The following is a 56,047-nucleotide window of genomic DNA, read 5'->3' as shown; positions in this document are numbered from 1 at the left end:
GCCACAGAGTGAAAAGCCCGGCCTGTGCCGGGCTTTTCTATGGGCGATTGTGGTTTGACAGCTCCCCCCGCCGGAGAGTAGTTTCAAGCGCCTGTATCACATTCAATCAGTGATCTTATTCAACTATTTTTCGCTTGAATCTGCGATGGACGAACCCCTTATGCTGGAACAAGAGATAAGTCGACGTCGCCTGTTGCTGGGAGCCGGTTGCCTGCTGGGCAGCTCGCTGATCTCCTTCCCTGCACTGGCCAGCCGCAGTACCACCGGGCGTGAACTCAGTTTCTTCAATCTCAATACCGGCGAGCGGGTGCGTGCCAGCTATTGGGAAAATGGCCACTATCTGAGCGACGGGTTGGCCGAGCTCAACCACATCTTCCGCGATTACCGGCGCAATGAAGTGTTCAACATCGACAAGAAGCTGTTTGATCAGCTGTTCCTGTTGCAGCACAAGCTGGGTCGGCGCAGCGAAATCCAGCTGATCTCCGGCTATCGCGCTCCGGCCACCAATCGCCAAAAGCGCCACAAGAGCCGCGGGGTAGCCAAGCACAGCTACCACACCCTGGGGCAGGCGGTGGATGTGCGGATCCCCGGCGTACAGCTGGCCCATCTGCGCAAGGCGGCGCTCCAGCTCAAGGTGGGTGGGGTTGGTTACTATCCCCGTGACAACTTCGTTCACCTCGATACTGGCCCGGTGCGCAGCTGGTAAAGGGGTTGGCAAGCTGCCAAGCTCTTCCCACCAGAGAGGAGATAGCGATGAAAAAGATAGTGATTGGCGGCCTGATCGCCCTGTTGTTGACCGGTTGTAGCAAGCTCAACCGTGAAAATTACGACCAGTTGAAGATGGGGATGAGTTACGCCGAGGCCAGCACCATTCTGGGCAAGGCGGAGCGTTGTGATGATGCCTTGGGCACCACCAGCTGCCTCTGGGGTGGGGAAGGGAAGAACATCAAGATCCGCTTTATCGCCGACAAGGCGACCTTCTTCAGCTCGGAAGGGATTAACTGAGTCGCAGAACGTCCATGAAAAAAGCGCCACTCGGGCGCTTTTTTGTTGCTCGCAATCCAACCCGCTTCGCCAGAAGCTGGCGTACTCAGTGGGTCGCGTACTGGTAGTTGAAGGTGGGCAGACCCCACTTGAAGCGTACCGCCAGCAGCCGCAGCACAAAGCCGATCCCGATGGAACCGAACGCTGCCCAGTTGGTGGGCAAGCCCTGATCCAGCGCCAGACAGTAGAGGGCTGCGGTGATCAGCGAAATGGCCGCATAGAGCTCGCGACGAAACACCAGCGGAATCCGCTGACAGAGCAGATCCCGCAGCACCCCGCCAAAGACCCCGGTCACCACCGCCATGATGCAGGCAATACCGGCGCCGTGGCCCATATCCAGCGCCCGGGCCGCACCGAAGATGGAGAAGACCACCAGTCCCAGGGCATCAAGGGCCATGAACAGCTTGCCGAGATAGCGCATCAGGGGGGCGGAGACTACACCCGCCATCGCGGCTGCGGCAACCAGCAGCACATATTCTGGATGCTCAATCCAGAGCAGCGGATAGTGGCCGAGCAGCACATCGCGAATGGTGCCACCACCGATGGCCGTCGCCGAGGCGATGATCACCACACCAAACAGATCCATCCGTCGCCGACCCGCGGCCAGCGCGCCGGTCATCCCTTCGGCCACCAGGCCAACCAAGAAGAGTGCATGTAACATGAGATATCCCAGGGAACGAGAAAGGCCAGAATCCTACCAACTCGTGTTATATGGGACAAGCTATCGAATGCATGCATTAATTTAATTCATGCTAAATGCGAAAAAGGCACCGTTTCGGGTGCCTTTTTCTAATCAATGTTCAAGGGTTAGCGCCCCAACTGCTCCTGCCGGTAGTGATCGACCCACATGGCGGTGGCGCCACAGATGGCGACCGGCATGACAAAGAGGTTCACCACCGGAATGGCGGAGAAGAGGGTCACCAAAGCGCCAAAGCTCAGGCATTTTCCGCGGCGCTGCTTCAAGGCATCGCGCATGGTGATGAAGTCGATCTTGTGGTTGTCGAACGGATAATCCACATACTGGATCGCCATCATCCAGGCACTGAACAGGAACCAGAGCACCGGCGCCAGGGTCTGGCCCACCACCGGGATCAGGAACAGTATCAGGCAGCCGATGGCCTTGGGCAGGTAATACTTCAGCTTGGTCCATTCGCGGCCGAAGGTGCGTGGCACATCCTTGACGATATCCAGCATGCCGCTGTCATTGGCGGGCTGGCCGGTGAGGATCTGCTCCACCTTCTCCGCCAGCAGGCCGTTGAAGGGGGCGGCTACCCAGTTGGCGACCGAGCTGAAGATAAAGGAGAAGACCACCAGTATGGTGATGAGCGCGATGGGCCACAGCAGATAGTCCAGCCAGTCGAGCCAGGCGGGGATCTGCTGATGGAGCCATGCGAACAGGCCGTCCAGTTGCAGCAACAGGGCATAGAAGGCCCCGGCAAACAGCACGAAGTTGACCAGCAGGGGGATCAGCACAAAGGTGCGGATACCCGGTTGGCGAATGAGGGAAAAACCGCGCAGAAAGTAGTCTGCACCGCTGATTGAATCTTTGACCATATGGGGTGATTGGCTCATGTGAGCTCCATCTATGCATGGGAGAACTGCCAGCATATTACAAACAAGCCTTTGATTTGGTAAAGTCGCCGACTATTCCTTATTTCGTGCCGTGGCGACCAAAAATCGGGCATGAATGGGGATGATGCCTGCATATTACAAACAAAGCCGGGTCTGGATTTGGTAAAGTCACCTGCCCGCATCCTCTTTATTTAGCCACTGATACAGGTCGCCATGCGTCTGAAACTGATCAAACTCGCCGGCTTCAAGTCGTTCGTCGAGCCGACCCGCATCGAACTGTCGGCAGACATGACCGCCGTGGTGGGCCCCAATGGCTGTGGCAAATCCAACGTCATCGACGCGGTGCGCTGGGTGCTGGGGGAGAGTTCCGCCCGCCATCTGCGCGGCGAGAACATGACCGATGTCATCTTCAACGGCTCTATCAACCGCAGTGCGCACGGGCGCGCCTCGGTGGAGCTGGTGTTCGACAATCCCCACAACCGGGTGCCCGGCGAGTTCGGCCGCTTTACCGAGATCTCGGTGCGCCGCGAAGTGCTGCGCGACGGCTCCAACCACTATCAGATCAACGGCCAGAAGTGCCGCCGCAAGGATGTGACCGACCTCTTCCTCGGCACCGGTCTTGGCCCTCGAAGCTACGCCATCATCGAGCAGGGCACCGTCAGCCGACTGGTGGAGTCACGTCCGGCCGATCTCAAGCTCTTTATGGAAGAGGCCGCCGGGGTTTCCCGCTACAAGGAGCGGCGCCGCGAGACCGAGCAGCGCATTCGCCACACTCAGGAGAACCTGGAGCGCCTCGGCGATATTCGCGGCGAGCTGGGTTCGCGCCTTAACCACCTCAAAGCCCAGGCCGAAACGGCCGAGCGCTACAAACAGCTCAAGAGTCGTTCGCGCGCAGCTCGCGCCGAGCTGATTGGCTCCGAGTTGTGGGCGCTGGAGACGCGCTTTGGCGAGGCTAAAGCCGAACTTGCGCAGGCCGAGCAGGCGCTGGCGGCGCTCGATGCCAAGCGCACCGCCGATGAGGGGCGCCACGTCACCCTGTCGGTCGCCAGACAAGAGGCGCAAGCCGAGCAGGCGAGCCGTCAGCAACAGATTTTTCTCGGCGGGCAGGCCATCGCCCGTCTCGAGCAACAGCAACTGCACCAGAGTGAACTGGGGCGCGACTGGCAGGCCCGTGCAGAGGCGCTCGGTGAGAGGATCGCTACCCGCAAGGCGCAGCTTGCCAGCCAGCAGGATCAACTGACCGAAGGGGTATTGCGCGCCGAGCAGGAGAGCGCCCGGCTGGAGCAGTGTGAGCAGTTGCTCACCGAGCAGCAGGAGGCCCGCCAGCACGCCAGCGAGCAGCTGGAGCAGGCCCGCCTGCGCCAGCAGCAGTGGCAACAACAGTTGGCCGGGTTGCAGGGGCAGCTCAACCAGACCCGTACCCGGTTGGGTGGTTTGCAGGAGCTGCAGGCCAAGACCCGGCTGGCGCGCCTCAAGCTGGAAGATGAACGCGCTGGCCCCCTCGGTACAGAGGCCGAGGATCTGCAACCTGCCCTCGATGCCATGAGTGGTGAGCTGGAGCTGACGAGGGCGGCCAATGGCGAGCTGACCGAGCAGCTGGCGCAGGCGGTCGACGCCCATGAACAACTCAAGCAGCAGCATGGCCAGCAGTTGAGCCTGCAGCGGGAGTTGGAGGCGCGGCTGGCGACCCTGGATCAGATCCTCGGCGAACAGATGGAGGGGGCGACCCTGGCCGACCGGTTGCAGGTTGCCCCCGAATGGGCACAGGCGCTCGACAAGGTGCTGGGTCGCTGGCTCACCGCAACGCCGGCGGACGAGTGCAATCTGGCGCAAGAGGGGCTCTGGATTGGCCCGGCGCAACCGGCGGTTGCCGGTACGCTGGCGGCGCAACTGGGCGGCGAGCACATTCCCGCCTTCCTCAATGCCATCTGGCTGGTGGAGAGCCGGGAAGCCGCATTGGCCCGCCAGCCAAGCCTTGCGGCCGGTGAGTCGGTACTGACTCCTGCTGGCGACTGGCTGGGGCCAAACTGGGCAGATTTGGGACAGGGCGCGGCGCTTGGCACCATGGCGCTGCTGGGTGAGCGTGAGCGGTTGCATACCGAGCAGGAGAAGGTCGCCGCGAGGCTGGTACAGTTGAGCGAGCAACTTGTGGCTGCCGATGCCCGGCGTGCCCAGCTTGCCAGTGCGCAGGAGTTGTCGCAGCGAACCTTGCGCGAGCAAGAGCAGAAATGGCAACAACTGCGCGAAGCCTGGAGCCTGCAACAGGGTCAGCGGCAGGAGCGGTTGCAGCGGCTCGGTCAGCTCGGCGAAGAGCTGATCCGGCTCGATCAGGAGCAGGCCGAAGAGGCAGAGCGACTGGCCAGCGCCCGTGAACAACTGGAACTCGATGAGGCACGCCTTGCCGAGTTGCAGGAGCAGGGGGAGCCGCTGACACAAGGGTTGCAGCTCGCTCAGGAGCTGCTGACCCGCAGCGAGCGGGCGGTCGACGAGGCCCGTGTGCGCCGCGAGCAGCAACAAGCGACCTGCCAGCGTTTGCAACTGGAGTTGGGCAATCTGCGCCAACTCATTACCCTGGGCGAAGAGGAGTTGGCGAGGCTCGGCCTGGAGCTGGCCGGGCTGAAAGGGCCGGATAGCGAAGCAATGCCGGATCTGGCGCCCCTGCTGGCTGAGCAGCGCAATCTGGAGGCGCAGCAGCTCGCCTGCCATCAACGGCTTGCGGAACTGGAGCGCCAGCTCGGTGAGCTGGAGCAGGCCAGAAGTGCCGATCACAAGCAGTTGGTGACTCTGCAAGAGAAGCTGGCAACCCTGCGTCTTGAGCGCGAACGCAACCTCACCCGTCGACAGGGGTTGCACGAGCAGTTCGAAGAGCTGGGTGTTCGACTGGTAGATCTCGATCAGGCGGTGCTGATCGCCGCTGATCGCGGCAAGCTGCGGCAGGAGATCCAGACCCTGGAGGCGCAAGTGGAGGCACTCGGCGCCATCAACCTGGCGGCGCTGGAGGAGTACGAAGAGGCGAAAACCCGGGCAACCTACCTCGAAAATCAGTGCCAGGATCTCGAGCAAGCGCTGGAAACCTTGAGCCAAGCCATTAAAAGAATTGATAAAGAGACACAAATACGGTTCCGGGACACTTTCGATAAGGTCAACGAAGATTTAAAATCCCTGTTTCCAAAAGTGTTCGGTGGGGGCAGTGCCTGGCTTGAGCTTACCTCCGATGATCTTTTGGAGGCCGGAGTGAGCATCATGGCGAGACCTCCGGGTAAGAAGAATGCTACCATTGCCCTGCTTTCCGGGGGGGAGAAGGCGTTAACCGCGCTTGCGCTGGTTTTTGCCATCTTCAGACTCAACCCAGCACCTTTTTGTCTGCTGGATGAGGTGGATGCACCGCTCGATGAAGTGAACGTCGGTCGCTTCTGTTCTCTTGTCAAAGAGATGTCGAGCACAGTACAGTTCGTTTACATCAGTCATAATAAGGTCTCCATGGAGATGGCTGAGCAGCTGGTTGGCGTCACGATGCAAGAGCCCGGGGTTTCTCGCATTGTGTCGGTCGATATCGGTGAAGCCGTCGCTTTGGCTGAGCAAAACTAGAAAGAGAAGCAGCTAATGCAGGAATTGCGTTACATCTTGGTTGCCCTGGGCGGTATTGCTATTGCGGCATTGCTCATTCACGGGTTGTGGAGCAACAAAAAGAATCGTCAGGCACCGATCAAAGAGAAACCGATTGGACGGATGGACTCCAAGTCGCGGGATCGTGATAACGACGCCTTCGACAGCGATGGCATCGGCCAGGTACGTGTGGTCAGTGGTGGCCGTCGTGCCGAGCCCAAGCTGCGCAGTGAAGAGAGCCGCCAGCCGGAACTCGGTCGTCGCCCTGCCGTCCCCGCCTTTGATGATGAAGATGACGAGGACGATCTGCCGCCGCCCGTAGTGCGCAAGCCTGCTGCCCGCCCGGTTCCGCCGCCTCCTGTCTATGAAGAGGAGGAAGCGTTCGACGAACCGCTGCCCGAGGAGATCGACGAGGCGCCCGCCGCGCCGGTGCGCAAACCTGCTCAGGTCAATCGTCGTACCCCGGTCTACCGTTCCCGTCCCCTGCGCGAGCCCATGATGCAGTCGCTGGACGACGAGCCGCTGGTCGAGCCCGCTTACGCGACCGCCCCGACTTTTGGTGCCCGTGCAGAGACAGTCCGTACCGCTGACACCGTTCGTGCCGAACCGGTGCGTGCTCCCGAGCCGGAATATCAGCCGCAGCCCCGTCATGTGGCTCCCGAGCCTGTTTATGAAGAGCCAGCCTATGTGGCGCCTGCACCTGTGGTGGAAGAGCCGCGCATGGCGCCCCAGCCGGTCGAGAAGATCTGGCAGGATGTCTATGTCATCAACCTGATGGGCCGTCCGGGTCACGACTTGCAAGGTGCGACCCTGCTCTCATCCCTGATGGCGCTGGGCTTCAAGTTTGGCGAGATGGATATTTTCCACCGTCACGAAGATCCCAACGGCAAGGGTGAAGTGCTCTTCTCCATGATCAATATGGTCAAGCCGGGTACCTTCAACCCGTACCGGATGGAACAGTTCACTACGCCGGGTGTCTCCCTGTTCATGCAACTGCCGCTGCGCAGCAATGCCGCGTTTGCCTTCGAGGACATGCTGCAGGCTGCCGATCAGCTGGCCAGCGATCTCGATGCCATGCTGACAGATATGGATCGCAGCCCGCTGAGCGACGAGACCATTGCCCGTTACCGTCACGAGCTGGCTGCCTACGAGGCCAGTCGCGACTAATACGCCATGCGGGTCGAGTGAAGAAAAAGTGCGGTACCCTGGTACCGCATTTTTGTTTCTACCCCGGCCGTATGTTCAATCACACTTCGAGACTTTTTCATGAGCGACACCCTCTCCCGCCACCGTCAATTGTGTGAACTGCTTACCGAATACGGTCACCAGTACTATGTGCTGGATAACCCCACAGTGCCGGATGCCGAATACGACCGTCTGATGCGCGAGCTGATCGCGCTGGAGGCCGAGCATCCCGAGCTGAAAACCCCGGCCTCCCCGAGCGTGCGGGTCGGCGGTCAGCCGCTGACCGCCTTCAAACAGGTGCGCCACGAGATCCCCATGCTCAGTCTGGACAACGTCTTTAGCAGCGAAGAGTTGCAGGCGTTCGAACAACGGATGAGCGATCGCCTCAAGCGTGACGTGCGTTTCACCTTCTGCTGCGAGCCCAAGCTCGATGGTCTGGCGGTGAGCCTGCTCTATGTAAATGGTCAGCTGGTGCAGGCGGCCACCCGGGGCGATGGCGCTACCGGTGAGGAGATCACCGAGAACGTGCGTACCATCAAGGCCATTCCACTCGCGCTGCGTGGCACTGGCTGGCCAGAGCGGCTGGAGGTGCGTGGCGAAGTCTTTATGCCCAAGGCCGGTTTCGAGGCGATGAACGCCAAGGCGCTGGCCGCAGGCGAGAAGGTATTCGTCAACCCGCGCAATGCCGCTGCTGGCAGCCTGCGTCAGCTCGATTCACGCATCACCGCCAGCCGTCCCCTGAGCTTTTACGCTTACGGTGTCGGTGTTGGCGGCGAGCTGCTCGGTGACTCTCACTTTGGTCGCCTCAATCAGCTCAAAGAGTGGGGGCTGCCGCTTAGTCCCGAGGTGAAACTCAAAGAGGGGGCTGACGGTTGTCAGGCGTTCCACGACGACATTCTGGCCCGCCGTGGCGAGCTCCCTTACGAGATCGACGGCGTGGTCTACAAGGTGGATGCTATCGCTCTGCAAGAGGAGCTCGGCTTTGTGGCCCGCGCCCCGCGCTGGGCGACCGCCCACAAGTTCCCGGCGCAGGAGGAGATGACCCTGCTTGAGAACGTCGAGTTTCAGGTTGGCCGTACCGGTGCCGTGACCCCGGTGGCCAAGCTAAAACCTGTGTTTGTCGGCGGCGTGACCGTTTCCAACGCCACTTTGCACAACGCCGACGAGATCGAGCGTCTTGGCGTCATGGTCGGCGATACCGTGATCGTGCGCCGGGCAGGGGACGTGATCCCGCAGATCGTCGCCGTGGTGGAGGCGCAGCGCCCAAGCGACGCCCGCGCGATCCTCTTCCCGACCGAGTGTCCGGTCTGTGGCTCTGCGGTCGAGCGGTTGGAAGGAGAAGCGGTTGCCCGCTGCTCCGGTGGCCTGTTCTGCGAGGCGCAGCGTAAGGAGGCGATCAAGCACTTCGCCGCCCGTCGCGCCATGGATGTGGACGGCCTTGGCGACAAGATTGTCGAGCAGCTGGTAGACAAGGGACTGGTGAAGACTCCCGCCGATCTGTTTAGCCTCAATGCCATCCAGCTGGCCGGTCTTGAGCGGATGGGGCAAAAATCGGCCCTCAATCTGGTAGCCGCCATCGATGCTGCGCGCAGTACCACTTTGCCGCGTTTCCTGTTTGCCCTGGGGATCCGCGAAGTGGGGGAGGCGACTGCGCTCAACCTTGCCAACCACTTCCTCACCTTGGATGCACTGCGCGCAGCCTCGGTGGAGCAGCTGCTCGAAGTGGCCGATGTGGGCGATGTGGTGGCCAAGCATGTCTACTACTTCCTGCGTCAGCCCCACAACGTGGAGGTGTTGGAGGCTCTGCTGGCTGCCGGCATCCACTGGCCGGCTATCGAGAAGAAAGAGGCCGCGGAGCAACCCTTTGCCGGCAAGACCTTCGTGCTGACCGGCACCCTGACCACCTTGTCGCGCAACGACGCCAAGGCGGCATTGCAGGCGCTGGGGGCCAAGGTGGCGGGTTCGGTATCTGCCAAGACCGATGTGCTGGTGGCGGGGGAAGCGGCCGGTTCCAAGCTGACCAAGGCGCAGGAGCTCGGCATTACCATCTGGACCGAAGAGGAGCTGCAACAGGCGTTGCAGGGCTGATAGCCCTCACCAAGCTTGCTAACCGCAGCTCCTGATAAAAGAGAACCCGGCATGGCCGGGTTCTCTTTTTTGTTTGGGTGGTCACTCACGCCAGAGGATCTTGTGGCGCCATTTGTCGGGCACGGTGAGCTGCCAGCGGGCCAGCTCGCTCTTGCTGAAGACATATTCGCCGCGTAAGGCCGCGCGCGGGGAGATGGTACGGGGCAGGGTGCCCGCCAGTATGGTGTTGATGAGGCTGGCTGCCTGTATCCCCTGATCGTGTCCGTCCAGCACCAGCCCGCCGATGGCCATCCCCTTGCCGACGGTAAACTCCCAGAAACAGAAGAGCGGCACCGGCGTGTTGGCGCTGGTCCACTCCAGCACAGTCTTTTCGCTCACATGCTTGCCATTGTCATCGACCAGCGTGTGGTAGAGGCCGAGGAAGATTGCCTGATAGCCGTTCTTCTTGGCGTTGAGCACCGCCTCCTGCCAGAGGCTGTAATCCCCCATCAGCTGGCTGTTGATCCTGGTCTGGCCGACTCGCAGCTCGGTCTGGGTCTTGAATTCATCCTCGATGGCGGTGAGGGCCACATTGCTGGAATCAAACAGCACCAGTGCCTTGTCGAGCCCTCCCATCATCTGGCTTATTTCGCTGATGTTGCGCTTGAGCAGGGGGCGCTCCAGCACGCCGGTGATCTTGGGGTGGCCGACAAAGCCCTTGAGGCGCGGATTCTCGTTCATGCCAAGAAAGACCACTGGAGTGCCCAGCGAGGCTATCTCGTTGGCCAGATAGTTGATGGCGTTGTCATCCCCCAGTACTACCAGATCCGGTTTGTTCTTCAGATAAAAGGCGATGGCTTGCTGGGCGATCTCGTCAAACTTCTCCCGTGGATGGCGTTTGGTATCCATATAGAAGTGGGTGATCTTGTGCTCCCCCTGCAAGCCATCGAGCAGCCCTTTGTTGTAGCTTTGGTCCCACAGGTATTCGGGATGGTAGCTGCTGATCACCAGAATGTTGGCGGCCCAGAGCGGCAGAGAGAGGGTGGATAGCAGTAGCAATAGCAGGGAGGTGCGCATGGGTTGTCCCTTGTCGAGGGGGAGAGAGTTCTTGTTCAGTATGGGCGGTTTTCGTTGGCGCTGTCATCTCGAAACCGGTGCGGCGGGGGGCGATTTTTTTCGGGTTGATGGATCGGACGCCAGCCCGCACCCCGCTTGAGGTTGGACTTGAATGGGCCTCTTTTGGGTTGGTCGTGAACTGTCCCGCTCGCTGAAAAACCTGTTCTGGATCAAGAAATGAGGCTGCACTTTGGTGCCTAATAGACACCACATATAGGGACGCATTCGTTTTTAATCCCTATATGTTGTGTTATTAAGCTGTGTATAAGCTGTTCCCCTCCTATCTTCAGCCCAGGCTTGTCAAGCCTCGGCTGAATTTATTTGCGTCCAGGATGAGATGCCGGGAGGGGGGCCCAACAAGGGTGAGCCAGAGGCAAATGCCTGGCCTTTTAACGGGGAAAATTCATGAAACCGGTTGTGATCAAACGTGACGGATGTCGCGCACCATTCAATGCCCAGCTGATTGCAGAGGCGGTCAGCCGAGCGGCGGAAGCGGTCAATCAGGCCAATCCGGCACTCGCCTCCCGCATTGCCAATGCGGTGAGTCAGGAGCTGGAAGGGCGTGGTGAAGTTGATATCCACGAGATCCAGAACCGGGTCGAAAACCACCTGATGGCTTCCGACGACAAGGCCATCGCCCGTGCCTATATCGAATATCGTCACGACAGGGATCAGGCCCGCGAGGCGCGCGGCCGTCTGGCGCAGGAGATCCGCGGTCTGGTCGAGCAGACCAACGCCGCCCTGCTCAACGAGAATGCCAACAAAGACTCCAAAGTGATCCCGACCCAGCGCGACCTGCTGGCCGGTATCGTCGCCAAGCACTATGCCACCAGCCACATGCTGCCCCGTGATGTGGTTCAGGCCCACGAGAGCGGTGATCTGCACTTCCACGATCTCGATTACTCACCTTTCTTCCCGATGTTCAACTGCATGTTGATCGATCTGAAAGGGATGCTGACCCACGGCTTCAAGATGGGCAATGCGGAGATCGATACCCCGAAATCCATCAGCACCGCCACGGCCGTGACCGCCCAGATCATCGCTCAGGTGGCGAGCCACATCTATGGCGGCACCACCATCAACCGCATCGACGAAGTGCTGGCCCCCTATGTGACCATCAGCTGGCAGAAGCACCGTGAAGTGGCCGAAGAGTGGGGCATTGCCGACGTAGAAGCCTACGCCATGGCCCGCACCGAGAAAGAGTGCTACGACGCCTTCCAGTCACTGGAGTACGAAGTCAACACCCTGCACACCGCCAACGGTCAGACGCCGTTCGTCACCTTCGGCTTTGGTCTGGGGGACAGCTGGGAGTCGCGAATGATCCAGCGCGCCATCCTCAGCAACCGTATCGCTGGTCTTGGCAAGAACAAGAAGACCGCCGTGTTCCCGAAACTGGTGTTTGCCATCAAGGATGGCCTCAACCACAAGCAGGGCGATCCCAACTACGACATCAAGCAGCTGGCGCTGGAGTGTGCCTCCAAGCGGATGTATCCGGACATCCTCAACTACGACCAGGTCGTGAAAGTGACCGGCTCCTTCAAGACCCCCATGGGGTGCCGCTCCTTCCTCGGTGCCTACGAGGAGAATGGCGAGCTGATCCACGAAGGTCGCAACAACCTGGGTGTCGTGAGCCTCAACCTGCCGCGCATTGCCCTGAAATCCCGTGACGAAGCGGACTTCTGGGATCGTCTCGATGCCTCCCTGCGGGTCGCCAAGAAGGCGCTGATGTACCGCATCACCCGTCTGGACGGGGTGAAAGCACGGGTTGCTCCGATCCTCTATATGGAAGGGGCTTGCGGCGTGCGGCTGAAGGCCGACGACAACGTCAGCGAGATCTTCAAGAACGGTCGTGCCTCCATTTCCCTCGGTTATATCGGGGTTCACGAGACCATCAACGCCCTGTTTGGTGACAAGGTGCACCTGTTTGACAGCGCCGAGCTGCAACAGAAGGCCATCGCCATCATCGCCCGTCTCAGGGCAGCCATTGACGAGTGGAAAGAGGAGACTGGCTACGGCTTCAGCCTCTACTCCACCCCGAGCGAGAACCTCTGCACCCGTTTCTGCCGCATCGACGCCAAGGAGTTTGGCGTGGTATCCGGCGTGACCGACAAGGGTTACTACACCAACAGCTTCCACCTCGATGTGGAGAAGCAGGTCAACCCGTACGACAAGCTGGACTTTGAGGCGCCTTATCCGCCCATCGCCAGTGGCGGTTTCATCTGCTACGGCGAGTACCCCAACATCCAGCACAACCTGGAAGCGCTCGAAAACGTCTGGGATTACAGCTATGACAAGGTGCCCTACTACGGTACCAACACTCCCATCGACGAGTGCTACGACTGCGGCTTCACCGGTGAGTTCGAATGTACCTCCAAGGGCTTTACCTGCCCGCGCTGCGGTAACCATGACCCGGCCAAGGTGTCGGTGACCCGCCGTGTCTGCGGCTACCTCGGCAGCCCGGATGCGCGCCCCTTCAATGCGGGCAAGCAGGAAGAGGTGAAGCGCCGCGTCAAACATATGTAAGCGCACAGGCGATGAAGAGCTGGCCCCTGACTCAAGGGGCCATTTTCATTGGAGGGCGGCAGTTATGCCGCTGTCCCGTGAACGAGGCAGGAAACAAGCGATGCACTACCACCAATACTACCCGGTCGATGTGATCAACGGCCCCGGCACCCGTGCCACCCTGTTTGTCTCCGGCTGCGAGCACCAGTGCCCGGGTTGCTACAACCAGAGCACCTGGCGGCTCGATGGCGGCAAGCCGTTCGATGAGGCGATGAGCGATCGCGTCATTAGCGACCTCAACGACAGCCGCATCAAACGGCGAGGTCTGTCGCTCTCCGGCGGCGATCCGCTCCACCCGGCCAACGTGCCCCACGTGCTGGCGCTGGTGAAACGGGTACGCGCCGAGTGTCCGGGCAAGGATATCTGGTGCTGGACCGGCTACCGGCTCGGCGAGCTGTCAGAGGCCCAGCGCGAGCTGGTGGCCTTGCTGGATGTGCTGGTGGATGGCAAGTTTGAAAAGGCGTTGGCAGATCCGGGCCTGCTATGGCGTGGCAGCAGTAATCAGCAGATCCACGACCTCAACGCCTGGCGTGATGCGGGTGAGCGAATTCCCTGTCTGGTTTGCAGTTGAAGTCCGGGATGTTTATGGTTAGCCCATTCCAATCCTGACGACATTTTTGAAAAGGAGAGCCGAGATGAACAATCTGCTCAAGATCCTGCTGGCCATTTTCCTGCCCCCTGTGTGCGCGTTTATCCAGGTGGGCTTTAGCCTGCACTTTTTAATCAACATAGTGCTGACCCTGCTGGGCGGTCTGCCGGGCATGGTGCATGCGCTCTGGTTGGTGGTGAGCGACAAGCGTGGCTGATCCCATCGGCTGGTTAGTGAGCTTATTGACGATAAAAGGGCCAACCTCTCGGGGTTGGCCCTTTTGTTAATGTTCATACGAATACTTTTTCGTTAGGATGGGTGACTGACCAAGCGGGCCGCGTTGAGCGCCCTGCAGTCCGGCAACAAGCACCGGCAGAGAACAAGGAGCGTTACATGAAGTGGAAAGTCGCAGTATGGTCAGGTCTGGCAGTGACACTGTTGCTGGGGTGCTCATCCCATCAGGAGGTAGCGCACGAGCGCGCTCCGATCGCTATCCCTCTCGAGCAGTTGTCCAGCTACTGGGTTCAGGAGAAGCAGTGGTCATGGCTTGGCAATGACGAGCCGGCCCTGCCGGCCAAACCGGTCAAGGGGTATGTGGAAGTTCGCTATCAAATCGACGCCAGCGGCACGCCGGTCAAGCCGGAAGTGGTGGCGGCCGAGCCTCCCGGCGAGCTGGAGCAGAGCGCGCTGGCGACCCTCTCGCGGATCCGCTACAGCCCGGCAGAGGGCAACCCGGATGCCATTCCGGTCGAGGTGACCAACCGCTTCGAAATCGAGATCAACTGATCCCCCATCACTTTGATGCCAGAGAAAGAGAGACCCCGGCCAGGCCGGGGTCACGTTTATTGCTGTTTGCAGTCGTTGTAGGCAGTCTGCCACTCGCCATCCTGATCCCGCAGCTCGACAAAGCCCTCATCCCCCTTGTTCCACCAGACGGCCTCATGTTCGTCCGTATAGCGGGCGCCGGAGGCCGAAATGGCCTGGGGCAGGGTGTAATCCTTGCCATCCGGCAGCGACAGCTTGATAAAGCTGAGGCTCTCGTCGGAGAGGGAGAAGTAGCGCACCTGCACCTTCTTGCCTTGCTCGCACTGATAACTGACCGGTTCGCCACCAGTGACTGAGAGGGTATTGCCCTGATTGCAGCCAGCGAGCAGGCCGAGGGCCAGCGCACCAGCGGCCATCATATGTACCTTATTCATGATTACAGCTCCATTGGTGTCATACGGGCGTGAGCCTAACAGGTTGCCGTTATTGTGCAATCTGCGGGGCCATTCGGTGCGTCGCTGGCTGTCCGTCATACCGCGCGAGTATGAGGGGGCGCAATCAGGAAGGTATCGCCATCAGTAGAGGCCAAGTCTGGTTTCAAACTGGCGGATCAGCGTCTCATAGATGCCGTTGTTTTTGATCTTCTGCAGCCCCTGCTCAAACTGTTTGGCCAGCGCTTCCCCTTGCGGGTGGTGGCGGGAGAAGGCGAGCCAGAAGCCATCGGTGGAGAGCTTGCCAACCTTGACCACCTTGCCGGTCAGCTGCTTCTGCTGGATCTTGAGGTAGCCAGGCATGCCGTTCATCAGGATGTAGTCGACCCGGCCACGTACCAGCATCTCGAGGATCTGGGCATCGGATTTGGCCTGAAAGCGGGTGATCCTGGGGTTCTCCATAAAATCGGTGGGGTAGGTGTAGCCGAGGGTGATGCCCACCCGCTTGCCCTCCAGCGAGGTGAGCTTGAGATCCCGTTGCGGCTCGCTGGCAAGGGCAAAGATGGCAAGATCCTCCTCGAACATGGGGGTATCGTGCCAATGGTACTGGTAGCGGTTCTCTTCGGTGATGGTGGCGTTGAAGCACCCCGCAAGTTTGCCGCTTTTCGCATCGTGCATGCAGCGGGCGAAGGGGAGGGTGCGAAAGACTATCTCGATCCCTTCGGCGGCGAACACCGCCTTGACCAGCTCAGGCGCCAGTCCGTGGGGCTGGTCATCCTCATTGTCCTTGTCGCGCTCGCAGTAGGGGGCCCAGTCATCTTCGGCACCAATGACAAGCGGGGTGGCCCCGAGCGGGCTGGTAGCCAACAGTACCAGACAAACCAGCCATTCTTTTAACAACGGAACCATAGGTACACCTCATCGACAGCAGCCTTACAAGCATAGCCACACTTCTGCGCTGACTTGTAGTTGCAGGAGTCTTGGTGAGGGAGGTAAACGAGGGCGAGAAAAAAAGCCCCGGCAGGCGACGGGGCGAAAGAGAGCTCATCCATGGGCTGACAACAGTGCTTACAACAGGAAATCAATAACCGAAGCGGGTCGCCTCGAAGCGATTGAGCAGCCGATGGACGAGGTAGCAGGCCAGCAGGGTGACCACGATGGCAAACAGGATGCTGCTCACCCGGTAGAGGGCGCTGAACACCAGATCGTTGCCCGGGGTGAGGTACTGGCCAAAAAGGATGCCGAGGGTGGTGAGGGCGCCAAAGCCAACCCCGGAGCCGCCCGCCTCCTTGACGTGGGCATGGCTGAACAGCATGGCGCCAAGCCACAGCAGTGGAGCGACCAGCAGCAGTTGCCCTGACCAGTCATAGAGCAACAGCTGGCCGAGCAGGCCGAAGGTGACTCCCAGCAAGGTACCCATCGCCCGTTTGCGGGCATAACTCAGCGCACCGTTCCAGTGCATGGGGAACAGCACCAGCAGGGTCGTGGCCTGGGCAGACATGGAGTCGTGCAGGTCAAACACCTGAAATACCAGAAACGACAGGGTGGCCACAGTGGCCCCCAGCAGAGCTTCATGGCGCATCCGGTGCGGCGCCTTGGGGGCCGAGGCGGGCTTGGGTCTGGCTTCCACATCCGGGATCAGCATGGTCATGAGGTAGGCGATCAACACCGACAGCACGCTCGCCCAGATATTGTTGAGGATCAGGTCGTTGAGGTCGGTCTGCGGATAGCTGGCAAAGTGCAGCATGATGCTGAGGCTCAGCACCCCGTTGGCTCCGAACAGAAACAGGCTGCCCCGCGACATGGCGGCGAAACGGTAGAGAAACAGCAGAAAGGCGATGGGAGTCATCAGCGCCGGATGGCTGCCAAACAGCCCTCCCAGCAGCCCGACCTCCACCCCACAGACCACCGCCGCCGCGATCAGCTGGCGTGCGGCATGGCCATTCATCACCGGCACCATCCCCAGCAGCAGCACCGGTGTGACCGTATAGAAGACCCCGTAATTCCAGCCAAACAGCTTGCAGAGCAAAAAGCCCGTGGTGCAGCCAAAGGCGATGCGCAGGCACTGGCGCAGCTCGTTGCCGGTGAGGGGCCGATACCAGAGGTGAGCGGCAGCACCACCGGCGGGGTGTGCTGGGGCGGTATTGGCCGACGGGTGAGTGGCGTGGTTAGTAGACATAATGGAGCAGGCTGAGCAGGTGGATCTGGCCCCGTGCCAGCATGGCGGTCAGGGCATTGTCCGGCAGCAGTTGTACCGTGGCCCGCGCCCCGGCTGGCAGATGGTCGGGGAGCTGCTCCAGCTCGAGGTGCAGCCGCATCCGCTGGGCATCCCGTACCCAGCGATCCGACTCCACCGGCGCGGCCAGTCGACCATTGGCATCAAACTGACCGGCGCTCACTCCGGCATCCAGACTGCTTACCCGGGCAGGATAGAGCTGACCCGGCTCGCCATCGAAGGCGACCAGTGCGCGTGTTTGCTCGTCGATATGGCGCAGGCTCTTCTCCCGAAAATCGGCAATGACATCGACCTGTTCCGACACCAGCGCCAGCAGCGGGCTGCCGGCGCTGGCGATACTGCCCGGCTTGAGCTGCAGGTTGGTGATGGTGCCATCCTGATCCGCCTGGACCCGGCTGTAAGAGAGGGCCAGCTCTGCTTGTGCCAGCTTGTTGCGGGCCTGGCGCAGCAACAGATTATCCTCACCGGTCACGCCACGACTGGCCTTGATCTGGGCCAGTTTGGCCTGACTGGCGCGCAGGTTGGCCTGGGCGCTGCGCAGGGTGCTGTCAGCCTCATCTTTTTGTTGCAGCGAAACCATGTGACGTTGGTAGAGCGCATCGATCCGCTCAGCCTCGCGCCACTTCTGGCTGGCTAGGGTCTCCTTGGCGTTGATCTCGGCAACGGCGGCTGTCAGGGCGGCATCCAGTTCACTGTTCTGCTGCTCTGCCTGCGCCAGCGCAAGGCGGGCCTGCTCCACCGCCAGTTCAAAAGGGGCCGGATCCAGCCTGAACAGCAGATCCCCTTTCTTGACCTGCTGGTTGTTGTGAACGGCGACCTCGATCACCTTGCCGCTCACCTGGGGGGCCAGTTTGGTGACCACCCGGGTCGCCATCGCCTGCGGTGTGAGGGGCATCAGTAGGTCGGCTATCAGAAAATAGGCAAACAGGGTGGCAAAGCCAGCCATGGACCATTTGATCCAGCGGGTAAATTGTTGATCCGGGGTCATCTTATTCTCTCTCTGTGTCGGTCTCGGGAGGGCTTGTATCGCCTCCGGCTTGTCGGTCGTGGTGTTGTTCAATTTTGCTGAGGGCGTTGGCCGAGATCCGCTGCACCGTGGCTTCAAACAGCTGCAGGGTCTGCTCGTCGATGCCCCCCAGCAGCTCCCGGCGGATATTCATGATGCGGTCGGCGATCTGATCGAGCAGGGTCTGGCCAGCCGGGGTCACGCAGACGATGCGGGCCCGCTTGTCCTGACTGCAGCAGTGGCGCTCAATCAGTCCCTGCTCTTCCAGCTGGCCCAGGGTGCGCATCAGGGATGGGAGCTCTATCTCGAGGGCTTCGGCCAGGGTCTTCTGGCTGACATGGTTCCCCATGCGGGAGAGTTTCCACAGCGCGGTCCAGCGGGGATGGGTGAGGCCAAGGGGAGCCAGCTCCAGATCGGCGGCAGTACGCCATAGCCGGTGCATCCGCGCTATCTGCTCGGCGAGCGACAGCTCGCGCAACCTTTCCAGATCCGTCATCTTCTCATCCTCAATGTACTTAGCCTGCTAACTATCATACTTGTTTAGCAGGCTAAGTAAATAGTGTGATGCGGATCATGTTTCTGGTCGGATCTTTCGTTGGTGAGGGCGAGCAGCATTCGAGCCCCTGATATTATTCTCGGGGCTGATCCACTCGAGGCTCTCTTGCCGATTCGGATATTGCGCCGTGAATGGAGGATATCCGGTGGTTATTTTCATGAAATTTTCAGCTTCGGCGAGCAGCTCTTTTTTTATCCGCTAATATTGATGGGGTTATAAAGCAAGGGGGAAACGGGTTGTGGATGGATATGACAGTGGATGTGTGTATCTGGCAATTGAAACGCTGTTGAGTGATGGGGAATATGGTGCAGAGTCACACCATGGCGTGAATCGGGAAGGCACTATCAGAAGTACCGATATCAGTCATGATTTTGACCCCGCCAATATTCCATTGCTATTGGCAGAATAGACCTGACCGTGTGTGAACCTTGTGAGTTCAAGCCAGTGCTCTGGTATTCGCTGGCTTGACTCATCACTATTTCAATCTCCCCTTTTTACATCTTTCTCCTCACCATTTTTCATCGTGCGTGCTTCCTGCACGCCGACTCAAACCCTGGTGTAGCATGCCGTGGCACTCGCGTTATGGCGATGACATAGCCCGCTGATTATCACTCACAGGAGCTGTGGCGATAAAGGGTCGCAGAGCTTGTCATCTGGCTCTGTTATTTCCCCGAAGGGGGAGAGATCATCGCATCGTTATTACTGCTGATCACCCAAATATCCATCATTGGGTTCGCTCGTTTTATCGCCCTATTTCCTGGTCGAGCAGGGCATCGATGGTCTGGTGTTCTATTGTGCAGCACGCGTTGGCGACACCATGATGTTTAAGTTTTTAATGTTTTTATATGGCTTTGCAATCTGGCTAACCGACAGGGGCGAGGGGGATCAATAAAGTAGCGGCCACAATCACACGCAGAGTACATAACAATGAAAAACCTCTCCCCCCTACAAACCACACAAGAAAAGGCCGCCTTTATGGGCGGCCAACAAATTGCGGGTATGCCGCTCTTTATATTTCTGGGGTTGGCGACCTGTGTTCTCTTTTCTGGCTGGAATGGCTCGCTGCCGCTGGGCATGGTCGGTGCGCTGGCGCTGATGTTCGTGCTGGGCACCCTGCTGACCGAGCTGGGGGAGCGGATCATGCCGATCCGTGAATATCTGGGGGGCGGCACCATCCTCGCCATCTTTGGCGGCGCCGCCCTGTTCGAATACCAGCTGCTGCCGGTGCAGGCGGGGCAGGTCATCACCAACTTCATGAAGGAGGGAGGGTTTCTCAACTTCTTTATCGCCAGCTTGGTGACTGGCTCCGTGTTCGGCATGAGCGGCGCTTTGCTGAAAAATGCCGCCATGCGCTACCTGCCGGTCATTCTTGGTGGCGTCGCACTAGCGCTGCTGAGCGTGGGGCTGGTCGGTTCCCTTATGGGGTATGGCTTCAAGAATGCGGTGCTGCTGATCGGCCTGCCCATCATGGGCGGTGGCATGGGCGCCGGTGCGGTGCCGTTGGTGGAGATCCTCTCCGGCCCGATGCAGATGTCTAGTGCGGATCTATTGTCACGCATGGTACCGGCGGTGGTGATCGCCAATACCCTGGCCATTCTGGTGGGTTCCCTGCTGGCGCGGCTCGGTCGCCGTTACCCCTCCCTGACCGGCAACGGCAAGCTGATGGTTAAAGAGAGTAGCCAGAGCATTGCCGATGAGCAGGCCGAAGCGCCGACCCTGCAGAGTCTCGGCATGGGCCTTTTCATCAGCTCCAGCATGTTTGTGCTGGGCTCCCTGCTTGGCAACTTTATCCCCATGCACCCCTTTGCCCTGATGATTTTGGCGGTCGCTTTTATCAAGGTGAGCGGCCTGCTGCCGCGCCGTTATGAGCAGGCGGCGGCCGACTGGTATCAGTTTGTGGTGAGCAACCTCACCCCCTCCCTGCTGGTGGGGATCGGTGTCGCCTACACCAGTATTCCTGAACTGATCAGCGCCTTCTCCATCAGCTACTTCGTGCTGGTCATGGTCACCGTAATCGGTGGCGCCCTCGGCGCGGCGCTGGTGGGCCGGATGATCGGTTTCTATCCCATCGAGGCGGCCATCACCGGCGGACTCTGCATGGCCAACATGGGCGGCACCGGCGATGTAGCCGTGCTCTCGGCGGCCCAGCGGATGAAGCTGATGCCCTTTGCCCAGATCTCCTCCCGTCTTGGCGGCGCCGTGATGCTGATTTTGGCTACCGCGCTTATCTCCCTGCTCGCCTGATACCGGATTGAGGAACAAACAAAATGAACGACATCATGATGGGCACCAGCCTGCCCTATGCCGAACGCAAGCGTCAGGGTGTACGCGGCCGTATGCCGCATAAGGAGGAGTCCCTCTCCCAGCAGCGGCGCCGGATCTATCGGTTGGTCAGCGCCATGCAGAGTCCGTTTGACCAGCATCTGCTGCTGCGTCAGCTGCAGGAGGACAACCCGGTGCTGTTCTACGATCTGGTGCGCCACCACCTGCCGGAGTTGCTGCCGATCATCTACACCCCGGTGGTGGGGGAGGCGTGTCAGCGCCACAGTGACCTCTATCTGCGCAGCCACGGCCTCTACCTCTCCTGGCATGACAGGGACGATCTCGACGATATTCTCGAGTCGGTGGAGCAGGAGGTGGACGTGATCGTCATCTCCGACGGCGAGCGGGTGCTGGGGCTTGGCGATCTCGGTATCGGCGGCATGGGGATCTGTATCGGCAAGCTGGCGCTCTACTCCGCCGCGGGTGGCATCAACCCGGCCCGCACCCTGCCGCTCTGCGTCGATGTGGGCACCAACAATCCCGAGCTGCTGGAGGATGACTCCTACCTCGGCTGGCAATCCCCGCGCATTGACGGCGAGAGCTATTACCACTTCATGGACAAGGTGGTGGCCGCCATTCGCAAGCGCTGGCCGCAGGTGGTGCTGCAGTTTGAAGACTTTGCCGGCAAGCATGCCGCCAACCTGCTGACCCGTTATCGCGACGAGCTCTGCATGTTCAACGACGATATTCAGGGCACGGCGGCGGTCGCTTCTGCCTGCGTGCTGGCCGGGTTGCAGCAGGCGGGGACCGCCCTCAGTGATGCCCCGGTGCTGATCGTCGGCGCGGGTTCTGCCGGTTGTGGCATCGCCGCCATGCTGGCCCAGCTGGCGGGGAGTCACGACGGCGTCTGGCTGTTTGATCAGGACGGGGTGGTCTGCAGCGATCGCCCCAACCTGACCCGCGCCCAGCTGCCCTTTGCTCGTGCCGTGGAGGAGGGGAGTAGTTCGCTGCTGGAGACTATCCGGCAGGTGCGCCCGGCGGTCTTGATTGGTGTGAGCGGTCAGGGCGGCCTCTTTACTGGCGAGGTGTTGCAGGCGATGGGGGAGGTGTGCGCGCAGCCGGTGATCCTGCCACTCTCCAACCCGACCCGCAGCGCCGAGGCCACCCCCGAGCAGGTGTGGGGCGCCACAGATGGCCGCGCCCTGCTGGCCACCGGCAGCCCCTTTGCGCCGGTAACGGTGGCGGGGGAGCGGCGGGTAGTCTCCCAGTGCAACAATGTCTATGTCTTCCCGGGGATTGGTCTCGGGGCCTGCGCGGTCAAGGCGCGCCGCATCAGCGATGGCATGTTGCTGGCTGCGGTGCGGGCGGTTGGTGCCTATCCGCTGGTGGCGGGTCGGCTGTTGCCCCCGATTGAGCAGGTGGGAGAGGTGGCCCGCGCCGTCGCCAGAGCGGTGGCGCTCTGCGCCCGCGAGGAAGGATTGGCCGATTTTGTCGGCGATCCGGCACCTTTGATTGACCAGACCTGGTGGCATCCGCACTATTGGGCAGCGTCCTGACGTTTTAAGGTATGTGCATGAAACTTCGCCACCAGTTGGTCACCCTCTCTCTCGGGCTCTCCCTGCTGCTGATCCTCATTTTGGGCAGCCTGCTGGCCCTCTTTATCCGTCATCTGCTGGAGAGCAACTTGCAGGATAAGGGAAGCGATCTGGCACGGGTGATGGCGGCGGACACCCGGGTGGTCGAGGCCCTGCGTCAGGGCAGTGATCCTACCCTGCGCGACTATGTGGAGGCGGTCTGCAACCGCACCGATGCCACCTATATGGTGGTGACCGATGAGCATGGTCGCCGCCTCAGCCACCCCAACCCCGAGCTGGTGGGGCAGAAGTTTCGCGGCGAGGATATCTGGCCCGCGCTGCAGGAGCGGCGCAGCTACTGCTCCAAGGATCGGGGCACCATGGGGCCGGCTATCCGCTGCTTCTCCCCGGTGGTGGGCGGTGACGGGCGCGTCATGGGAGCCGTGGTGGTTGGCTACCTGATGCAGCAGGTGGAGGGCATCTATATGGAGCGGGTGGCCCTGCTCATCAGCGCCATCGTTGCGGTGCTGGGGTGTGGTCTGCTGCTGGCACTCTGGGTGCAATACCTGCTGCGCAAGACCCTGCTCGATCTGGAGCCGGAGGCGATCGTGCGCCGCTTCACCCTGCAGGATCTGGTGCTGGAGCACATCACTGAAGGGGTCATCGCCCTCGATGGTCGCGGCAACATCAACATGATCAACAGCACCGCCAGCTACCAGCTGCGGCTGCCGGTTACCGGGCGCCACGCCCTGCAGGGGCAGTCGCTGGCGGAGCTGGTGCCACCCCTTGCCCCCTGTCTGGAGCAGGAGGGTGGGGAAGTGAGCTTCACCATTCAGGGGGAGTCCTTCGTCGGCCGCTGGCAGGCGGTGCAGGGCAAGGCGCCGGGGCGGCTGCTGATCTTCAGCCGTCCGGAGGTGGCCGCCAGTCTGGGGGTGCAAGTGACCCATCTGCGTCAGTATGCCGAGATGCTGCGGATGCAGAGCCACGAGTTCGCCAACAAGCTGAGCAGCCTCTCCGGCCTGTTGCAGCTGGGCCATGTGGATCAGGCGGTGGAGCTGATCCAGCAGGAGAACGAAGCGTGCCAGACCATGCTGCAGGAGCTGCTGCGGCTGATCGACAACAAGCCGGTGGCGGGGCTTATTCTCGGCAAGTTCAGCCGGGCCCGCGAGCTCGGGGTGACTCTGGAGCTAGATCCCGATTCGGCGCTGGCGGAGTATCCGGCTTCGGTCTCGGCCGATCTCATTACCCTCATTGGCAACCTGCTGGATAACGGCCTGCAGGCGGCCTGGCGCAACCGCCAGCAGCGGCCGCCGCGGGTGCTGCTCTCTCTGTGCGATGTGGGGCGGCGGCTGGTGATCGAGGTGGAGGATAGCGGCGAGGGGGTCGACGAGGAGCTGGCCGATCACCTGTTCGATTACGGGGTGAGTCGCCAGAGCGGCGATCACGGAGTGGGTCTGTTCCTGGTCAAGGAGACCGTGGGTCGGCACGAGGGTGTGATAGAATGGCGGCGAACCGCCGAGCAGACCACCCTGTTTGGTATCTACTTGAATAAAAACCAATTAATGTGAGCCATGGACCCAATAATCACGCTTGTTATTGAAGATGACGATCGGATCGGTGCCATCTTGTCAGAACTGGTGGCGGCGACACCCGGTTTCTCCCTGCTGGGGCGGGCCGGCACCCTGGCCCAGGCCGATGCCATGATGGCCGGTGTGGTGCCCCAACTGCTGCTGGTGGATGTCTCCCTGCCCGATGGCTCCGGCCTTGAGTGGGTGAGCCGCCTGCGCAGCCACAACCGCGAAGCCTACGTCATCATGGTGACTGCCTCGCGGGATGTGGAGACCATCCAGCAGGCCCTCAATCTGGGGGTTCATGACTACGTCATCAAACCATTGCGGCTGTTTCGCATCCAGCAGAGCCTGGACGAGATCCTGCAACTGCACAGCCGTCTCTGCGAGCGGGGTCGGCTGGAGCAGGAAGATCTCGACAAGCTGCTGGGCAAGGGGGGGCGCTCCCAGATCAAGGAGATGCGCGTCACCCCCAAGGGGATCGACAGCATCACCCTGCGTCAGGTGCTGGATCTGCTGGCGGGCGAGCCGGAGAACGTCTTCTCCACCGATACGGTGGCGCTGCGACTCTCCCTCAGCCGCACCACGGCGCGCCGCTATCTGGAGTATCTGGAGTCGGAAGATCGGGTGGATGTGGATCTCAACTACGGTCAGCGGGGGCGGCCGGAGCGGCGCTACCGCTGGCGCCGGGCCGGTTGAGATGCGCACTGGCGTGCATTGCAGAAACAACAAGGGAGCCATGGGCTCCCTTGTTGTTTCCGGATGATGTACGTTTTCAGGCGGCTTCCCGTTCGGCTACCGGCGCACGCCCCTTCAGCTGGGAGGCCATCACCCCGCCCAGGATCAGCCCGCCACCCAGCAGGTGATAGCCGTGGATTGGCTCGCCCAGGCCGACGACGGCGATCAGCGCCGTACAGAGCGGCATCAGGTTCATAAAGACCGAGGTGCGCTCTGCCCCCATGCAGGCGAGGCCGCGCATCCAGCAGTAAGCCGCCAGCAGGGAGGAGGCGAGCCCGGCGAAGAGCACCAGTCCCCACCCTTCGGCTGGCACCGCCATCGAGTCGGCACTGAGGGCGAGCGGCACCAGCAGTAGCACGGCCAGCAGGATCTGCATATAGAGGTTGAGCCAGGGGCCAAACGGCAGGTGCCAGCGGCGGATCAGTAGGCCGTAAAGGGCGTAGCTGGCGGAACCCAGCAGCATCATGCCATCCCCCGGGTTGATGCCGTTATGGAGCAGGGCCAGTGGTTCGCCCTTGCCAAGCAACCAGAGCACCCCGAACAGGGAGAGACTCATGCCGAGCAGTGCCTGTTTGCCGGGACGCTGGCCGAAGAAGAGCGCCCCTTGCAGCAGGGTGAGCAGCGGAATGAGAGAGCCGATCACCCCCATGTTGGTGGCGGAGGTGCTGTGAGCGGCGTAGTAGGCCAGACACTGGTAGAGCACCATACCGAGCGCTGCCAGCACCAGCAGCTTGCCGAGCCAGGGGCGAACCTCGCTGCGTCGCCGCCACAGCTGCGGCAGGCAGAAGGGGGTCAGCGCCAGGGCGGCGATCACCCAGCGATAGAAGGAGATGGCCGCGGGGTCGAGCACGCTGGCGGCCGCCTTGGAAACCACGGTATTGGTAGCCCAGATCAGCACAGCCATCAGCGGAAAGAGAAGAGGGGAAAAGATTCGCATCAGAGGCTCCTTATTAACAGGGGGCCAAGTCTACCCTTGTCTTTATATTATCAAGTAGCGTAAAACAGACAGATGACCCAGCAGAAAAGACAACTCTTTCTGATGCACCTTATTCCGGCCCACACGGACTGCGTTTGCCCGCAACTGATGGCTGCTTTTGACCTGTGCCGGCGACCGAGCCAACAGGGCGTTGCATCACGCCTGCTCCTCTCTCTCGCTGACCAGGGACGCTGATGGCCACTCACCACTTTCAGCCGGTAGATGTCGTTCTGCCCGCTCCCAATCCGCTCTTTTTCAGTTACCAGCAGATGCTGGCCGACAGCGCGACCGTGCTGCACTCCCACCCCTGGGGCCAGCTCAACATGATCAGCCTGGGGATCATGGAGATAGAGCTGGGGGATCAGCGACTGGTGGCCCCTGCCGACTATCTTATCTGGGTACCGGCGGGACTCGACCACACCTCCTACAACGAGCAGACCCTCGACTACACCTCCATCTACGTCAGCCACGAGCTGGCGGCCAAGCTGCCGCCAGAGCCCAGATTGCTGCTGCTCACCCCACTTATTCGCGCCCTGCTGAGCGACTTTTGCGAACGGCGGGTAAGCCATATGGCGGATGAGTGGGATCAGCGCCAAGCCGAGCTACTGGTGGAGCGACTGGCGCGCACCCGCTGTCAGGAGAGCTACCTGCCGATGAGTCAGGACAAGCTGCTGGCTCCCATGCTGGCGGCGTTGCACAGCGATCCTGCCGATCCCCGTACTCTGGCCCAGTGGGCCGGACAACTGCACACCACAGAGCGCACCCTGGCGCGGCGTTGCCTGCGGGAGTTGGGGATGAGTTTCGGTCAGTGGCGGGCGCGGCTGCGGCTTCTCAAAGCCTTGGCCTGGCTCAAGGGCGACATGCCCATTCAGGAGATCAGCTGGCGGCTCGGTTACGGCTCCACCTCGGCCTTTATCGCCATGTTCAACCGGGAGCTGGGCTGCTCCCCCCAGCGTTATCGCCTACAGTCAGGCCGATAACAAATTGCCGGACATGTCATCTGGTGAAGCAAAACAAGAAGGGCGCCCGCAGGCGCCCTTTCTGATGACGCCTGCTTGCGCTAGAAGAAGCCGAGCGGGTTGATGTCGTGACTCACCAGCAGGTTCTTGGTGTTCTGGTAGTGGTCCAGCATCATCTTGTGGGTCTCGCGGCCGATCCCCGACTTCTTGTAACCGCCAAAGGCGGCGTGTGCCGGGTAGGCGTGGTAGCAGTTGACCCAGACCCGGCCAGCCTGAATGCCACGCCCCATGCGCCAGGCCAGATTGCTGTCACGGGTCCACAGGCCTGCCCCCAACCCGTACTGGGTGTCGTTGGCAATGGCCAGAGCATCCGCCTCGTCCTTGAAGGTGGTGACCCCGAGCGCCGGCCCGAAGATCTCCTCCTGGAACACCCGCATCTTGTTCTGACCGGAGAAGATGGTGGGCTGGATGTAGAACCCCCCCTCCAGTCCGCTCACCTTGGCCGGGCCGCCGCCGATCAGCATCTTGGCCCCTTCGCCGCGGCCGATCTCCATGTAGCCCAGGATCTTGTCGAACTGCTCGCGGGACGCCTGCGCCCCCACCTGAGTGGCGGTATCGAGGGGGTTGCCCTGCACTATGGTGCGAGCACGGGCCAGCACCCTGTCCATGAAGTCGTCATAGATGCTGGCCTGCACTAGCGCGCGGGAGGGACAGGTACACACTTCCCCTTGGTTGAAGAAGGTCATCAGCATCCCTTCTACCGCCTTGTCGATGTAGCTGCTCTCGTGCTGCATCACGTCGGCGAAGTAGATATTGGGGGACTTGCCCCCCAGCTCCACGGTGGAGGGGATCAGCTTGTCGGCTGCGCAGCGAAGGATATGGGCGCCCACTTCGGTCGAACCGGTAAAGGCGAGTTTCTGGATCCGGTTGCTGGTGGCGAGCGCCTGACCTGCCTCGGCGCCGAAGCCGTTGACCACGTTGACTACGCCGGCAGGCAGGATGTCCTTGATGAGATCCATCATCAGCATGATGGTGACCGGGGTCTGCTCGGCGGGCTTGAGCACGCTGCAGCAACCGGCCGCCAGCACTGGAGCCAGCTTCCAGGCGGCCATCAGCAGCGGGAAGTTCCACGGAATGATCTGGCCGACCACGCCGATGGGCTCCTTGAAGTGGTAGCTGACGGTGTTCTGATCCAGCTCGGCGGCCGAGCCCTCCTGAGCGCGAATGCAGCCAGCGAAGTAGCGGAAGTGATCCACCACCAGCGGCAGGTCTGCCGCCAGGGTTTCACGCACCGCCTTGCCGTTCTCCCAGGTTTCGGCGATGGCGAGCCGTTCGATGTTCTGCTCGATGCGATCGGCGATGCGCAGCAGCAGGTTGCTGCGCTCGGTGACGCTGGTTTTGCTCCAGCTGGTGAACGCCTTGTGGGCGGCATCCAGCGCCAGCTCGATATCGGCGGCGTCGGAGCGAGCGACCTCGCAGAATACTTTGCCATCCACCGGCGAGATGTTTTCAAAGTAGCGGCCGGCGCGAGGAGCCACCCACTCACCACCGATGAAGTTGTCGTAACGGGACTTGAAGCTGACCAGGGCACCTGCCTGACCGGGAGCGGTATAAATCATCTCATCATCCTTTATGTGTGTGATCCTGACCGGACTGGCTGACAGACCGGTTGCCAGCTGATATCGCAAGGGGCGTGCCAAAGGGTCTGACCAGCAGGCAAAAGGTTACAAAAACGTTATCAAATGGGGTGTGGCAGCGTATCTTGGTTAACCAATGACCACGGCTATTGCGATAAAACTGTACCGTTTCTGGACAGTGGCCGAGACAGTCGTGCTGTTTGTGAACAGGAGGCGTGATGAGTGAGTCACTTCAACCCGGTCCCGGTCCGATCCAGCGTTCCTGGCAGCGTTGCCTGCATCAGGGGCTGAGCCGCCAGCAGAGCGCTGGTCTGGACTTGCTGCCCCAGGGGGAGCTGTCGGCCCGTCAGGAGCAGCACAGGGCGCTGATTGCTTGCTTCCAGCGCTTCGTGCTGCCGCTGTTTGCCCAGTTGCTGGCGGGTCGCCCCTGTCGCCTGTTGTTGTGTGACGGTGAGGGGGCCATTCTGGCCGCCAGTGGTGATGAGGGGTTCGCCCGCCATGCCGAGCGTATCTTTTTGCGCAGTGGCGCCCGCTGGGGGGAGGCGAGCAAGGGCACCAACGCCATCGGTACCGCGCTGGCCGAGCAGAGCGAAGTGCAGGTGCTCGGCAATCAGCACTTCTTCGCCCAGCACAGCTTCCTCAGTTGCAGCGCTTGCCCGTTGCTCGGGCCGGATGGGCAATTACTCGGTGTGCTCGATATCTCCACCGATGCGGCCCACCACGACGGCGACATGCTGGGCACGGTGCGGCTGCTGGCCATGACCCTCGAAAATGCACTCTTGGCGCGTCAGCCGGGCTGGCTGGTGGATCTCGAGCCCCAGAGCCTCTGGTCCGCTCGCCTGTTGCTGGGAGAGGAGGGAGAATTGCTCGGCGCCAACCGGGCAGGCCGGGTCTGGCTCGGCCAGCACCCTTTCGATGGCAGGCAACTGCTGCGCGAGGGGCGTGGCTTGCGGCTGGAGCCAGAAGCGGACGTGACCTCTTCCCGCGCCGTGCTGCCGGGTCACTCAAGCCCGGTGCCACCTCCGCAGCAGGTGCCGCTCAAGATGCTGGAGCGCGGCATTTCGCTGCTTATCGAGGGGGAGACCGGCAGCGGTAAAGAGCATCTGGTGCGGGCCCTGCACCGAGCGTCCAGTCGGCGGGAGCAGCCACTGGTGTGCGTCAACTGTGGCGCGTTACCAGCAGATCTGGTGGAAGCAGAGCTGTTTGGCTATGTGGGCGGGGCTTTCAGCGGTGCCCGCAGCCAGGGCAGTCAGGGTTATCTGCGTGCAGCCCACGGCGGCATGCTGATGCTCGATGAAATTGGCGAACTGCCGCTGCAGGCTCAAACTCGACTGCTGCGGGTATTGCAGGAGCGCTGCGTGACGCCGGTTGGCAGTCACAAGCCGGAGGCGGTGGATTTCTGGCTGGTCAGTGCCAGCCACCGGGATCTGGCGGCCATGGTGCAGAGTGGCGCATTTCGCGAAGACCTCTATTACCGGATCTGCGGCTGGCGCCAGCAGCTGATGCCGCTGCGCCGTTGGCCTGCCGCTGAGCGTCTGGGGCTGATCCAGCGACTGTTGGCGGAGATGGACCCGACCCTGCGTCTGACCCGCGATGCGGAGCAGCAACTGCTGGCCCATCCGCTGCCCGGCAACGTGCGCCAGCTCAAGCAGGCACTGGAAGTGGCCTGTGTGCTGGCAGAGGGGTTGGGTTGGATAGAACCCGCCCACCTGCATCTGCCCAGTGTGGCCACAGAGCCCGGCGCCTTGCCGATGGGGGAGGCGACCAGCTTGCGTGAACAAACCCGGCGGCAGGTGCAGCAAACGCTGGCGGCATGCGGCGGCAACGTCAGCGAGGCCGCGCGCCAGCTGGGGATCAGCCGCACCACCCTCTACCGGACGCTGCGCGAAGCCCCTTGAGTGCTCACTCCTCTTCACCGGTCGTTTTCAAGACGCACATGACGGCTGGAGCCCTGCCCGTCCAGCCGCTATGATGCGCCCTGGCCGGGGCATTGCGCCCGTTGACTCATCCGTTGAGGATTTTCTGCCATGTCACAACACATAGGGGCGCTGACTCTGCTGGTGGCTGATTACGATCAGGCTATTCGCTTTTTTACCGAGGGACTTGGCTTTGTGCTCCTGGAGGACACTCGGCTCGATGAACCGGGCAAACCGGGCAAGCGCTGGGTGCGGGTTGCCCCCAAAGGCGCCTCCGGTTCTTCACTGCTGCTGGCACAAGCGGCCAATGCGCAGCAGCAGGCCGCCATCGGTCAGCAGGGCGGTGGCCGGGTATTTCTGTTCCTCGAGACCACTGATTTCTGGGGGGATTACCAGCGCATGCAGGCGTACGGTGTTCATTTTTGTGAACAGCCCCGTGACGAGCCTTATGGCACCGTGGTGGTGTTTGAGGATATCAGCGGCAACCGGTGGGACTTGTTGCAACGTACTGCTGCCAACTGAATCTGAAAACGTTTATCATCCCGCCTGTCATAAAGTCATAAAAGTGTCACAGAAAATTCTAATAATTGGCGCACCCATCTTCACAGAGGAGAGAGAAGGGAATGGCTAAGCGAATTCTGGTGGTCGAGGACGAAGCACCGATCCGCGAAATGCTCTGCTTCGTGTTGGAGCAGAAGGGATATGAGACGATTGAAGCGGAAGATTACGCCGATGGACTGGCGAAGGTGCGCGAACCCTACCCCGAACTCATCGTGCTCGACTGGATGATGCCGGGCGGCAGTGGCATCCAGTTTATCAAGCAGCTCAAGCAGGATGAGGTGACGCGCCAGATCCCGGTGGTGATGCTCACAGCTCGTGGTGAAGAGGAGGACAAGGTGCGTGGTCTGGAGGCCGGAGCCGACGACTACATCACCAAGCCGTTCTCGCCCAAGGAGCTGACCGCTCGCCTCCATGCGGTGATGCGCCGCGTGTCGCCCACCTCGGTAGACGAGGTGATCGAGGTGCAGGGGCTGAAACTCGATCCTGTCTCCCACCGGGTCAGTGCCGAAGAGAAGGCGCTCGACATGGGGCCGACCGAATTCAAGCTGCTTCACTTCTTTATGACTCACCCCGAGCGGGTCTACAGCCGTGAACAGCTGCTCAACAATGTCTGGGGTACCAATGTGTACGTCGAGGACAGAACCGTGGATGTGCATATTCGTCGCCTGCGCAAGGCGATTGAAGAGACAGGGCACGACAGATTGATCCAGACGGTGCGTGGAGCCGGATACCGCTTCTCAACCCGTCTCTAGAGGCAGTTATGTTGCAACCTTACGCCTGGCGGCGACAGTTGTGGCGAATGGCGTTTTTTTACGCCCCCTTCGCATTGGTTGGCTGGTTGATTGATCATCTTGCCCTCTGCCTGTTGGTGGCGGCCGTGTTGCATCTGGGCTGGCACTATCGCTTCCAGAAGCGGCTCTCTGACTGGCTGTGGCACGACCGCAGCCTGGTGCCCCCCAGCGGCAATGGCAGCTGGGAGTACATCTTCAACGGTATCTACAAGCTGCAGCAGCGTCACCGCGCCCGTCGCCGCGAGCTGGCGGGGCTGATCCGCCGCTTCCGGGAGGGTGCCGAGGCGCTGCCCGATGCCGCCGTGGTATTTCGCACCGATGGCAGCATCCTCTGGTGCAACCGGCTGGCGGAGCAACTGCTCGGTTTTCGCTGGCCGGAGGATGCCGGCCAGCATATCGGCAACCTCATTCGCAATCCGGCCTTTAACGCCTATCTGGGCAAGGGGGCGTATGACGAGCCCCTCGAGATGCACTCCCCGGTCAACGAGGAGAAGTTTCTCGAGTTTCGCATCATGCCCTACGCCTCGGATCAGGCGATGCTGGTGGTGCGGGATGTCACCCGCTTGCGCAGTCTCGAGAAAACTCGCAAGCACTTCGTTTCCAACGTCTCCCACGAGCTGCGTACCCCGCTGACCGTGCTCAAGGGCTATCTGGAGATGACCGAGGAGCCGCCCCCGCCCGCCATGTGGGCCAAGGCGCATCGGGTGATGATGGAGCAGACTATCCGGATGGATAATCTGGTCAATCAGCTGCTCACCCTCTCCCGTATCGAGGCGGCCCCGACCGTGGATCTCTCCCATCTGGTGGACATGCCTGCCATGCTGGGGCTGCTGGAGCAGGAGGCGCGAGCGCTCTCGGGCGAACGGGCCCACCAGCTCGAATTTGTGGTGCAGCCCAATTTGCTGGTGCGCGGGGATCAGGAGCAGCTGCGCAGTGCTGTCTCCAACCTGGTCTATAACGCCATTCACTACACCCCGGCGGGGCGAAAAATTACCGTGGAGTGGCGCAAGCAGGGGGCGATGGCGCTGTTTGCCGTGAGCGATGAAGGGGAGGGGATTGCCCCCGAGCATCTGGCGCGGCTGACCGAGCGGTTCTATCGGGTCGACAAGGCACGCTCGCGCCATACCGGCGGCTCAGGCTTGGGCCTTGCCATCGTCAAGCATGCCCTCAGTCATCACGACTGCCAGCTCGATATCGAGAGCCGGGTCGGCCTTGGCAGCCGCTTCAGCTTTCTCATCCCGAGCCGTATGGTGGTGATTAAATAGTCTTTTATGGCAATGAGTTAGCTGCAAAAAGAGGGCCTTTGAACGGGCCCTCTTTTCATTTGTTCAAATCTGTCGCCATGTCATTAAAGTGTCACATTAAATCCATAAATTTGTCACTGCCAGGTCAGATACTGGCGCCGTCTTAAGAACGGACCTTCTGTAACTTTGGAGAGATTGGATGAAACTCAACAAACTGGCTGGTGTAATCGGATTCACCGCAGCAACCCTGTTTTCTGTCAGCGCCCTGGCTGCCGGTGTGGATAAAGACCTGCCGGATTACACACCGACCAGCGGCATTTCGGGCAACCTGTCCTCTGTCGGCTCTGACACCCTGGCCAACATGATGACCCTGTGGGCCGAAGAATTTAAGCGCTTGTACCCCAACGTCAACGTGCAGATCCAGGCCGCCGGTTCTTCTACCGCCCCGACTGCCCTGACCGAAGGTGTTGCCCAGTTCGGCCCGATGAGCCGTGCCATGAAGGCCGGTGAAGAGGAAGCATTCGAGAAGCGTTACGGCTACAAGCCGACTGCCATCCGCGTTGCAGTCGATGCCCTGGCTGTGTTCGTCAACAAGGACAACCCCATCAAGGGGCTGACCATGCCGCAGATCGACGCCATTTTCTCCAGCACCCTCAAGTGCGGCGAAGCCAAGGCTGCCACCAAGTGGTCTGATCTGGGTCTGGACGGCAACTGGTCCTCTAAGGATCTGCAACTGTTCGGTCGCAACTCCGTATCCGGTACCTACGGTTACTTCAAGGAGCACGCCCTGTGTAACGGCGACTTCAAGAGCGGCGTGAACGAGCAGCCGGGTTCTGCTTCCGTGGTGCAGTCTGTCTCTGCCTCCCTGAACGGCATCGGCTACTCCGGTATCGGTTATGTCACCTCCGGCGTGCGTGCAGTACCGCTCTCCAAAGATGGCAAGACCTTCATCGAAGCAACCTCCGATAACGCCATCACCGGCAAGTATCCGCTGTCACGCTTCCTGTACGTTTACGTGAACAAGCATCCGAACAAGCCGCTCTCCCCGATGGAGCAAGAGTTCGTCAAGATGATGCTCTCCAAAGCAGGCCAGAACATCGTTGCCAAAGATGGCTACGTGCCGGTGCCGGCCAAGGTGGTACAGGCTGACCTGAAAAAGCTGGGTATCATGTAACTGCCCGCAGTCAGCATGCCCTGATAAAACGAGCCCCAAGCGGGCTCGTTTTGTTTTTGGCGGCTGTCAGTTTTGTTAATAGCGCAGGATGGATATTTTTCCGCCAGCCGGGGGCTGGCTCCCTTGCGTAGCCGGGCGGCATTTCCGAGAATAGGGCAACGTTATGGCAAAGGATCCCTTCATGATTGCGTCCCTCACCAAGTTTGGCATGGTAGCCCTCTGTAGTTCCCTGCTGGTCGCCTGCGCCCAGTCGCCGACCGGCCGCAGCCAGATGCTGCTCTACTCTCCCCAGCAGATGAACCAGCTGGGCGCCGACTCCTTCGAGCAGATGAAGAAGCAGGAGAAGGTGAGCAAGGATGCCAAACTCAACGCCTATGTCTCCTGTGTCGCCAAGGCGGTGACCGCCCAGGTGCCGGCCAGCTATGGCATCACCAACTGGGAAGTGGTGGTGTTTGACTCCAAACAGGTCAACGCCTTCGCCCTGCCCGGCGGCAAGATCGGGGTCTACAGCGGCCTGCTCAAGGTGGCCAAGAATCAGGATCAGTTGGCGACCGTCATCGGTCACGAGCTGACTCACGTACTGGCCCAGCACTCCAACGAACGACTCTCGCGCAGCCAGCTGGCGGGGATCGGTCTGGCGGCCGCCGACATTGCCATGGGCACCAGCGAGTACCGCGGCGCCACCATGGCCGCCCTTGGCCTCGGGGTCGAGGTGGGGGTGATGTTGCCCTATGGCCGTACTCAGGAGAGCGAAGCGGATCGGCTGGGGCTTGAGCTGATGGCGCGCGCCGGGTTCAATCCGGCCGAGGCAATCCCCCTGTGGCAAAACATGAGTGCCGCCGCCGGTGGCAACACGCCGCCGCAACTGCTCTCCACCCACCCGAGCAACGAGAACCGGATCGCCGAGTTGCAGGCGCAACAGGCGCAAGTGCTGCCGCTCTATGAGCAGGCCCGCGCCAACGGTCTGGTGCCCCAATGCAAGGCATAAGCCTGCGCATGGCGCGCAGCGATGATGCCGCCGCCATGACGGTGATGCAGCGAGCCAGCTGGCTCGCTGCCTATGGCCAGGTGCTCGGTGCTGACCTGCTGGAGCAGCTGGACGTCACCGCCCATCTGCAGATTTGGCAGAGCCGTCTGGCCGAGCCGGGCCCAAGGCCCATGCTGCTTTGTCTCGATGAGGTGGTGATTGGCCTGCTCTACTGGCAACCACAACAGGAAGCGGGACAGAGCCATGCCCTGATCCGCGCTTTTTACCTCCATCCCGACCACTGGCGACAAGGCTATGGCAAACGGCTGTGGCAGGCGGTGGCGATGCAGATGCGCCGCGCCGGCTGCCATAGCGTCAAATTGTGGCTGCTCGATGGCAACCACATTGGCGAGGGATTCTACCTGCGCCGCGGCTTCGTCTTTGATGGTGCAGAGCGCACCCTGATAAGCCTCGGGCAGCCCTGCCTGCAGCGACAAATGAGCCGTTTGCTCTGATCACTCTCCCGTTTTTCGCCTTCGGTCACTTTATTTTTTTTGCGAATTAATACAATGTCCCCCTTGAAACAGAGTTGGATAAACACGGGCTGACAAGGGAGTGCTGGCATGTATTACGGCTTTGATATCGGTGGCACCAAGATCGCCTTCGCGGTCTATGACGGTGCATTGAACCTCTGCCACGAGGAGCGCATGAGCACCCCTGGCAACGATTATGAGGGGCTGCAGCAGCTGATCCACTCCCGGGTCGAGCAGGCGGATGCCCGCTTCGGCGCACGGGGCTCGGTCGGCATCGGTTTCCCCGGTGTCATCAACAGCCAGGATCACAGCATAGTGGCGGCCAATCTTCCCTCCATCAATGGTCGCCATCTGGGCGCCGATCTGGCCGAACTGCTGGAGCGGCCGGTCAAGGTGGATAACGACGCCAACTGCTTCCTCTGGTCCGAAGTGCATCAAGGGGCAGCCGACGGCGCCGGCAGTGCGCTCGGTGTCACCATCGGCACCGGTATCGGCGGCGCCGTCTATCTGGCGGGCAAGCTTATTCAGGGGCGCAACTGGCTGGCTGGCGAGATTGGTCATTACCCCTTGCCTGCGACCATGCTGATGAAGTACCCCGAGTTGCCCCGTCCCCGTTGCGGCTGCGGCCGTCTGGTCTGTTTTGAAACCTATGCCTCCGGCACCGGTCTGGAGCGTCTCTATCACCATTTCCATGGCCAGCGCGCCACGGGTCACCAGATTGTGGGACGCTTCGAGGCCCATGAACCCCATGCGGTCGAGACGGTCGACTGCTGGCTGGAGATCATGGCCGCCGGGCTTGCCACCGCCATTTCGGTGATTGATCCCGAGGTGGTGGTATTGGGGGGCGGCCTGAGCGGCCTGCCCGCCCTCTATGAACAGCTGCCGCTGCGTCTGCCCGGTCACTTGCTGCCCGGGGTCGCCCTGCCCGAGATCCGCCAGGCCCGCTTCGGCGGCGCCGGCGGTGTACGCGGCGCAGCCTTGCTCAATCTATGAGATCAGATGTGGGGTCTGATCTCCCCGAAAAAGGAGTCCTCATGACCCGTCTTGAAATCTGTATCGACAACCTGGAATCCCTGTTCACCGCCCAGCAATCCGGGGCGGATCGCATCGAGCTCTGCTCTGCGCTGGGTCTGGGCGGCCTGACCCCCTCCTACGGTTTTATGCAGCAGGCGGCCCGCCATGCCACCGTGCCGGTTTATGCCATGATCCGCCCGCGCGCCGGGGATTTTTGTTTCAACGACGGCGAGTTCGAGATGATGCTGCAAGATATCGCGGCGGCCCGCTCTGCCGGTCTGCAAGGGGTGGTGGTCGGTTTGCTGGATGAGGAGGGGCGGGTGCCTGCCGCCAAGCTCAAACAGCTGGTGGATGCCGCCGGCCCCCTGGGGGTCACCTTCCATCGCGCCATCGACCTCTCCTCCGACTGGCGCCTCGATCTGCAGACCATAGTTGCTGCCGGTTGCGAGCGCATTCTGAGCTCGGGCCATGCGCCGACCGCGCTGGCGGGGCTGGAGACCCTGCAGGAGATGCAGCAGGCGCTGGCGGGGCGTGCCAGCCTGATGCCGGGGGCCGGGGTCAATGCCGACAACGTGCGTACCATCATCGAGTTCACCGGGGTGAGCGAAGTGCATATGTCCGGCATGGGCTGGCGCGGTGGCATGGTGCCGCACGGAGTGAATATGGGCACTTCGGATGATGGTCGGGTCAATATCACCGATGGCGCCAAGGTGGCTGCGGTCAGAGCCCTGCTGGATCGCGGTTAAGCAGATCGCCGCCGTTGGGCGGCGTTCATCCGCATCTTGTGTGAAGTTCCTCCCACTGACGGGGAAATCAGGGGCGCCCCGGCAGCACCCCGGCCAAAAGTCTGATATTATCCCGCCTCTTTACTACATGGATCTGGAGCAACATCTCAATGTCCCAATACGACTCTATCGAACAGAAGGCCAGCTATGGCATCGGCCGCAACATGGGGGATCAGCTGGCGCAGCAAGCTTTCGCCGGTCTGGATATCCCGGCCCTGCAACAAGGTCTGGCAGATGCCCTGAATGGTCTGGAGTTCGCGGTCAGCCGTGACGATATCAATGATGCCTTCCAGGTGATCACTGCGCGTATGCAAGAAGAGCAGGAAGCCGCCGCCAAGGCCGCTGCTGCTGACGGCGAAGCCTTCTTGGCTGATAACGCCAAGCGCGCTGAAGTGAAGGTGACCGACTCCGGTCTGCAGTACGAAGTGCTGGTAGAAGGCAACGGTGCCGTTCCGGTAGCCGGTCAGTCCGTGCGTGTGCACTACCACGGTACCTTCACCCACGGTGGCGTATTCGACAGCTCCGTTGCTCGCGGCCAGCCAGCTGAATTCCCGGTGACCGGCGTGATTGCTGGCTGGGTTGAAGCGCTGCAGCTGATGCCGGTTGGTTCCAAGTGGAAGCTCTACATCCCCCACGATCTGGCCTACGGTGCTCGTGGTGCCGGTTCCATCCCGCCCTACTCTGCACTGGTATTTGAAGTCGAGCTGCTGGACATCCTGTGATCCTGCTGGCTTGATGCAAACGGCGACCCTCGGGTCGCCGTTTGTTTTTGGGCTATGTGATAGACAGTATTTGTCGCGGTCAGTAGGTTGGATAGCAGAAAAGGGCGGCTTTTTTGCGCTATTGACTGGTTTTTTCAGAAACGGGAACAGGCATACTGCGACTCATTAGAGAGGATAAGGAGAACCCGATGAGCAATAAGATGAAGAATGTAGCGGGGCTTGCTCTGTTGCTGCTAAGCATTCCGGCCAGTGCCGACGCCATGCGCTGCAAGAATGCCCTGATCAGCGAGGGTGACAGCACCGCCGAGATGCTGCTCAAGTGCGGCGAGCCGATGTTGCGGGAGGATATTACCCGTAACGAGGAGAATCTGCACGGCACTGTGGTTGAGGTCAAATATGGCGAACGCTGGACCTACAACTTCGGCAAGAACGAGTTCATGCGCTTCGTGACGGTACGCAATGGAAAGGTGACTGACATCGAAAACGGCCCGCGCGGCCAGTAGCCGGCGGGCAAAGCATGGATGCACAACAGACAGTAGGGCAAGACCCTTTGACTCACATGTCCGGCAAGGGGTCGCGGTGACCAAGTTGTCTGACAGCCAGATTGATCTGGCGAGCCAGTCTTAGCCGCTGGCGGCAGGTCAGGCCATGGAGGCTGATCCTGCCCGCGTTGAATTCAAATGTCCCCAGCGACTCGATGGCAAAATAGCCTCGATGAAAGCTCTTGATGTAGCGAGCGATCTGCCGTGGGGATAACTGCTTGAATACCTTCATCACACGGTTCCCTGATTGCCTGGACAGGGCACACTATGGTGTCGGTCGATGACACTGATATGACGGTTTATAAAGATTTGCATGAATCCTTATTTTGCCAGTGAGTTCGGCAAATTGACGGCGTCATCGAAAAAGTTGTGCCATGACAAACCACCGCACCGATATACTGCGGGCTTGAATGGAACAAATAAAAGGGCCTGTGCGTGGAATGGGTTGATGTGGTGGACGGGAACAACCGGGTGATTGGCGTGGCCGAGCGAGCCAAGGTGCGGCGGGAGAATCTCTGCCATCGTGCTAGCTATATTCTGGTGCTCGACGACGCGGATCGGATCCTGGTGCAGCGACGCACCCTCAGCAAGGATTTCTGCCCCGGCATGCTGGATGCCTGCGCCGGTGGCGTGGTCACCACCGGTGAGGAGATGGAGCGCTCCGCCCGGCGCGAGCTGGCCGAAGAGCTGGGGATTATGGATGTTCCTCTGCAGGGCTTTGGCAGCTTTTATGCGGAAGGGGAGGGCTACCGGGTCTGGGGCGGCCTCTTCAGTTGCCGTTATCAGGGGCCGCTGCAGTTGCAGGCCGAAGAGGTTAGCGCGGTGCACTGGATGAGCCTGGCCGAGATTGCCGAGCGCGCCAGCGAATTTACCCCCGACTCCCTGCTCGCCATCGCCACCTGGCAGGCGAGACGCTGACCAACTTCATATATCCTCTTCTCCAGAGACAAGACGGGCAGCCTGATGGCTGCCCGTCTGCCTTTGTGCATTTACTGGGTCTGCTACACCAGCTTGAGGCGCCGGTTGGTGCGCCCGCAAGCGCTCGGCTTGGCGAGCCAGTGCCCTTGCCAGTCGGTGGCCAGACGCAACAATGGATACTCCAGATCGAGCCGGGTCACCACCAGCTGGCCGGTCTCGTCGCCACTCACGGGATTGCCGCTGGCGGGAGCGATGATTTCGACGATGCAGCTCTCGTTGACGATAAAGCCCTGACCGGGCTGACTCTCGTAGGCCACTACCCCCACATCCTGCCACACCAGACAGTTGAGGGCCGCAATGCCATGAATGGCGCGCAGTGGTGCCGTTTCAGGATGGGTGGCTTCGCACAGTAGGGCGCGGCGCAGCGAGTCGCTCGGGATCTCCGCCGCCTCGGCCGCTTCCAGCAGGTCGAGCAGGGTGACCAGCGGGCCGACATAGCCGGTGGGTTGATAGCGCAGCAGTGCCTCCAGCTGGCGCTGGGTATCGTGGGGGCCGCAGGGTACCACTGGAGCCCCAAGTTGGCGGGCGCCGTTATCGAAGATAAAGGCGGTGGGGCCAGCATGATAGTCGTGGCCGTTGAGCATCACTTCCCCCGCCTTGAAGCCGGCGGCAAACAGCGCCCGGGCGGCGCCCCACCAGTCTGCCCCGGCATATTCGGGGATGGCCAGCTGGCCCGGACAGGAGAAGACCCGCAGCGCCTGACTGGCGGGGCGGCCGGTGAGACCGGCAAAGGGGGGATGAGCCTGCTGGGCGGCAAAGAGTTCTTTGCTGTCGAGCAGTGGCAGGGTGGCCAGCTCTGCCAGATCCTCGAGGCGACACTGGCGATAGGCGCTGGAGTAACCGGCGCAATATTGACTGACATGGGTAAGCTGATGATTGAGCTGGTCCAGTTGCTGCTGTTCGCGCATGGCGGGGGGACGAATTTCCAGACCATCGTAATAGTGTTGCATGGGGCCTCCTGGCGCCGTGAAACCAGCTCAAGAGTAGTCTGCCCAAGGGGAAAATGCCTGCCGCTATCCATGGTCAGGCTCAGAGCCGCTGTTAGGCGGCATCGTCACTCTGGGATAAACTGGCGACTTCCCATCACGACTCAGGACGAGAAATCATGATTGCTGTAGGACAACCCCTGCCTGCTGGCGAATTTACCTTTATCACCGCCGAGGGCAAGCAGCAGCGGGATAGCAAGACGCTGTTCGCCGGTAAAAAAGTAGTGCTGTTTGCGGTACCCGGCGCCTTTACTCCCACCTGCTCCAATGCCCATCTGCCCGGTTATGTGGTGCTGGCCGATCAGTTTATGGCCAAAGGGGTGGATGCCATCTGCTGTCTGTCGGTCAACGACGCTTTCGTGATGCGGGCCTGGCAGACGGCCCAGAATGCAGAGGCGATCACCATGCTGGCGGATGGCGATGGCAGCTGGACCCGGGCGCTGGGCCTGGCCAAGGATACCGGTGCCTTTGGCGGCATCCGCGCCCAGCGCTTTGCGTTGATCGCCAACGATGGTGTGGTCGAGCAGCTGTTTTTGGAGGAGCCGGGCAAGTTCGAGGTCTCCGATGCCGCGAGCCTGCTGGCTGCACTGTGAGATGTTAATCACGGTTTGATTTCCCCTTGAAATGGGAGGTGGCACAGCTACACTGGCGCCACTTTCCCATGGTGCCTGCCCGTTTGGGCTGGCGCTTCGTTGCAGATCACAAGAGATGAAGACCCTATGACCCTGGCTTTTGTTGCCCTGATTGCCGGACTGGCGCTGCTGGTCTGGAGTGCAGACAAGTTTGTCGATGGCGCTGCCGCCACCGCCCGTTATGCGGGGATGCCGCCGCTGCTGATCGGCATGGTGATCATCGGTTTTGGTACCTCGGCCCCGGAGATGGTGGTCTCGGCGCTGGCGGCGTCCCAGGGCAATCCCGGGTTGGCGCTCGGTAATGCCTATGGCTCCAACATCACCAATATCGCGCTGATCCTGGGTCTGACGGCACTGATCAGCCCTATCGCGGTAGCTTCTCAGGTAGTGCGCAAGGAGATCCCCATTCTGCTTGGTATTACCCTGCTCTCCGGCGCCCTGCTGATTGATGGTCATCTGGGCCGGATGGATGCGGTCATTCTGGGGGCCGTCTTCGTTGCCCTGATGGGCTGGTCTATCTGGGCTGGCATGAATGGCAAGGGAGATGCGCTGGATACCGAGACCGCCGAGGATATCGAGAGCGAGGGGATGTCCCTCAAGAGCGCTATCTTCTGGCTGGTGGTCGGGCTGGTGCTGCTGATCGGTGCTTCCCGCCTGCTGGTCTGGGGGGCGGTGACCATCGCTCAGGCGCTCGGCATCAGCGATCTGGTGATTGGTCTCACCATAGTCGCGGTGGGAACCTCCCTGCCGGAGCTGGCCTCGTCCCTCATCGCCATTCGCAAAAACGAGCATGATCTGGCCCTTGGCAACGTGCTCGGCTCCAACCTGTTCAACACCCTGGCGGTGGTGGGGATTGCGGCGGGCATCCACCCGCTCGATGTGGCGCCGGAGGTGCTCACCCGTGACTGGAGCATCATGATGGGGCTGACCCTGCTGCTGCTGGTGATGTGTCTGGGCCGCAAGGGGCAGGGCCGTATCAACCGGTTGGAGGGGGGCGTGCTGCTCACCTGCTTCGTCGCCTACACCGGCTGGCTGCTGACCAGTCAGTTTATCTGATAGAGGTTGGTGAAATGATAGAGGGGGAAGCTCAAGCTTCCCCCTCTTGTTTTTGCCCAGTGAACCTGTTGGCGAGCGGTGTGCTCAGGCTACTGCCACCAGCTTCTGCCCCTTCTGGCTGCTGTCCAGAATGAGGATGCTGGCCTTGGGGAAGAAGTTGAAGGTGGAGGCGGAGGCCCAGGTGTAGGCGCCCATCACCTTGCCAACCACCAACTCGCCGATAGCCAGATCCGGCAGCATGATGCCATCGCGGATCACATCCACGCTGTCGCAGGTGGGGCCGGAGAGCACCGAGTTGTGCTGCTCGCCACAGGCATAAGGCGTGCTCACCGGATAGGTAACGTGGTCATAGAGCTGGCCGTTGTAGCTGCCGTAGAGACCGTCATCTAGGTAGTACCAGATTTTGTCGCCGCGGTGGGCCTTGCCCATCACGCTTGAAACCGAAGTCATGGCCGGCGCGCTGATAAAGCGGCCCGGTTCGGCAATCTTCTGCACGGTAGCGGGCAACTTGGCCAGCGCTTCGCGGATCGGCGCGCAGAAGCCGTCGATATCGAACTCGCCCCCCTCATAATCGACCGGGAAACCGCCACCGATATCCAGCACCCAGGGCTTGAGCCCGAGCGCCCAAGCCTGCTCCATGATCTCGCGGCAGGCGTCGATGGCCTGCACATGGCGACGGGCATGAGGTACCTGGGAGCCGACGTGGAACGACAGCCCCATCACCTTGATCCCCTTGGCGTGGGCCAGTTGCAACAGCGGCAGCGCCTGCTCCGGAGTGCAGCCGAACTTCTTGGAGAGATCGACCTTGGTCTCGGGGTTGGGGAAGCTGACCCGCAGCAGCAGTTTCACTTCGTCCTTGTAGGGAATGAACTTTTCCAGCTCCAGCGGGTTGTCGTAGACAAACACGGTGCAGCCGAACTCCAGCGCGTAACGGATATCGCTGTCGCGCTTGATGGGATGGGTATGAATGCAACGTCCCGGGCGAACCCCCTGACTGCGCACCAGATCCACTTCGCCATTGGTGGCCAGATCGAAACAGGCCCCCTCTTCCTTCAAGACAGAGACCACCGCCTCATGGGGCAGGGGTTTGAGTGCATAGTGCAATCGTACATCGGGCAGAGCGGCGGCCAGGGCCCGATACTGTTTGCGGACGGCTGCCTTGTCGAGCAGCAGCAGGGGGGAACCGAATTGTTCAACCAGCTGACGGTACTCTTGTGCGACCACATCTTTTGCAACCAGGGTCTCGTTCATTCTCTTTTGGTCATCCTTAGGGGGCGTGATATGCCCAAGCCATATGCGATTGAACCGGCGACGGCCGGGTCAGGCGAGCGGTCCGGTGGGACCAACCGAACACAGTGCATAAATTGATGGCAAAGTGCTTGGTTATGCAGCGGATTATCGGCTTATTGATTCTGTGTGCAAGCGTTTTGATTGGATATGTCGGCAAGATTTTCTTGGCGAAACGAGAGGGATCACTGTTCTCTATCCGCCATTTTTCCCGTTTGGGCCACATTTGATCCGTGAGCGCCTAACTTGTTGATAGTTAACTAACATTTAACATTCTTGCCGCGGTTCTGGCGGTCACTAAAAAAATATAAATGGGGGCGGCCAAGTGCGAGACAGCTCACATTTTTTGGATTAACATGCCGACTTCCTAATCCAAACTAGTTCGGATGAAGGTAGCAGGAGAGCGATGGGCAACCATCCACCGAAGAAGTGAATCTTTCAGGTACCGGGCAACCGGTGTGGACTGCTACTGGACGATACTCTGGAGAGACCCGTTAAATCGGGCGCCGAAGGAGCAAGGCACCATGGCTACCCGCAAGGGCAGGCTGGCGCCGGAAACTCTCAGGCAAAAGGACAGAGGGGATGGGATGGTTGTACCTGGGCTTGGCCCGCATCCGATCGCCTCTGGCCGATCGCGACACCTATGGGAAGATCATCCTTCTCCTCCTTAATTTCTGTTTCTTAAGGAGGATGCATGTCATCAATTCAATCGGCGTTAACCGCCATCGATAGCTTTATCTGGGGGCCGCCCCTGCTGATCCTGCTGGTCGGGACCGGTATCTATCTCACCCTGCGTCTGGGTCTGCTTCAGGTGGTGCGCTTGCCGCTCGCTCTGCGGCTGGTTTTTGGTCGCGATCAGGGGCAGGGCAAGCAGGGGGATGTCTCCAGCTTCGGCGCCCTCTGTACCGCCCTCTCTGCCACCATCGGTACCGGCAACATCGTCGGGGTGGCTACCGCCATCAAGCTCGGCGGCCCCGGTGCCCTGTTCTGGATGTGGATGGCGGCGCTGTTCGGCATGGCCACCAAGTACGCCGAGTGTCTGCTGGCGGTGAAATATCGCGAGCAGGATGCCAACGGCCAGATGGCGGGTGGCCCCATGTACTATCTGGAGAAGGGGCTCGGTTCCAAGCCGCTCGCCAAGCTGTTTGCCCTGTTCGGCATCGGCGTGGCTTTCTTCGGCATCGGCACCTTCCCGCAGGTCAATGCCATCTCCGACGCCATGAGCCTCTCCTTCTCGGTGCCCCGTGAGGCGACCGCCGTGGTGCTGACCCTGATCGTGGCGCTGGTGACCCTGGGGGGGATCAAGTCCATCTCCAGTGTGTCGAGCAAGGTGGTGCCCTTCATGGCCATCTTCTACATCGTCGCCTGTCTGGGTGTGCTGGTGAACAACGCCAGCGCCCTGCCCGATGCCGTCATGCTGGTTATCGAGAGTGCCTTCACTGGCCATGCGGCGGCCGGCGGCTTCGTCGGTGCCAGCATCATGCTGGCTATTCAGTCCGGGGTGGCGCGCGGGGTTTTCTCCAACGAGTCAGGTCTGGGCTCTGCGCCCATCGCGGCGGCGGCAGCCAAGACCGATTCGTGCGTGGAGCAGGGGCTGGTCTCCATGACAGGTACCTTCATCGACACCATCATCATCTGCACCATGACCGGCCTGACCCTGGTGGTCACAGGCGTGTGGAGCGGCGATGCAAGCGGCGCCGCCATGACCAGTCTGGCCTTTGCCCAGGGGCTCGATGCCCATGTTGGCCAGTATCTGGTGAGCATTGGCCTGCTGTTCTTCGCCTTTACCACCATCCTTGGCTGGAACTACTACGGCGAGCGCTGCACCGAATACCTGTTCGGGGTGAAGGCGATCAAGCCCTATCGTCTGGTCTATCTGGCGCTGGTAGCGAGCGGTGCTTTCCTCCATCTGGACATGATTTGGCTGCTGGCCGATATCGTTAACGGCCTGATGGCGGTGCCCAACCTCATCGGCCTGATTGGTTTGCGCCATGTGGTGATCGCCGAGACCCGCGCCTACTTTAGCCGGGATCTGGATAGCGAAGCCGAGCCGGAGCCGCAGACGGCCTGAACGCCTCGGCCCGTTTCACGCTCCCCTTGAAAAGAACAAGCCACGACTCCAGTCGTGGCTTTTTTGTGCGCTGTGTCTATGGACGGGGACTTTCCCTCTCCCTTCGGGATAAGGTCAGGATGAGGGGGATAGCCCCTCGCTCAGCAGGCTATCCAGACGTGCTCGCACTTTCTCCACCAGTGCCTGATTGCTACCGCGCCAATCGATGCAGCTTGCCAGCGTGGTGGAGGTTCCCGCCATAAAACGCAGCTCGCCGCCCGCCAATTCGTAGAAGCGGCTCGCCATCTTGGTTCCCTCATCCACATCACCCGCCACCAGCAGCATGGCTTGCGCCAGCACGGCGCCCTGATGATCCTGCCCCGGCGCCAGCCAGCGCTGGGCAGTGCCGGTGATCTTGCGTCCCCCGATCACCAGATTGTACTGACCATCGCAAAAGGAGCCGGGCACGAAGTCATAGCTTCCCTCAAGGCCGTACTCCGCCAATAGGGTCAGCAGCGGCGCCCCCAGCAGCCGGTAGTAGTGGGCGAGATCTGTGGTGGTGCGGGGCAGCAGCAGGGATAGGTTGAGGATCCCCGCCCCGTGGGGCACGGCGGTGCCACCGCTGTCGCGCACATGTACCGGCCAGCCTTCATCTGCAAGTTGCTGGCAGGCGGTTTCGTAACGGGGGAGGCGGGTATCTTTGCGAGTGACAATCAGGCATTGGGGCGCCTGCCACAGGTGAGCGCGGGGCTGGCCGTCATGGGCACAGTCGCGCAGCCAGTGCTGCTCTTGCGCCAGTATCTGTGCGGGTGAATCGGTATCGGGGAGGGGGGAGAGCAAGCGATAGGGCATGGCGGCATCCTCAAAAAAGGCTGCCCAGCACACTACCCGTGGCGACTGGCAAGGTAAAGCCCCGCAGTGCGGGGCTGTTTGCTATCGGTAGACGGTGTCTCAGGAGTGGCGCGCTTCGCGCTTGGGCAGCAGCAGGTTGAGCACGATGGCGGTAATGCCACCGGTGGCGACGCCGTAGGAGAGTACGCTCTTGGCCAGCTCCGGCAGGTGTTGCAGCACTTCCGGCACCTGTGCGACCCCCAGCCCCATGGCCAGCGACACCGCCAGGATCATCAGGGCGCGGCGATCCAGCTCCTCGCGGGCAATGATGCGCACGCCAGCGGCGGCGATGGTGCCGAACATGACGATGGTCGCTCCGCCCAGCACGGGCTCGGGGATCTGCTGTACCAGGCTGGCGACCGCCGGGAACAGGCCGAGCAGGGCCAGCATGGCGGCGATAAAGAGCCCGACGTGACGGCTGGCGACGCCGGTCAGCTGAATGACGCCGTTATTCTGGGCGAAGGTGGACATGGGGAAGGTGGAGAAAACCGCTGCCAGCATGGAGTTGGCACCATCGGCCAGCACGCCGCCTTTGATCCGCGCCATATAGACAGGCCCTTCCAGTGGCTCGCCGGAGATATCCGAGGTGGCGGTCATGTCGCCGATCGCTTCGAGCGCCGTCACCACGAAGATGATGGCGAGCGGCACGAACAGCTGCCAGTCAAAGCCGAGACCGTAGTGGAGCGGAATGGGCACCATCACCAGCGGGCCGTCGAAGGTGGGGGCGCTCACTTTGCCCAGCAACAGCGCCACGGCATAGCCCGCCAGCATGGCGATCATGATGGCGGAGAGGCGCAACCAGGGGTTGCGACTGCGTTGCAGCAACACGATAAGGCCGAGCACCAGCAGGGAGAGGAAGAGGTTGGTGTGACTGGCGAAGCTGCCATCAGAGAGGGCTGCATAACCGCCGCCCATGCTGATCAGGCCCACTTTGATCAGGGTCAGACCGATCAGCAGCACCACTATGCCGGTCACCAGCGGGGTGATGATCCGTTTCACCAGATGGAGGAAGCGGCTCATCACCACGATAGTGAGTGCGGCAACCATCATGGTGCCGAACAATGTGCCCAACAGATCCTCGGTGGGCATGGCGGCCTGCTTGAGGGCGAGACCGGAGGCGATGATGGGGCCGAGGAAGTTGAAGCTGGTGCCCTGTACCGAGAGCAGGCCGGAACCGATGGGGCCGAAGCGGCGGGTTTGAATGAAGGAGGCTATGCCGGACATGACCAGCGACATGGAGACGATATAACGGGTGTCGGCGGCAGGGAGGCCGAGGGCATTGGCGATAATCAGGGGCGGGGTAATGATGGCGACAAACATGGCGAGCATATGCTGCAGGGCGGCGAACAGCGTCTGGGGCAGAGGCGGGACATCCTCTATGCCATAGACCAGTTCGCTATGGGCTCGCCTGGGTGGATGTGCCTCTCGATTGGCGCGTGTGACAGCAGCCTGTTCCATAAGTACCTCGAATTGTGTGGGGAGGGGGAGAAAATTGGGCGCTATTGTAGTGATTGAAATGAGGCTGACCAGCGCTAATTATGCAAAAAAAGGTTTATTTTTTGATGGGTTGAAACGTTTGCGCGCTGCGATTATCATCTGTCGGTTTGTGTGACCGACCTCTCCTTTTTATTCTCCCCGCTAATGACATTTTTACCACTTTGTAGGTGTAGAATGAGCCCTCAGTATTCATCGTGGAGACTCTGGATGCTCAAGTTGTCAGAGTTCTGGAGTGCGAGGGTTCACTCCGAAGACTTTACTCGTACTCGCATGGGCTTTATGACGGTGCGTTTGCGCCTGCTGACCTGCTTGCTGATGCTCGGATTGCCCGCCTGGGCCGTGGTGGATTGGTTGACCTTGCCCGCCGTTCATTTCGAGCAGCTGTTCCAAGCCAGGATCTTCTGCACCCTGGCGCTCTCGCCACTTATTCCGCTCTCGTATCTCATCCACTTCAAGCGGGAACGGATGAAGCTAGCCCTTGGCTACCTGATGGCCGTGATGATGCTCTTCTCCCTCTTCTGCCTGAACAGCTTTGGCGCCGGACAGGAGTTGCAGGCGGGCTATGCGGCCTTTCCCTATCTGCTGATCACCCTGTTTGCCATCTTCCCCATCCCCCTCTCCCTCGGCTTGCAACTGGCTGGTGTGGTGCTGGTGACCATGCTGCTGGGCCACTGGCTGCTGGTGGGCCAGAGCATCTGGAGTCAGGCCACCCTGAATCAGGTGTGGGTGCTCGGCATGTTTACCATGGCCAGCTGCTGGGTGCAGTGCGGCCAGCTCAACATGCTGCTGCGGCTCTATCGGGAATCGACCACCGATGAGCTGACCGGCATGATGAACCGCCGCCTGCTGATGAAGCAGCTGGAGCAGGCCAGAATCCGGCTGCAACTCAAGAAGAAGCCCTTTGCGGTGATGCTGCTGGATCTCGATCGCTTCAAGCGGATCAACGATATCTACGGCCATCTGGCGGGGGATGCGGTGCTCAAGGAGGTGGCTACCACCCTGGGGGAGCAGCTGGAGCCTGACATGGTGCTGGGGCGTTATGGTGGTGAAGAGTTTGCCATCCTGATGCACAACTGCGCCGATCCGGCGCTGGCGAGCAAAATGGCCGAGCGGCTGCGTATTGCTGTCGAGGCGCGGCTGGTGAAGAGTCCCACCTCAGACGAATTGCTGGAAGTGACGGTGAGTATCGGAATTGCCATGGCTCGTTCCGATGACACCATCGATATTCTGATCAACCGTGCCGACGAGTGTCTCTATCAGGCCAAGATGGCGGGACGCAACTGCTTGGTGGTCGAGGGTCAGAACCGCGCAAAAACAGATGCCGCCTGAGGGCGGCATCCTGTTGGCAATGTGCTGGTGCGATCAGGCCAGCTTGTACTTGCCGGAGAGCTGCTGAGCCAGCAGCTTGAACATGTTGAAGACCGCCATGGTCTTGCCGGTCGGGGTACCATCTTCGGCGAGGAAATACTCGCCCTTGAACACCAGAATATCCCCCTTCTGCTCCACCGAATCGGCGCGCATACCGTGGATGAAGTCTTCATGCTCTTTGATGATCTTGTTGGCCATCTCAAGCAGGGCCGTCTCGGTGATCAGCTCTTTCTGTGGTTGCATGCTCGTCTCCTTAAACGACTACTGGACAGGGAAACCGTGGATCCCTGTCTCTGATTGAAGAGGCGCCCAGCATACTGCAAACAGGGTTTTTCTGTCATTGATATGACCCCGATTTGTGGCTGTTTATCCGATCACCAGATTCTTCAACCAGCAGCGTTGGCGAATACGGCGCTGCACCAGCAACACCTTGCTGAGCTCCTCCAGCAAGACCACCGCCACCACCCAGGAGAGGGGCCAGCCGAGCAGCGTGACCGCCACCCAAGCGAGCGGGATGCCGATGCACCACATGCCGACGATGTCGATAAAGATGCTGTAGTTCACATCACCGCCAGAGCGCAGCACCCCGATGATCCCCACCATGTTGAACACCTTGAGCAGCATCCCGAGGCACATGATGCCGAGCACCTGTCCCGCTTCCATCATCAGCTCGGGGGGCAGGTTGCCGACCCACTGCAGCAGGTTGGCTTGCAGCAGCCAGACGATGATCCCCACCAGTAGCGCGCCAATCGGTGCCAGCAGCAGGAACAGCTGGGAGTGCTGCCAGGCGACCTCGTACTCCTCGGCCCCGAGCCGGTGACCGAGCAGGGTGGAGCAGGCCACCGCCAGTCCGAAGAAGAGGGAGATAAGGATGCTCTCCAGGGTGCCGAGGGTGGTCATGATGGCCAGCGAGTCAGTGCCAAGATGGGCGTAGAGAAAGCCGTAAATCAGCATGCCGAAGGCCCAGAGGCCGTCGTGGAATAGCAGCGGCAGGGCGATCAGGGTAAAGCGCACCACCTCCTTGCGCTTGAAGGCGGCCAGCCAGTCTGGTGCGCGCGGGATCAGGCGCGCCTCATAACGCTTTACGTAGAGCAGCAGCAGGGCTGTCTGCAGCAGTCGGGAAATGGTGGTGCCCCAGGCCGAACCGGCCACCCCCATTGCCTCGAAGCCGAAGTGACCGAAGATGAGGGCGTAGTTGAGGATGACGTTGGCGATGATGGCGATAATGCCGATGCGGGTCGGCGCTGCGGCATTGCCGACCGAGCGCAGGGCTGACTCCAGCGGCACTACGATGGCGGTACAGAGGATGGTGGCGCCGGTGATCATCAAGAATTGATCCGCCAGTGCCCGCAGTGCCGGCTCCTGACTGGCAAAACCCAGTACGCTGCCCGGTGATAACACATAGATGAAGGCAAAGGGCAGGGTGACCAGCAGGGCGCCCACTATTGCCAGCGCCAGGGAGCGGCGCACCCCGGCCATCTCCCCGCGCCCGAAGTATTGTGCTGCCAATACCGAGACCCCGCCCGCGAGGCCCGCTATCACCAGCAGATTGAAAAAGAAGACCCGGTTACCCAAGCCGACCGCCGCCACAGCCGTGGTGCCAAGCTGGCTCACCATCATGATATCGATGAGGCCGAGCAGGGAGAACATCATGGATTGCAGCGAGACAGGCAGGGCCAGCCGCCACAATCGGGTCATGAACTCGCGATCGGTGGTTTGTTTTAAAATCGCTTGCCAATAATTCATAGTTGTTAACCGGGTATGAGAAAAGCAAGGTTTGTCAGGGGTATGATAGGGGCTGACGAGGCTCTTCTCACTGTGAGTAGCTCTCGATTTTCTTGTGTAAAACTATCCTATTGAGGTGTTATGCCATTTGCCAGCGAGTGTCTGGAGATAGCGCCAGCCTGTGAAGAGCAGATGCTGGGACGTGAAGGGCTGCCCCTGCTCGGTGAGGCAGGGATCTTCCTGACCGGCCTCTCCCGGGTGCGGGATCACTACCTCATCCGCCGCAATCGCCCCGAGTTTCACATTCTGATGGTGAGTCACGATGAGGGTGGCGCGCTGCTTACCGACGAGGGGGAGCAAGCCATTCCGGCCGGATCGCTGATTTTCCTGCCCGCCGCCGTGCCCGGTGGGCTCAAGCTGATTGGCGAAAGCTGGCAGATCAGCTGGATTTTGCTCGATGACGTGCCACGCTGGCAGCACCTGCATCGCCTTGGCCACCGTATCTGGCAAGGGGATGGCGGCGATCAGCTCTACCATCTGCTCAGCCTGATGCAGGGGGAAGGGGTTCGCTCTTCGCTGCAACCCCAACTGCTCAGCCTGTTGCTGGCGCTGCTGGAGCGTACCCTGCAAGGGGAGGTGCGCGGCACCCCTGAACTCAGATTGCAGGCACTGTTTCGCCGAGTGGAGGCGCGCCTGGACGAACCCTGGAGTGTCGCCCTGCTGGCCCGACAGATGGCCTGCTCGGTGCCCCATCTGCATCGCCTCTGCCAGCAAGCGTTCGGTATGGGGCCGATGGCAAGGGTGACCGAGCTCAGAATGAACAAGGCGCGCCAGCTGCTGCTCTATACCAACTGGCCACTTGGCGAGCTGGCGGCCCGGGTCGGTTACAGCGATGGGGCCAACTTTGCCAACCGCTTTCGCCGTCTGACTGGTCAGACCCCCGGCGCCTTTCGTCGACTGGGTCGCAAACCTTTTGCAACGGATGTGCAAACTCTTTGAAATTAATGAGACAAGCCCCTAGGATCGGCGGGTCCCTGCGTCTAGCTAACCGTTTAGGTACCAAGATCCATGTTTGAAGATAATAACCAGAAACGTCCTCTCTACATTCCCTACGCCGGTCCCGCCCTGCTGGAGACCCCTTTGCTCAACAAGGGCAGCGCCTTCACCAGTGAAGAGCGCAGCAACTTCAACCTCGAAGGTCTGTTGCCCCAGAATATCGAGACTATCGAAGAGCAGGCCGAGCGCGCCTATCGCCAGTTCATGGCGTTTGGCAACGACATGGACAAGCACATCTACCTGCGCAACATCCAGGATACCAACGAGACGCTCTTCTACCGTCTGCTTCACAACCACCTGACCGAGATGCTGCCCATCATCTACACCCCGACGGTGGGCAAGGCGTGCGAGGAGTTCTCCAACATCTATCGCCGCGCCCGTGGCCTGTTTATCTCCTATCCGGACAAGGACAGGATCGATGACATGCTGCAAAACGCCACCAAGCAGAACGTCAAGGTGATCGTGGTGACCGATGGTGAGCGGATCCTGGGTCTGGGTGATCAGGGGATCGGTGGCATGGGCATTCCCATCGGCAAGCTCTCCCTCTACACCGCCTGTGGTGGCATCTCGCCCGCCTACTGCCTGCCGGTGGTGCTGGATGTCGGCACCAACAACCAGCAACTGCTCAATGACCCCTTCTATATGGGGTGGCGCAATCCGCGTATCTCGGGGGATGAGTACGCCGAGTTTGTCGATGCCTTCATTCAGGCGGTCAAGCGCCGCTGGCCCGACATCCTGCTGCAGTTCGAGGACTTCGCCCAGAACAACGCCATGCCGCTGCTCAACCGCTACAAGAACGAGCTCTGCTGCTTCAACGACGATATTCAGGGTACCGCGGCGGTGACACTGGGCAGCCTCATCGCCGCCTGCAAAGCCTCCGGCGCCAAGCTCTCCGAGAAGCGGGTTGCCTTCCTCGGTGCGGGCAGCGCCGGTTGCGGTATCGCCGAGCAGATCGTGGCACAGATGAAGGCCGAGGGGCTGACCGATGCCCAGGCCCGCAGCCGTGTCTTTATGGTGGACCGCTTTGGTCTTATCACCGACAAGATCCCCAACCAGCTCGACTTCCAGCGCCGTCTCTCCCAACCGGTAGAGCGCATCGCCGACTGGCCGGTGGGGGACAACATCTCCCTGCTGGAGGTGATGGAGCACGGCCGCCCGGACATCCTGATCGGGGTATCCGGTCAGCCGGGGCTGTTCACCGAAGAGGTGGTCAAGACCATGCACAAGCACTGTGCCCGTCCCATCATCTTCCCGCTCTCCAACCCCACCTCCCGGGTCGAGGCGACGCCGGCAGACCTCATCCGCTGGACCGACGGCCAGGCGCTGGTGGCCACCGGCAGCCCGTTCGCACCGGTGGAGCACAAGGGCAAGCGCTACGTCATCGCCCAGTGCAACAACTCCTTCATCTTCCCGGGGATCGGCCTTGGCGTCATCGCCTCCGGCGCCACCCGGGTAACCGACGCCATGCTGATGTCGGCCAGCCGCGCGCTGGCGGAGTGCTCGCCGCTGGTGAAAGGGGAGGAGGGTTCTCTGCTGCCGGATCTGGCGGATATCCATCAGGTCTCCCGCTACATCGCCAAGATGGTGGCCAAGACCGCCATGCTGCAGGGCAAGGCGGTGCAGACCCCGGACGAGGTGATCGATCAGGCCATCGACGCCAACTTCTGGCATCCGGAATATCGCCGCTACCGTCGCACCTCGTTCTGATTTCTGCGGTAAGATGCAAAGCAAAAGGGATGCCTCGGCATCCCTTTTTACTGCACGTCTGACATGGTTATCGCCTCAAGATCAACTACTCGCTGCCGCCCTGTACGCCGGTGACGCGTACCTCTACCCGGCGATCCGGCCCAAGGCAGTCGATGAGCGCCGCCTTCGCCTTGATGGCATCACACTGGTTGCCGGTGACCGGATTGCTCGCGCCATTGCCCTGGATGCTCACCTTGTCGGCAGGCAATCCCTTGCTGATCAGAAAGTCGGCAACGGTTTGGGCCCGAGCTTCTGACAACCTCTGATTGTTGGCATCCGAGCCGATACGGTCGGTATATCCCATCACCACTGCACTGCCATCCTTGGGCTGCACGTCGACGATCTGTTGGTAGAGATCGTCCAGCGCACTCATCCCCTCCTGTTTGAGGTCCGCTTTGCCAAAGGCGAACAGCACATCGGAACTGAGGTTGAAGGTCTGATCTACCACTTCCGGTTCGGCCGGTGGCGGGGGGACCACGACCGGAGCGGGCGTGGGGGCCGCTTCTTTGGGTTGGCTGCGGTTCGGGTGGATCACCAGCTCCAGCGTGGCGGTGCTGATGTCGCTGACCCAGCGCTGGGTGCCACTGTTGGCTTTGCCGTTATCCGGATCATCGCCAACGCGCACTATGTAACGGTAGCGTGCCTGCAGATCGACCCAGTCATGGAGCCGGGCCGTCACTCCCAGACCCGCCAGCGGCGCCAGGTTGTCGTCCCCGCCATTGACCGATTCGACGTGATAGATATAGCCACCACCCTCGGCAAAGAGCGAGAACATCTCGCTGAGCGGCAGGCGGCCAATGACTGACAGTGTGGCTCCCTTGCTGTTGAAGTCATGGCCGCTGATATCCCAGTCACCGGTGGAGAGATAGCCAATCTCGGCCCCCAGGTTTTCCGTGAAGTTGTAGCCGCCAAACAGGGAGAGCGCAGTCGCATCCTTGCCGACATCCTGACTGAAATCATTCAGATTGTGGGCAATGGCCCAGCCACCGCCAATCCCGGCATACCAGTCGTGAACCGGTTCCGCTTGTGCGCCTGTGCTCGCCAATGCCAGTGCAATCCACACAGGTTTTACTCTTATGTTCATCGCGTATCCTCGTCGATGTTTGGTGTAGTGGGGTTGCCTGCTGGTCAAACCCCACACTTATGTATAGGTGACGGGCTGTTTTTAACCACCAAAGAGGTATGGGGGGGCGACACGCCGTGAACTAGGGCGCGAGACGGGAAGAGGAAGGGGGCAAAAGAGGGTACAAGGTGGGTGAAATAAGCGGCAAGAAAAAGGAGGCCAGGTGGCCTCCTTGTTATGTCGGACTGCAGGATTATTGTTGTACTTGCTGCACGCCGGTGACGCGTACTTCTACACGGCGATCCGGCGCCAGGCAGGAGATGAGCTGAGCCTTGCCCTTGACGCTGTTGCACTGGGTGCCGGTGACCGGATTGGCTTCACCGCGACCTTCGATGGCAACTTTGCCAGCCGGCAGACCTTTGCCAACCAGGAAGTCGGCTACGGTACGGGCACGCGCTTCGGAGAGTTTCAGGTTGTAGGCATCAGAACCGATACGGTCGGTGTAACCGACGACCACGGCGCTGCCATCTTTCGGCTGAACATCAACGATCTGCTGATACAGGGTGTTCAGCGCTGCGACACCTTCTGGCTTGAGGGTGGATTTGCCAAAGGCAAACAGCACGTCAGAGCTCAGGGCGAAGTTCTTGTCGACCAGTACCGGCTCGGGAACCGGCTCAGGCGCAGGGGCGGCAACCGGGGCAACATAAGAGGTACGGTTCGGGTGCATCACCAGCTCCAGGGTCGCGACGCTCATGTCGCTCTCCCAGGTTTTCTGCTCGTCACCCAGATTCCACAGATAGCGGTAGCGTGCCTGCACATCGATAAGGTCGGAGAGCTTGGCAGTCAGGCCCAGACCCGCCAGCGGCGCAGTGCCGTTGTCGCTGTTGCCATTGCCGTTGACGTGATTGAAGTAGGCACCGCCTTCAGCAAACACCGAGAAGATGTCGCCCAGCGGCAGGCGGGCGATACCGGAGAGGGTGGCTCCCTGGGTTTTGAAATCGGCACCGTCAACGC

General features: G+C 60.9%; 51 protein-coding genes and 1 riboswitch (1 of these 52 running past the window's edge). Of the genes, 32 read left to right on the top strand and 19 right to left on the bottom strand.

Features of this window, described 5'->3' with window-relative positions; translation table 11 throughout:
- The first annotated feature begins 160 nt into the window (after positions 1 to 160).
- On the top strand, positions 161 to 706 hold the full coding sequence (locus OKC43_RS09885) for a DUF882 domain-containing protein (protein ID WP_005338458.1): 546 nt from the start codon (positions 161 to 163) through the stop codon (positions 704 to 706).
- Between the two features lie 47 nt (positions 707 to 753).
- Positions 754 to 1,005 (top strand): lipoprotein, encoded by a 252-nt coding sequence (locus OKC43_RS09880; protein ID WP_005338457.1) that lies wholly within the window; start codon positions 754 to 756, stop codon positions 1,003 to 1,005.
- An 85-nt stretch (positions 1,006 to 1,090) separates the two neighbouring features.
- Here OKC43_RS09880 and OKC43_RS09875 read toward each other — a convergent pair whose 3' ends face one another.
- On the bottom strand, positions 1,091 to 1,705 hold the full coding sequence (locus tag OKC43_RS09875) for a trimeric intracellular cation channel family protein (RefSeq protein ID WP_005338456.1): 615 nt from the start codon (positions 1,703 to 1,705) through the stop codon (positions 1,091 to 1,093).
- Between the two features lie 146 nt (positions 1,706 to 1,851).
- Positions 1,852 to 2,616, bottom strand: a complete 765-nt coding sequence (cysZ, locus tag OKC43_RS09870; RefSeq protein ID WP_005338455.1) for a sulfate transporter CysZ — start codon at positions 2,614 to 2,616, stop codon at positions 1,852 to 1,854.
- Positions 2,617 to 2,829: 213 nt separating this feature from the next.
- Here cysZ and OKC43_RS09865 point away from each other — a divergent pair, with 213 nt between their 5' ends.
- The 3 genes from OKC43_RS09865 (at position 2,830) to ligA (ending at position 9,495) form a co-directional block, all read left to right on the top strand.
- Positions 2,830 to 6,204 carry an AAA family ATPase gene (locus tag OKC43_RS09865; RefSeq protein WP_236272510.1) on the top strand — a complete coding sequence of 1,125 codons (3,375 nt, stop codon included), beginning with the start codon at positions 2,830 to 2,832 and terminating at the stop codon, positions 6,202 to 6,204.
- 15 nt (positions 6,205 to 6,219) lie between these two features.
- A complete protein-coding gene (gene zipA / locus OKC43_RS09860) occupies positions 6,220 to 7,389 on the top strand; it encodes a cell division protein ZipA (RefSeq protein ID WP_236272511.1) in 1,170 nt (389 codons plus the stop codon).
- A 99-nt stretch (positions 7,390 to 7,488) separates the two neighbouring features.
- Entirely contained in the window at positions 7,489 to 9,495 is a 2,007-nt protein-coding gene (ligA, locus tag OKC43_RS09855; RefSeq protein ID WP_236272512.1) for an NAD-dependent DNA ligase LigA, read from the top strand.
- A gap of 81 nt (positions 9,496 to 9,576) precedes the next feature.
- On the opposite strand, the gene OKC43_RS09850 is transcribed toward ligA, so the two are convergent.
- Positions 9,577 to 10,551: an ABC transporter substrate-binding protein gene (locus OKC43_RS09850; RefSeq protein ID WP_021229152.1), complete on the bottom strand. Its 975-nt coding sequence runs from the start codon at positions 10,549 to 10,551 to the stop codon at positions 9,577 to 9,579.
- Positions 10,552 to 10,995: 444 nt separating this feature from the next.
- On the opposite strand from OKC43_RS09850, the gene nrdD reads away from it, so the two are divergent.
- From nrdD to OKC43_RS09830, 4 genes are all read left to right on the top strand, one after another.
- A complete protein-coding gene (nrdD, locus tag OKC43_RS09845) occupies positions 10,996 to 13,113 on the top strand; it encodes an anaerobic ribonucleoside-triphosphate reductase (protein ID WP_042079841.1) in 2,118 nt (705 codons plus the stop codon).
- A gap of 100 nt (positions 13,114 to 13,213) precedes the next feature.
- Entirely contained in the window at positions 13,214 to 13,723 is a 510-nt protein-coding gene (gene nrdG, locus OKC43_RS09840; RefSeq protein ID WP_236272513.1) for an anaerobic ribonucleoside-triphosphate reductase-activating protein, read from the top strand.
- A 64-nt stretch (positions 13,724 to 13,787) separates the two neighbouring features.
- The gene (locus OKC43_RS09835; RefSeq protein ID WP_005343870.1) at positions 13,788 to 13,958 is read left to right on the top strand and encodes a YqaE/Pmp3 family membrane protein; all 171 of its coding nucleotides are present in this window, start codon (positions 13,788 to 13,790) and stop codon (positions 13,956 to 13,958) included.
- Between the two features lie 176 nt (positions 13,959 to 14,134).
- Complete coding sequence (locus OKC43_RS09830; RefSeq protein ID WP_158112091.1) at positions 14,135 to 14,527, top strand: TonB family protein; 393 nt, start codon at positions 14,135 to 14,137, stop codon at positions 14,525 to 14,527.
- A 56-nt stretch (positions 14,528 to 14,583) separates the two neighbouring features.
- Here the strand turns inward: OKC43_RS09830 and OKC43_RS09825 are convergent, their stop codons facing one another.
- The 5 genes from OKC43_RS09825 to OKC43_RS09805 form a co-directional block, all read right to left on the bottom strand.
- On the bottom strand, positions 14,584 to 14,940 hold the full coding sequence (locus tag OKC43_RS09825) for an MliC family protein (RefSeq protein WP_042058536.1): 357 nt from the start codon (positions 14,938 to 14,940) through the stop codon (positions 14,584 to 14,586).
- A gap of 141 nt (positions 14,941 to 15,081) precedes the next feature.
- A complete protein-coding gene (locus tag OKC43_RS09820; protein WP_236272514.1) occupies positions 15,082 to 15,846 on the bottom strand; it encodes a substrate-binding periplasmic protein in 765 nt (254 codons plus the stop codon).
- Positions 15,847 to 16,018: 172 nt separating this feature from the next.
- Entirely contained in the window at positions 16,019 to 17,116 is a 1,098-nt protein-coding gene (locus tag OKC43_RS09815; protein WP_270659061.1) for a DUF2955 domain-containing protein, read from the bottom strand.
- A complete protein-coding gene (locus tag OKC43_RS09810; RefSeq protein ID WP_139735663.1) occupies positions 17,106 to 18,161 on the bottom strand; it encodes an HlyD family secretion protein in 1,056 nt (351 codons plus the stop codon). The genes OKC43_RS09815 and OKC43_RS09810 overlap by 11 nt, the downstream gene beginning before the upstream one ends.
- 1 nt (position 18,162) lies before the next feature.
- A complete protein-coding gene (locus OKC43_RS09805) occupies positions 18,163 to 18,675 on the bottom strand; it encodes a MarR family transcriptional regulator (RefSeq protein WP_005349886.1) in 513 nt (170 codons plus the stop codon).
- A gap of 987 nt (positions 18,676 to 19,662) precedes the next feature.
- On the opposite strand from OKC43_RS09805, the gene OKC43_RS09800 reads away from it, so the two are divergent.
- The 4 genes from OKC43_RS09800 to OKC43_RS09785 are packed head-to-tail and all read left to right on the top strand — an operon-like array spanning position 19,663 to position 24,838.
- Positions 19,663 to 20,979: a 2-hydroxycarboxylate transporter family protein gene (locus OKC43_RS09800; protein ID WP_088869904.1), complete on the top strand. Its 1,317-nt coding sequence runs from the start codon at positions 19,663 to 19,665 to the stop codon at positions 20,977 to 20,979.
- A gap of 23 nt (positions 20,980 to 21,002) precedes the next feature.
- Positions 21,003 to 22,553 carry an NAD-dependent malic enzyme gene (locus OKC43_RS09795; RefSeq protein ID WP_236272515.1) on the top strand — a complete coding sequence of 517 codons (1,551 nt, stop codon included), beginning with the start codon at positions 21,003 to 21,005 and terminating at the stop codon, positions 22,551 to 22,553.
- Between the two features lie 17 nt (positions 22,554 to 22,570).
- Positions 22,571 to 24,139, top strand: a complete 1,569-nt coding sequence (locus OKC43_RS09790) for an ATP-binding protein (RefSeq protein ID WP_021229142.1) — start codon at positions 22,571 to 22,573, stop codon at positions 24,137 to 24,139.
- Positions 24,140 to 24,142: 3 nt separating this feature from the next.
- Positions 24,143 to 24,838 (top strand): response regulator, encoded by a 696-nt coding sequence (locus tag OKC43_RS09785; protein ID WP_005338420.1) that lies wholly within the window; start codon positions 24,143 to 24,145, stop codon positions 24,836 to 24,838.
- 76 nt (positions 24,839 to 24,914) lie between these two features.
- Here the strand turns inward: OKC43_RS09785 and OKC43_RS09780 are convergent, their stop codons facing one another.
- Complete coding sequence (locus OKC43_RS09780; RefSeq protein WP_040066692.1) at positions 24,915 to 25,814, bottom strand: DMT family transporter; 900 nt, start codon at positions 25,812 to 25,814, stop codon at positions 24,915 to 24,917.
- Positions 25,815 to 26,047: 233 nt separating this feature from the next.
- Here OKC43_RS09780 and OKC43_RS09775 point away from each other — a divergent pair, with 233 nt between their 5' ends.
- Positions 26,048 to 26,833 carry a helix-turn-helix transcriptional regulator gene (locus OKC43_RS09775; protein ID WP_236272516.1) on the top strand — a complete coding sequence of 262 codons (786 nt, stop codon included), beginning with the start codon at positions 26,048 to 26,050 and terminating at the stop codon, positions 26,831 to 26,833.
- A gap of 80 nt (positions 26,834 to 26,913) precedes the next feature.
- Here OKC43_RS09775 and exaC read toward each other — a convergent pair whose 3' ends face one another.
- Positions 26,914 to 28,431 carry an acetaldehyde dehydrogenase ExaC gene (gene exaC, locus OKC43_RS09770; protein WP_005358870.1) on the bottom strand — a complete coding sequence of 506 codons (1,518 nt, stop codon included), beginning with the start codon at positions 28,429 to 28,431 and terminating at the stop codon, positions 26,914 to 26,916.
- A gap of 236 nt (positions 28,432 to 28,667) precedes the next feature.
- On the opposite strand from exaC, the gene OKC43_RS09765 reads away from it, so the two are divergent.
- The 11 genes from OKC43_RS09765 to OKC43_RS09715 all read left to right on the top strand — a co-directional run bounded on the left by OKC43_RS09765 (position 28,668) and on the right by OKC43_RS09715 (position 38,659).
- Positions 28,668 to 30,347 carry a sigma-54-dependent Fis family transcriptional regulator gene (locus OKC43_RS09765; protein WP_236272517.1) on the top strand — a complete coding sequence of 560 codons (1,680 nt, stop codon included), beginning with the start codon at positions 28,668 to 28,670 and terminating at the stop codon, positions 30,345 to 30,347.
- 129 nt (positions 30,348 to 30,476) lie between these two features.
- Entirely contained in the window at positions 30,477 to 30,887 is a 411-nt protein-coding gene (locus tag OKC43_RS09760) for a VOC family protein (RefSeq protein WP_236272518.1), read from the top strand.
- 101 nt (positions 30,888 to 30,988) lie between these two features.
- Entirely contained in the window at positions 30,989 to 31,678 is a 690-nt protein-coding gene (phoB, locus tag OKC43_RS09755; protein WP_005338414.1) for a phosphate regulon transcriptional regulator PhoB, read from the top strand.
- Between the two features lie 8 nt (positions 31,679 to 31,686).
- Positions 31,687 to 32,982, top strand: a complete 1,296-nt coding sequence (gene phoR, locus OKC43_RS09750; RefSeq protein WP_005338413.1) for a phosphate regulon sensor histidine kinase PhoR — start codon at positions 31,687 to 31,689, stop codon at positions 32,980 to 32,982.
- Positions 32,983 to 33,160: 178 nt separating this feature from the next.
- Positions 33,161 to 34,135, top strand: a complete 975-nt coding sequence (locus tag OKC43_RS09745) for a PstS family phosphate ABC transporter substrate-binding protein (protein WP_005338411.1) — start codon at positions 33,161 to 33,163, stop codon at positions 34,133 to 34,135.
- Positions 34,136 to 34,316: 181 nt separating this feature from the next.
- Positions 34,317 to 35,123 carry a M48 family metallopeptidase gene (locus OKC43_RS09740; protein ID WP_005338409.1) on the top strand — a complete coding sequence of 269 codons (807 nt, stop codon included), beginning with the start codon at positions 34,317 to 34,319 and terminating at the stop codon, positions 35,121 to 35,123.
- On the top strand, positions 35,111 to 35,617 hold the full coding sequence (locus OKC43_RS09735) for a GNAT family N-acetyltransferase (protein ID WP_064337029.1): 507 nt from the start codon (positions 35,111 to 35,113) through the stop codon (positions 35,615 to 35,617). The genes OKC43_RS09740 and OKC43_RS09735 overlap by 13 nt, the downstream gene beginning before the upstream one ends.
- A 108-nt stretch (positions 35,618 to 35,725) precedes the next feature.
- The gene (locus OKC43_RS09730) at positions 35,726 to 36,628 is read left to right on the top strand and encodes an ROK family protein (RefSeq protein ID WP_236272519.1); all 903 of its coding nucleotides are present in this window, start codon (positions 35,726 to 35,728) and stop codon (positions 36,626 to 36,628) included.
- A gap of 41 nt (positions 36,629 to 36,669) precedes the next feature.
- Positions 36,670 to 37,395 (top strand): copper homeostasis protein CutC, encoded by a 726-nt coding sequence (locus tag OKC43_RS09725; RefSeq protein WP_236272520.1) that lies wholly within the window; start codon positions 36,670 to 36,672, stop codon positions 37,393 to 37,395.
- A 149-nt stretch (positions 37,396 to 37,544) separates the two neighbouring features.
- Entirely contained in the window at positions 37,545 to 38,156 is a 612-nt protein-coding gene (locus OKC43_RS09720; RefSeq protein ID WP_005338405.1) for an FKBP-type peptidyl-prolyl cis-trans isomerase, read from the top strand.
- A 188-nt stretch (positions 38,157 to 38,344) separates the two neighbouring features.
- Positions 38,345 to 38,659 (top strand): DUF2845 domain-containing protein, encoded by a 315-nt coding sequence (locus OKC43_RS09715; RefSeq protein ID WP_139741800.1) that lies wholly within the window; start codon positions 38,345 to 38,347, stop codon positions 38,657 to 38,659.
- A gap of 52 nt (positions 38,660 to 38,711) precedes the next feature.
- Here the strand turns inward: OKC43_RS09715 and OKC43_RS09710 are convergent, their stop codons facing one another.
- Complete coding sequence (locus tag OKC43_RS09710) at positions 38,712 to 38,930, bottom strand: DUF1107 family protein (protein ID WP_005338403.1); 219 nt, start codon at positions 38,928 to 38,930, stop codon at positions 38,712 to 38,714.
- Positions 38,931 to 39,133: 203 nt separating this feature from the next.
- On the opposite strand from OKC43_RS09710, the gene yfcD reads away from it, so the two are divergent.
- The gene (yfcD, locus tag OKC43_RS09705; protein ID WP_021229132.1) at positions 39,134 to 39,616 is read left to right on the top strand and encodes an NUDIX hydrolase YfcD; all 483 of its coding nucleotides are present in this window, start codon (positions 39,134 to 39,136) and stop codon (positions 39,614 to 39,616) included.
- Positions 39,617 to 39,699: 83 nt separating this feature from the next.
- On the opposite strand, the gene OKC43_RS09700 is transcribed toward yfcD, so the two are convergent.
- The gene (locus tag OKC43_RS09700) at positions 39,700 to 40,626 is read right to left on the bottom strand and encodes a phenylacetate--CoA ligase family protein (RefSeq protein ID WP_236272521.1); all 927 of its coding nucleotides are present in this window, start codon (positions 40,624 to 40,626) and stop codon (positions 39,700 to 39,702) included.
- Positions 40,627 to 40,781: 155 nt separating this feature from the next.
- Between OKC43_RS09700 and OKC43_RS09695 the strand changes: the two genes are divergently transcribed.
- Positions 40,782 to 41,255 carry a peroxiredoxin gene (locus tag OKC43_RS09695; RefSeq protein ID WP_236272522.1) on the top strand — a complete coding sequence of 158 codons (474 nt, stop codon included), beginning with the start codon at positions 40,782 to 40,784 and terminating at the stop codon, positions 41,253 to 41,255.
- Between the two features lie 126 nt (positions 41,256 to 41,381).
- Positions 41,382 to 42,350: a calcium/sodium antiporter gene (locus tag OKC43_RS09690; protein ID WP_005343920.1), complete on the top strand. Its 969-nt coding sequence runs from the start codon at positions 41,382 to 41,384 to the stop codon at positions 42,348 to 42,350.
- 84 nt (positions 42,351 to 42,434) lie between these two features.
- On the opposite strand, the gene OKC43_RS09685 is transcribed toward OKC43_RS09690, so the two are convergent.
- On the bottom strand, positions 42,435 to 43,601 hold the full coding sequence (locus OKC43_RS09685) for a type III PLP-dependent enzyme (RefSeq protein WP_236272523.1): 1,167 nt from the start codon (positions 43,599 to 43,601) through the stop codon (positions 42,435 to 42,437).
- 507 nt (positions 43,602 to 44,108) lie between these two features.
- Positions 44,109 to 44,224: riboswitch (glycine riboswitch) on the top strand.
- Positions 44,225 to 44,331: 107 nt separating this feature from the next.
- On the opposite strand from OKC43_RS09685, the gene OKC43_RS09680 reads away from it, so the two are divergent.
- The gene (locus tag OKC43_RS09680) at positions 44,332 to 45,708 is read left to right on the top strand and encodes an alanine/glycine:cation symporter family protein (RefSeq protein ID WP_236272524.1); all 1,377 of its coding nucleotides are present in this window, start codon (positions 44,332 to 44,334) and stop codon (positions 45,706 to 45,708) included.
- Positions 45,709 to 45,822: 114 nt separating this feature from the next.
- Here OKC43_RS09680 and OKC43_RS09675 read toward each other — a convergent pair whose 3' ends face one another.
- Positions 45,823 to 46,539, bottom strand: coding sequence for a lipoyl protein ligase domain-containing protein (locus OKC43_RS09675; RefSeq protein ID WP_236272525.1), 717 nt, complete (start codon positions 46,537 to 46,539; stop codon positions 45,823 to 45,825).
- Between the two features lie 99 nt (positions 46,540 to 46,638).
- Positions 46,639 to 48,036, bottom strand: a complete 1,398-nt coding sequence (locus OKC43_RS09670) for a nucleobase:cation symporter-2 family protein (RefSeq protein WP_184232563.1) — start codon at positions 48,034 to 48,036, stop codon at positions 46,639 to 46,641.
- 246 nt (positions 48,037 to 48,282) lie between these two features.
- On the opposite strand from OKC43_RS09670, the gene OKC43_RS09665 reads away from it, so the two are divergent.
- Positions 48,283 to 49,404, top strand: a complete 1,122-nt coding sequence (locus OKC43_RS09665) for a GGDEF domain-containing protein (RefSeq protein WP_236272526.1) — start codon at positions 48,283 to 48,285, stop codon at positions 49,402 to 49,404.
- A gap of 33 nt (positions 49,405 to 49,437) precedes the next feature.
- Here OKC43_RS09665 and OKC43_RS09660 read toward each other — a convergent pair whose 3' ends face one another.
- Entirely contained in the window at positions 49,438 to 49,686 is a 249-nt protein-coding gene (locus OKC43_RS09660; RefSeq protein ID WP_005338382.1) for a YciN family protein, read from the bottom strand.
- A 123-nt stretch (positions 49,687 to 49,809) separates the two neighbouring features.
- Positions 49,810 to 51,189 (bottom strand): MATE family efflux transporter, encoded by a 1,380-nt coding sequence (locus OKC43_RS09655; RefSeq protein ID WP_236272527.1) that lies wholly within the window; start codon positions 51,187 to 51,189, stop codon positions 49,810 to 49,812.
- 120 nt (positions 51,190 to 51,309) lie between these two features.
- On the opposite strand from OKC43_RS09655, the gene OKC43_RS09650 reads away from it, so the two are divergent.
- Together OKC43_RS09650 and OKC43_RS09645 are read left to right on the top strand one after the other, a co-directional pair.
- Entirely contained in the window at positions 51,310 to 52,167 is an 858-nt protein-coding gene (locus tag OKC43_RS09650; protein ID WP_005338380.1) for a helix-turn-helix transcriptional regulator, read from the top strand.
- A 69-nt stretch (positions 52,168 to 52,236) separates the two neighbouring features.
- The gene (locus tag OKC43_RS09645; protein WP_005338379.1) at positions 52,237 to 53,931 is read left to right on the top strand and encodes an NAD-dependent malic enzyme; all 1,695 of its coding nucleotides are present in this window, start codon (positions 52,237 to 52,239) and stop codon (positions 53,929 to 53,931) included.
- Between the two features lie 85 nt (positions 53,932 to 54,016).
- Here OKC43_RS09645 and OKC43_RS09640 read toward each other — a convergent pair whose 3' ends face one another.
- Positions 54,017 to 55,054 (bottom strand): OmpA family protein, encoded by a 1,038-nt coding sequence (locus OKC43_RS09640; protein ID WP_043818860.1) that lies wholly within the window; start codon positions 55,052 to 55,054, stop codon positions 54,017 to 54,019.
- Between the two features lie 232 nt (positions 55,055 to 55,286).
- Positions 55,287 to 56,047 carry the 3' portion of a porin OmpA gene (gene ompA, locus OKC43_RS09635; protein WP_139405970.1) on the bottom strand. Its footprint extends 241 nt past the window's final position, so the window shows 761 of its 1,002 coding nt (coding positions 242-1,002); the start codon falls outside the window, past its right edge; it ends in the stop codon at positions 55,287 to 55,289.

This window comes from Aeromonas sp. Y289-2, from assembly GCF_027705925.1.
GTDB lineage: Bacteria > Pseudomonadota > Gammaproteobacteria > Enterobacterales > Aeromonadaceae > Aeromonas > Aeromonas veronii.
This window is presented reverse-complemented; position numbering and strand designations above follow the sequence as displayed.

What these genes read in the sequence shown, in the direction of transcription:
- OKC43_RS09885 (WP_005338458.1), top strand. Translation starts at nt 161, where the DNA reads ATGCTGGAACAAGAGATAAGTCGACGTCGCCTGTTGCTGGGAGCCGGT.
- OKC43_RS09880 (WP_005338457.1), top strand. Translation starts at nt 754, where the DNA reads ATGAAAAAGATAGTGATTGGCGGCCTGATCGCCCTGTTGTTGACCGGT.
- OKC43_RS09875 (WP_005338456.1), bottom strand. Translation starts at nt 1,705, where the DNA reads ATGTTACATGCACTCTTCTTGGTTGGCCTGGTGGCCGAAGGGATGACC.
- cysZ (WP_005338455.1), bottom strand. Translation starts at nt 2,616, where the DNA reads ATGAGCCAATCACCCCATATGGTCAAAGATTCAATCAGCGGTGCAGAC.
- OKC43_RS09865 (WP_236272510.1), top strand. Translation starts at nt 2,830, where the DNA reads ATGCGTCTGAAACTGATCAAACTCGCCGGCTTCAAGTCGTTCGTCGAG.
- zipA (WP_236272511.1), top strand. Translation starts at nt 6,220, where the DNA reads ATGCAGGAATTGCGTTACATCTTGGTTGCCCTGGGCGGTATTGCTATT.
- ligA (WP_236272512.1), top strand. Translation starts at nt 7,489, where the DNA reads ATGAGCGACACCCTCTCCCGCCACCGTCAATTGTGTGAACTGCTTACC.
- OKC43_RS09850 (WP_021229152.1), bottom strand. Translation starts at nt 10,551, where the DNA reads ATGCGCACCTCCCTGCTATTGCTACTGCTATCCACCCTCTCTCTGCCG.
- nrdD (WP_042079841.1), top strand. Translation starts at nt 10,996, where the DNA reads ATGAAACCGGTTGTGATCAAACGTGACGGATGTCGCGCACCATTCAAT.
- nrdG (WP_236272513.1), top strand. Translation starts at nt 13,214, where the DNA reads ATGCACTACCACCAATACTACCCGGTCGATGTGATCAACGGCCCCGGC.
- OKC43_RS09835 (WP_005343870.1), top strand. Translation starts at nt 13,788, where the DNA reads ATGAACAATCTGCTCAAGATCCTGCTGGCCATTTTCCTGCCCCCTGTG.
- OKC43_RS09830 (WP_158112091.1), top strand. Translation starts at nt 14,135, where the DNA reads ATGAAGTGGAAAGTCGCAGTATGGTCAGGTCTGGCAGTGACACTGTTG.
- OKC43_RS09825 (WP_042058536.1), bottom strand. Translation starts at nt 14,940, where the DNA reads ATGAATAAGGTACATATGATGGCCGCTGGTGCGCTGGCCCTCGGCCTG.
- OKC43_RS09820 (WP_236272514.1), bottom strand. Translation starts at nt 15,846, where the DNA reads ATGGTTCCGTTGTTAAAAGAATGGCTGGTTTGTCTGGTACTGTTGGCT.
- OKC43_RS09815 (WP_270659061.1), bottom strand. Translation starts at nt 17,116, where the DNA reads ATGTCTACTAACCACGCCACTCACCCGTCGGCCAATACCGCCCCAGCA.
- OKC43_RS09810 (WP_139735663.1), bottom strand. Translation starts at nt 18,161, where the DNA reads ATGACCCCGGATCAACAATTTACCCGCTGGATCAAATGGTCCATGGCT.
- OKC43_RS09805 (WP_005349886.1), bottom strand. Translation starts at nt 18,675, where the DNA reads ATGACGGATCTGGAAAGGTTGCGCGAGCTGTCGCTCGCCGAGCAGATA.
- OKC43_RS09800 (WP_088869904.1), top strand. Translation starts at nt 19,663, where the DNA reads ATGAAAAACCTCTCCCCCCTACAAACCACACAAGAAAAGGCCGCCTTT.
- OKC43_RS09795 (WP_236272515.1), top strand. Translation starts at nt 21,003, where the DNA reads ATGAACGACATCATGATGGGCACCAGCCTGCCCTATGCCGAACGCAAG.
- OKC43_RS09790 (WP_021229142.1), top strand. Translation starts at nt 22,571, where the DNA reads ATGAAACTTCGCCACCAGTTGGTCACCCTCTCTCTCGGGCTCTCCCTG.
- OKC43_RS09785 (WP_005338420.1), top strand. Translation starts at nt 24,143, where the DNA reads ATGGACCCAATAATCACGCTTGTTATTGAAGATGACGATCGGATCGGT.
- OKC43_RS09780 (WP_040066692.1), bottom strand. Translation starts at nt 25,814, where the DNA reads ATGCGAATCTTTTCCCCTCTTCTCTTTCCGCTGATGGCTGTGCTGATC.
- OKC43_RS09775 (WP_236272516.1), top strand. Translation starts at nt 26,048, where the DNA reads ATGGCCACTCACCACTTTCAGCCGGTAGATGTCGTTCTGCCCGCTCCC.
- exaC (WP_005358870.1), bottom strand. Translation starts at nt 28,431, where the DNA reads ATGATTTATACCGCTCCCGGTCAGGCAGGTGCCCTGGTCAGCTTCAAG.
- OKC43_RS09765 (WP_236272517.1), top strand. Translation starts at nt 28,668, where the DNA reads ATGAGTGAGTCACTTCAACCCGGTCCCGGTCCGATCCAGCGTTCCTGG.
- OKC43_RS09760 (WP_236272518.1), top strand. Translation starts at nt 30,477, where the DNA reads ATGTCACAACACATAGGGGCGCTGACTCTGCTGGTGGCTGATTACGAT.
- phoB (WP_005338414.1), top strand. Translation starts at nt 30,989, where the DNA reads ATGGCTAAGCGAATTCTGGTGGTCGAGGACGAAGCACCGATCCGCGAA.
- phoR (WP_005338413.1), top strand. Translation starts at nt 31,687, where the DNA reads ATGTTGCAACCTTACGCCTGGCGGCGACAGTTGTGGCGAATGGCGTTT.
- OKC43_RS09745 (WP_005338411.1), top strand. Translation starts at nt 33,161, where the DNA reads ATGAAACTCAACAAACTGGCTGGTGTAATCGGATTCACCGCAGCAACC.
- OKC43_RS09740 (WP_005338409.1), top strand. Translation starts at nt 34,317, where the DNA reads ATGATTGCGTCCCTCACCAAGTTTGGCATGGTAGCCCTCTGTAGTTCC.
- OKC43_RS09735 (WP_064337029.1), top strand. Translation starts at nt 35,111, where the DNA reads ATGCAAGGCATAAGCCTGCGCATGGCGCGCAGCGATGATGCCGCCGCC.
- OKC43_RS09730 (WP_236272519.1), top strand. Translation starts at nt 35,726, where the DNA reads ATGTATTACGGCTTTGATATCGGTGGCACCAAGATCGCCTTCGCGGTC.
- OKC43_RS09725 (WP_236272520.1), top strand. Translation starts at nt 36,670, where the DNA reads ATGACCCGTCTTGAAATCTGTATCGACAACCTGGAATCCCTGTTCACC.
- OKC43_RS09720 (WP_005338405.1), top strand. Translation starts at nt 37,545, where the DNA reads ATGTCCCAATACGACTCTATCGAACAGAAGGCCAGCTATGGCATCGGC.
- OKC43_RS09715 (WP_139741800.1), top strand. Translation starts at nt 38,345, where the DNA reads ATGAGCAATAAGATGAAGAATGTAGCGGGGCTTGCTCTGTTGCTGCTA.
- OKC43_RS09710 (WP_005338403.1), bottom strand. Translation starts at nt 38,930, where the DNA reads ATGAAGGTATTCAAGCAGTTATCCCCACGGCAGATCGCTCGCTACATC.
- OKC43_RS09700 (WP_236272521.1), bottom strand. Translation starts at nt 40,626, where the DNA reads ATGCAACACTATTACGATGGTCTGGAAATTCGTCCCCCCGCCATGCGC.
- OKC43_RS09695 (WP_236272522.1), top strand. Translation starts at nt 40,782, where the DNA reads ATGATTGCTGTAGGACAACCCCTGCCTGCTGGCGAATTTACCTTTATC.
- OKC43_RS09690 (WP_005343920.1), top strand. Translation starts at nt 41,382, where the DNA reads ATGACCCTGGCTTTTGTTGCCCTGATTGCCGGACTGGCGCTGCTGGTC.
- OKC43_RS09685 (WP_236272523.1), bottom strand. Translation starts at nt 43,601, where the DNA reads ATGAACGAGACCCTGGTTGCAAAAGATGTGGTCGCACAAGAGTACCGT.
- OKC43_RS09680 (WP_236272524.1), top strand. Translation starts at nt 44,332, where the DNA reads ATGTCATCAATTCAATCGGCGTTAACCGCCATCGATAGCTTTATCTGG.
- OKC43_RS09675 (WP_236272525.1), bottom strand. Translation starts at nt 46,539, where the DNA reads ATGCCCTATCGCTTGCTCTCCCCCCTCCCCGATACCGATTCACCCGCA.
- OKC43_RS09670 (WP_184232563.1), bottom strand. Translation starts at nt 48,036, where the DNA reads ATGGAACAGGCTGCTGTCACACGCGCCAATCGAGAGGCACATCCACCC.
- OKC43_RS09665 (WP_236272526.1), top strand. Translation starts at nt 48,283, where the DNA reads ATGCTCAAGTTGTCAGAGTTCTGGAGTGCGAGGGTTCACTCCGAAGAC.
- OKC43_RS09660 (WP_005338382.1), bottom strand. Translation starts at nt 49,686, where the DNA reads ATGCAACCACAGAAAGAGCTGATCACCGAGACGGCCCTGCTTGAGATG.
- OKC43_RS09655 (WP_236272527.1), bottom strand. Translation starts at nt 51,189, where the DNA reads ATGAATTATTGGCAAGCGATTTTAAAACAAACCACCGATCGCGAGTTC.
- OKC43_RS09650 (WP_005338380.1), top strand. Translation starts at nt 51,310, where the DNA reads ATGCCATTTGCCAGCGAGTGTCTGGAGATAGCGCCAGCCTGTGAAGAG.
- OKC43_RS09645 (WP_005338379.1), top strand. Translation starts at nt 52,237, where the DNA reads ATGTTTGAAGATAATAACCAGAAACGTCCTCTCTACATTCCCTACGCC.
- OKC43_RS09640 (WP_043818860.1), bottom strand. Translation starts at nt 55,054, where the DNA reads ATGAACATAAGAGTAAAACCTGTGTGGATTGCACTGGCATTGGCGAGC.